40 protein-coding genes and 1 tRNA gene are annotated in these 56,722 nt (G+C 43.3%); 14 read left to right on the forward strand and 27 right to left on the reverse strand.

What is annotated here, in order from left to right; translation table 11 throughout:
* Positions 1 to 1,328: 1,328 nt before the first annotated feature.
* The 6 genes from N473_RS19565 to serB form a co-directional block, all read right to left on the reverse strand.
* Complete coding sequence (locus tag N473_RS19565; RefSeq protein WP_063369387.1) at positions 1,329 to 2,825, reverse strand: PKD domain-containing protein; 1,497 nt, start codon at positions 2,823 to 2,825, stop codon at positions 1,329 to 1,331.
* A 466-nt stretch (positions 2,826 to 3,291) separates the two neighbouring features.
* Positions 3,292 to 4,716, reverse strand: coding sequence for a dihydrolipoyl dehydrogenase (lpdA, locus tag N473_RS19575; RefSeq protein WP_023400801.1), 1,425 nt, complete (start codon positions 4,714 to 4,716; stop codon positions 3,292 to 3,294).
* A 217-nt stretch (positions 4,717 to 4,933) separates the two neighbouring features.
* Positions 4,934 to 6,841: a pyruvate dehydrogenase complex dihydrolipoyllysine-residue acetyltransferase gene (gene aceF / locus N473_RS19580; protein ID WP_063369389.1), complete on the reverse strand. Its 1,908-nt coding sequence runs from the start codon at positions 6,839 to 6,841 to the stop codon at positions 4,934 to 4,936.
* Positions 6,842 to 6,852: 11 nt separating this feature from the next.
* Entirely contained in the window at positions 6,853 to 9,519 is a 2,667-nt protein-coding gene (aceE, locus tag N473_RS19585) for a pyruvate dehydrogenase (acetyl-transferring), homodimeric type (protein ID WP_063369390.1), read from the reverse strand.
* Positions 9,520 to 9,621: 102 nt separating this feature from the next.
* Positions 9,622 to 10,371 carry a pyruvate dehydrogenase complex transcriptional repressor PdhR gene (gene pdhR, locus N473_RS19590; protein WP_063369391.1) on the reverse strand — a complete coding sequence of 250 codons (750 nt, stop codon included), beginning with the start codon at positions 10,369 to 10,371 and terminating at the stop codon, positions 9,622 to 9,624.
* A 522-nt stretch (positions 10,372 to 10,893) separates the two neighbouring features.
* Positions 10,894 to 11,928: a phosphoserine phosphatase SerB gene (gene serB / locus N473_RS19595; RefSeq protein WP_063369392.1), complete on the reverse strand. Its 1,035-nt coding sequence runs from the start codon at positions 11,926 to 11,928 to the stop codon at positions 10,894 to 10,896.
* Between the two features lie 73 nt (positions 11,929 to 12,001).
* Here serB and N473_RS19600 point away from each other — a divergent pair, with 73 nt between their 5' ends.
* A complete protein-coding gene (locus N473_RS19600; protein ID WP_063369393.1) occupies positions 12,002 to 12,634 on the forward strand; it encodes an AhpA/YtjB family protein in 633 nt (210 codons plus the stop codon).
* Between the two features lie 26 nt (positions 12,635 to 12,660).
* Here N473_RS19600 and N473_RS19605 read toward each other — a convergent pair whose 3' ends face one another.
* The 4 genes from N473_RS19605 to prfC all read right to left on the reverse strand — a co-directional run bounded on the left by N473_RS19605 (position 12,661) and on the right by prfC (position 17,592).
* Entirely contained in the window at positions 12,661 to 13,437 is a 777-nt protein-coding gene (locus tag N473_RS19605; protein ID WP_063369394.1) for a TatD family hydrolase, read from the reverse strand.
* Positions 13,438 to 14,079, reverse strand: a complete 642-nt coding sequence (gene pdxH / locus N473_RS19610) for a pyridoxamine 5'-phosphate oxidase (protein ID WP_063369395.1) — start codon at positions 14,077 to 14,079, stop codon at positions 13,438 to 13,440.
* 112 nt (positions 14,080 to 14,191) lie between these two features.
* Positions 14,192 to 15,934 carry an arginine--tRNA ligase gene (argS, locus tag N473_RS19615; protein WP_063369396.1) on the reverse strand — a complete coding sequence of 581 codons (1,743 nt, stop codon included), beginning with the start codon at positions 15,932 to 15,934 and terminating at the stop codon, positions 14,192 to 14,194.
* 68 nt (positions 15,935 to 16,002) lie between these two features.
* Positions 16,003 to 17,592: a peptide chain release factor 3 gene (prfC, locus tag N473_RS19620; protein ID WP_063355724.1), complete on the reverse strand. Its 1,590-nt coding sequence runs from the start codon at positions 17,590 to 17,592 to the stop codon at positions 16,003 to 16,005.
* A gap of 319 nt (positions 17,593 to 17,911) precedes the next feature.
* Here prfC and N473_RS19625 point away from each other — a divergent pair, with 319 nt between their 5' ends.
* Entirely contained in the window at positions 17,912 to 18,649 is a 738-nt protein-coding gene (locus tag N473_RS19625) for a thioesterase II family protein (protein ID WP_063369397.1), read from the forward strand.
* A 253-nt stretch (positions 18,650 to 18,902) separates the two neighbouring features.
* Entirely contained in the window at positions 18,903 to 20,231 is a 1,329-nt protein-coding gene (locus tag N473_RS19630; RefSeq protein ID WP_155735674.1) for a tetratricopeptide repeat protein, read from the forward strand.
* On the opposite strand, the gene N473_RS19635 is transcribed toward N473_RS19630, so the two are convergent.
* Complete coding sequence (locus N473_RS19635) at positions 20,228 to 20,803, reverse strand: DUF6151 family protein (protein ID WP_269202354.1); 576 nt, start codon at positions 20,801 to 20,803, stop codon at positions 20,228 to 20,230. The two genes, N473_RS19630 and N473_RS19635, sit on opposite strands and share 4 nt — an antisense overlap.
* A gap of 159 nt (positions 20,804 to 20,962) precedes the next feature.
* Between N473_RS19635 and yeiP the strand changes: the two genes are divergently transcribed.
* From yeiP to N473_RS19650, 3 genes are all read left to right on the forward strand, one after another.
* Positions 20,963 to 21,535, forward strand: coding sequence for an elongation factor P-like protein YeiP (gene yeiP, locus N473_RS19640; RefSeq protein WP_039612087.1), 573 nt, complete (start codon positions 20,963 to 20,965; stop codon positions 21,533 to 21,535).
* A gap of 181 nt (positions 21,536 to 21,716) precedes the next feature.
* Positions 21,717 to 24,434, forward strand: coding sequence for a basic secretory protein-like protein (locus N473_RS19645; protein ID WP_063369400.1), 2,718 nt, complete (start codon positions 21,717 to 21,719; stop codon positions 24,432 to 24,434).
* A gap of 202 nt (positions 24,435 to 24,636) precedes the next feature.
* Entirely contained in the window at positions 24,637 to 27,366 is a 2,730-nt protein-coding gene (locus N473_RS19650; RefSeq protein WP_063369401.1) for an ATP-binding protein, read from the forward strand.
* A 17-nt stretch (positions 27,367 to 27,383) separates the two neighbouring features.
* Here the strand turns inward: N473_RS19650 and rimI are convergent, their stop codons facing one another.
* The 5 genes from rimI to guaB all read right to left on the reverse strand — a co-directional run bounded on the left by rimI (position 27,384) and on the right by guaB (position 31,573).
* Positions 27,384 to 27,836 carry a ribosomal protein S18-alanine N-acetyltransferase gene (gene rimI, locus N473_RS19655; RefSeq protein ID WP_155735676.1) on the reverse strand — a complete coding sequence of 151 codons (453 nt, stop codon included), beginning with the start codon at positions 27,834 to 27,836 and terminating at the stop codon, positions 27,384 to 27,386.
* Positions 27,820 to 28,107, reverse strand: a complete 288-nt coding sequence (locus tag N473_RS19660) for a hypothetical protein (protein WP_063369402.1) — start codon at positions 28,105 to 28,107, stop codon at positions 27,820 to 27,822. Before N473_RS19660 ends, rimI begins: the two co-directional genes overlap by 17 nt.
* A 71-nt stretch (positions 28,108 to 28,178) precedes the next feature.
* Positions 28,179 to 28,255, reverse strand: a tRNA-Trp gene (locus N473_RS19665).
* 146 nt (positions 28,256 to 28,401) lie between these two features.
* A complete protein-coding gene (guaA, locus tag N473_RS19670; protein WP_063355733.1) occupies positions 28,402 to 29,976 on the reverse strand; it encodes a glutamine-hydrolyzing GMP synthase in 1,575 nt (524 codons plus the stop codon).
* A gap of 127 nt (positions 29,977 to 30,103) precedes the next feature.
* A complete protein-coding gene (guaB, locus tag N473_RS19675) occupies positions 30,104 to 31,573 on the reverse strand; it encodes an IMP dehydrogenase (RefSeq protein ID WP_063369418.1) in 1,470 nt (489 codons plus the stop codon).
* Positions 31,574 to 31,706: 133 nt separating this feature from the next.
* Between guaB and xseA the strand changes: the two genes are divergently transcribed.
* Positions 31,707 to 33,053 (forward strand): exodeoxyribonuclease VII large subunit, encoded by a 1,347-nt coding sequence (gene xseA / locus N473_RS19680; RefSeq protein WP_063369403.1) that lies wholly within the window; start codon positions 31,707 to 31,709, stop codon positions 33,051 to 33,053.
* A 4-nt stretch (positions 33,054 to 33,057) separates the two neighbouring features.
* On the opposite strand, the gene N473_RS19685 is transcribed toward xseA, so the two are convergent.
* The 3 genes from N473_RS19685 to N473_RS19695 form a co-directional block, all read right to left on the reverse strand.
* Positions 33,058 to 33,729, reverse strand: a complete 672-nt coding sequence (locus tag N473_RS19685; protein WP_063369404.1) for a hypothetical protein — start codon at positions 33,727 to 33,729, stop codon at positions 33,058 to 33,060.
* A 15-nt stretch (positions 33,730 to 33,744) separates the two neighbouring features.
* Positions 33,745 to 34,566, reverse strand: a complete 822-nt coding sequence (cysE, locus tag N473_RS19690; protein ID WP_039612093.1) for a serine O-acetyltransferase — start codon at positions 34,564 to 34,566, stop codon at positions 33,745 to 33,747.
* A gap of 207 nt (positions 34,567 to 34,773) precedes the next feature.
* Positions 34,774 to 37,659 (reverse strand): M16 family metallopeptidase, encoded by a 2,886-nt coding sequence (locus N473_RS19695; RefSeq protein ID WP_063369405.1) that lies wholly within the window; start codon positions 37,657 to 37,659, stop codon positions 34,774 to 34,776.
* A gap of 287 nt (positions 37,660 to 37,946) precedes the next feature.
* On the opposite strand from N473_RS19695, the gene N473_RS19700 reads away from it, so the two are divergent.
* Positions 37,947 to 38,903, forward strand: a complete 957-nt coding sequence (locus N473_RS19700) for a methylenetetrahydrofolate reductase (protein WP_063369406.1) — start codon at positions 37,947 to 37,949, stop codon at positions 38,901 to 38,903.
* A gap of 69 nt (positions 38,904 to 38,972) precedes the next feature.
* On the opposite strand, the gene N473_RS19705 is transcribed toward N473_RS19700, so the two are convergent.
* A complete protein-coding gene (locus N473_RS19705) occupies positions 38,973 to 41,399 on the reverse strand; it encodes a zinc-dependent metalloprotease (protein WP_063369419.1) in 2,427 nt (808 codons plus the stop codon).
* 161 nt (positions 41,400 to 41,560) lie between these two features.
* On the opposite strand from N473_RS19705, the gene N473_RS19710 reads away from it, so the two are divergent.
* Complete coding sequence (locus tag N473_RS19710) at positions 41,561 to 42,529, forward strand: class 1 fructose-bisphosphatase (RefSeq protein WP_039612096.1); 969 nt, start codon at positions 41,561 to 41,563, stop codon at positions 42,527 to 42,529.
* A gap of 14 nt (positions 42,530 to 42,543) precedes the next feature.
* On the opposite strand, the gene N473_RS19715 is transcribed toward N473_RS19710, so the two are convergent.
* From N473_RS19715 to N473_RS19730, 4 genes are read right to left on the reverse strand one after another with little or no spacing between them, the layout of a single operon-like run.
* Positions 42,544 to 42,861, reverse strand: coding sequence for a hypothetical protein (locus N473_RS19715; protein ID WP_063369407.1), 318 nt, complete (start codon positions 42,859 to 42,861; stop codon positions 42,544 to 42,546).
* Between the two features lie 20 nt (positions 42,862 to 42,881).
* On the reverse strand, positions 42,882 to 43,667 hold the full coding sequence (locus N473_RS19720; protein ID WP_063369408.1) for an ATP-binding cassette domain-containing protein: 786 nt from the start codon (positions 43,665 to 43,667) through the stop codon (positions 42,882 to 42,884).
* Positions 43,667 to 44,599, reverse strand: coding sequence for an ABC transporter permease (locus N473_RS19725; protein ID WP_063369409.1), 933 nt, complete (start codon positions 44,597 to 44,599; stop codon positions 43,667 to 43,669). Before N473_RS19725 ends, N473_RS19720 begins: the two co-directional genes overlap by 1 nt.
* A complete protein-coding gene (locus tag N473_RS19730) occupies positions 44,586 to 45,695 on the reverse strand; it encodes a substrate-binding domain-containing protein (protein ID WP_231099605.1) in 1,110 nt (369 codons plus the stop codon). Before N473_RS19730 ends, N473_RS19725 begins: the two co-directional genes overlap by 14 nt.
* 195 nt (positions 45,696 to 45,890) lie before the next feature.
* Here N473_RS19730 and N473_RS19735 point away from each other — a divergent pair, with 195 nt between their 5' ends.
* The gene (locus N473_RS19735; RefSeq protein WP_063369410.1) at positions 45,891 to 47,084 is read left to right on the forward strand and encodes an ROK family transcriptional regulator; all 1,194 of its coding nucleotides are present in this window, start codon (positions 45,891 to 45,893) and stop codon (positions 47,082 to 47,084) included.
* 15 nt (positions 47,085 to 47,099) lie between these two features.
* Here N473_RS19735 and N473_RS19740 read toward each other — a convergent pair whose 3' ends face one another.
* Positions 47,100 to 47,936 carry a sulfurtransferase gene (locus N473_RS19740; protein WP_063369411.1) on the reverse strand — a complete coding sequence of 279 codons (837 nt, stop codon included), beginning with the start codon at positions 47,934 to 47,936 and terminating at the stop codon, positions 47,100 to 47,102.
* Between the two features lie 90 nt (positions 47,937 to 48,026).
* Between N473_RS19740 and N473_RS19745 the strand changes: the two genes are divergently transcribed.
* Positions 48,027 to 49,031, forward strand: coding sequence for a glycosyltransferase family 9 protein (locus N473_RS19745; RefSeq protein ID WP_063369412.1), 1,005 nt, complete (start codon positions 48,027 to 48,029; stop codon positions 49,029 to 49,031).
* A 12-nt stretch (positions 49,032 to 49,043) separates the two neighbouring features.
* Here N473_RS19745 and N473_RS19750 read toward each other — a convergent pair whose 3' ends face one another.
* The gene (locus tag N473_RS19750; RefSeq protein WP_063369413.1) at positions 49,044 to 51,356 is read right to left on the reverse strand and encodes an EAL domain-containing protein; all 2,313 of its coding nucleotides are present in this window, start codon (positions 51,354 to 51,356) and stop codon (positions 49,044 to 49,046) included.
* Positions 51,357 to 51,743: 387 nt separating this feature from the next.
* The gene (locus N473_RS19755; RefSeq protein ID WP_063369414.1) at positions 51,744 to 52,844 is read right to left on the reverse strand and encodes a phosphoribosylaminoimidazolesuccinocarboxamide synthase; all 1,101 of its coding nucleotides are present in this window, start codon (positions 52,842 to 52,844) and stop codon (positions 51,744 to 51,746) included.
* 195 nt (positions 52,845 to 53,039) lie between these two features.
* On the opposite strand from N473_RS19755, the gene N473_RS19760 reads away from it, so the two are divergent.
* From N473_RS19760 to N473_RS19770, 3 genes are read left to right on the forward strand one after another with little or no spacing between them, the layout of a single operon-like run.
* Positions 53,040 to 53,726: an ABC transporter ATP-binding protein gene (locus N473_RS19760; RefSeq protein ID WP_063369415.1), complete on the forward strand. Its 687-nt coding sequence runs from the start codon at positions 53,040 to 53,042 to the stop codon at positions 53,724 to 53,726.
* Entirely contained in the window at positions 53,723 to 55,060 is a 1,338-nt protein-coding gene (locus N473_RS19765; protein WP_063369416.1) for an ABC transporter permease, read from the forward strand. Before N473_RS19760 ends, N473_RS19765 begins: the two co-directional genes overlap by 4 nt.
* A 60-nt stretch (positions 55,061 to 55,120) precedes the next feature.
* Positions 55,121 to 55,567, forward strand: coding sequence for a DUF3299 domain-containing protein (locus tag N473_RS19770; protein WP_231099606.1), 447 nt, complete (start codon positions 55,121 to 55,123; stop codon positions 55,565 to 55,567).
* Positions 55,568 to 56,722 lie beyond the last annotated feature (1,155 nt).

Raw genomic sequence — 56,722 nt, forward strand, 5'->3', positions numbered from 1 at the left:
TGTGTCAGTCGATGTGTCAGTGGATGCGTCAGTGGATGCGTCAGTCGATACTTCTGATACAACAGCCTGATTATCACTGTTTTGCATCATTTCTTTATTATCGTCAGAGCTACCACACCCCACTAATGTCATTCCAATCAACGTATATAAAAATAAGTTTTTCTTGAACGGGATCATAATTTCTTCCATTTAATATCATGTTCAACAACGTACCCATTATAACAACACAAAAGCGATGTAAAAAAACAAATTATTTTAATTTTATAAAACGCCAAAAAATCAAATAAAAAATGGCCTTAAAAAAGGTGAAAGTATGTTGCTTTTATTGTGTAATTTACAATTGCAGCATCAAGTGCATCATTCGAAAAAATCAGCCGTATAACGTAGATTATGAACCATGGCTATCGGCAACTTAAAATCGAAACACTTTTGCTTCTTTTCATGATAGCACTTTATATTTGATTTATATCGTTATCCTTTACAGTCCTTGAGTCTGTTTCTATACGAGAGTACTGAGGTAATAGTCCTATTAAGCATTCATTTAGTCCTTGCGTCTATGAAGCATAAAAGGTGATAAAAAAATTATCATTTATTTGCCATCTACTCATTTTTCACAACAGCACAAAAAACAAGTTATTGAAATTTAAAATCTTTTATATATATCGCACTTAAAACCTGAATTCAGATCGGGTATCTAGATCTGATTTTCATGTGACCAAAACAAACTTTTTTAGCCAGATACTTGATTAACTTAGTTAGAAATAAATCAGACCAGAATGACTAAACGAAAACATAAAGAATAGCCGTCTTTATTCATTAAAAAATAATAAAAAAATAAGTGAATATTTAACCAAAAAAATCGCTTCCGGCAATAAAACCAGCAAAAAAAATTTAATTGCCCCGTTAGTTATTAACACACTAAATTAATGATTAACTTCCACACCCACTGTCATAAAAAACGATTCTAATAAATGAATTACAAACCTAAAATCCACCCATTATTTTAGATTTATAAAGCCTTGTTTCATAAACAATTTAACAACCACCTCCTTGTATTTTTAGGCCAAAGAAAACAATGAAAACCAAGCTAATATAAACAAGAAAATTAAAAAACCTCCTGCCTTAGCTCAGATATTAATACAACGTGTAAATATTATTATTTAGCTCGACAACGAGGCTATTCAACAATAACAAACCGCCGAAGAACACGGCGTACGTGGCAGTTTAAATTAGACATTATCCTTAATTTCTCTGTACTAAATACCCAGATAGCCTGGTAGTTTTTGCCCAGAATGCGACTGCAAAGCAGCTCTTATCCAAATTAATAACTATTCTTGCTTATATAGTGCACAAGAGATCGAGCTTGGTGTCGCGCTGCCACCACTGCCTTGACTAAATACTGGCACAACATCAAAGTTTCTATAGTGAATATACTGGATTTCCGTGATTCGCGCTTGCTCAAGGGCTTGCTGCCTAACCTGTTCACACTCATCTGCTTCCACTTGATCGAGTGAAGCCATGCTGTATGCACAGCTATGCTCTACACCTTGGTTATCAACGCCACTCACCTCAAAATAGGCGCTGGATTGTGCACTATCACGCTGATAACGCAGCTTTGTTTCACCGGCGCTGAAGGCGGTTGGTAGTACATCAGTATTCGTTAAGTTATTTCCGAAGATAGAACTCACGACAAACTGCCCCTGTTCAGGCTTGATATTCATATGCATTAATAGTGAGTCATTTTGTTCTTTCGCGTAGCAAACTACAGAATGTTCGCTCGTCTGTTGCATACATTGAACCCAGTTTGATACCGCATTATCACTCGCCACTTGGATCAGCGAGTGCGCGGCACGACTGACTCGATATGACTTATTCTCAACTGAGCAATGTGCTTCTTTCCATGCCTCCACAGTACTAATACCACCATCAGCAGACAAAGTATTTACGATGTCTTGCTGTAACTGTGTGCCAATATCACCTTGAGCACTACATAACCAATTAATGAGTGAAGCCTTTGATGTTAAATCCTCTGAGCCTTGAAAATCAGCATGTACAGCGCTTGCCATGTCTACATTGCAACGCTTATAAGTCAAGTACTCTCTCGCTTTTGGACTAATAGCAGCTTTCACTGCAAGGCTAAATGAAGCTCTCGCTTTACCTCCTTTATCGTCGGTAACAACCAGCTCAAACTCTAAAGTGGTATCCTCTGCAAGTACTGGGGCACTGAATGACGCATTTGCTTGATCTTTATCTCGAATCGTAACGCCATAGCCTGACTTTTGTGACCATTGATAACTCACAATATGCCCATCAGAGTCTGTACTTGAGCTAACCAAGCGAACTTCGGCACCTGAACTTATGGAATCTGGTGCAGAAATAGCTGCATTAGGTAGCTTATTTTCAATCACCTGAACAGCTCGTTTTATTTTTATGTAAATCGTTTCTGTCGCTTTGCCACCTTTATCATCTGTAACAATAAGCTCAAATTCTAAGGTGACATCAGTATCCAAAACCGGCGCTGTAAAAGAAGCGTTCGCTTGGTCTTTATCTCTAATCGTCACGCCAACCCCTGACTTTTGCAACCATTGATAGCTGGTAATGCTTCCATCTGTATCACTGGCAGAACCTAAAAGGCGTACTTCTGCTCCGGACTCTACGTCAGCAACAGAGTTTATTGTAACATTGGGCATTTTATTTTTATCACCCGTAGACGTGCTACTTGATGAACTACTGCCACCGCCACACGCGGACAAGAAGGTGATAAGAGCAGTAGCAATGAGAGTGTGCTTAAATGAAAGGCATTTTCTAGAATTTACAAAAGTCATGACAGCCAAATCTCCTAGTGGCTTTAAACAACATGCTCGAACAAACCTTGGTTCAAATAAACCGTACTGGCCGAGCAAATATATTCCTTTGTCTCCAATTCTAATACACAAGGTAATTACATTCAATTCACAAAGTACTTGTATTCAAATTAAACCTACTTACGCTCACTTCCATCACATAAAAACATACGTTCGCCCACACCTTATAATTCAAGCGCATATATGTGTTCTATTTCGTATCATTTTTTCAGGCGAGTGTCTGGCTGTTAAACCGAGTGGCTTTACGTATGGTGATTGGGGCCCGATCGTGTTGATTGCGTGAGCAATTTCTACGCGTATCTAGTCTAGAGTAAATACGACAAACTTAAGATGACTAATTGTAGGCTAAATATAAAAACCACTACTTTTGAGAGAAAACAAAAAACCCGGCAATCGCCGGGTTTTTTAATTCAGTAAGAAGTATTAATTACTTCTTTTTAACTGCTTTTTTGTTTGGAAGGTCAGTGATTGACCCTTCGAAGATTTCAGCAGCTAGACCGATTGACTCGTTCAGTGTTGGGTGAGCGTGGATAGTCAGTGCCACGTCTTCTGCGTCTGCACCCATCTCTACCGCTAGGCCGATCTCACCAAGCATTTCACCTGCGTTGATACCAACCATTGCACCACCGATAACACGGCCTGACTCTTTATCAAAGATAAGCTTAGTTTGACCTTCAGTACGTGCTGAAGCAATTGCACGGCCAGATGCTGCCCACGGGAATACCGCAGTTTCAATCTTAAGACCTTGCTCTTTCGCTTCTTTCTCAGTTACACCAACCCATGCAATTTCTGGATCTGTGTAAGCGATTGAAGGGATACACTTAGGATCGAAGTAGTGCTTCTTACCAGAGATAACTTCTGCAGCAACGTGTGCTTCATGTACCGCTTTGTGCGCAAGCATAGGCTGACCAACGATGTCACCAATCGCGAAGATATGGTCAACGTTCGTTTTCATTTGCTTGTCAGTGTTGATGAAGCCACGCTCGTCAACAGCAACGCCCGCTTTGTCAGCGTCAAGTAGCTTACCATTTGGTGTACGACCAACAGCAACCAATACTTTGTCGTAACGTACTTGGCCTTCAGGTGCTTGCTTACCTTCGAATGAAACGTAGATACCGTCTTCTTTCGCTTCAACCGCAACTACTTTCGTAGAAAGCATTACGTTGAACTTGTTCTTAACGTACTTCTGGTAAACCTTGATGATGTCTTTGTCGGCAGCAGGTACTAGCTGATCAGCAAATTCAACAACGTCGATGTCTGAACCTAGTGCGCGGTAAACAGTACCCATCTCAAGACCGATGATACCACCACCTAGTACAAGTAGTTTGCCAGGTACGTCTTTAAGCTCAAGTGCACCAGTTGAATCAATGATACGCTCATCTTGTGGGATGAACGGAAGGCTTACAGGCTGTGAACCAGCTGCGATGATTGCGTTATCAAACGTCACTGTCTTAGTGCCGTCAGCGCCTTCAACTGCGATGGTGTTAGAACCTGTGAATTTACCGTAACCGTTAACTACGTTAACTTTACGCATTTTAGACATACCAGCTAGGCCGCCAGTAAGTTGACCGATGACAGACTCTTTCCAAGTACGGATTTTGTCTAAATCGATTTGTGGAGCACCGAAAGTTACACCGTGAGAAGCCATTTCAGCTGCATCGTCGATAACCTTAGCGACGTGAAGAAGTGCTTTTGAAGGAATACAACCTACGTTCAAGCAAACACCACCTAGGGTATCGCGAGATTCAATCAATGTAACATCTAAACCTAGGTCTGCTGCACGGAATGCTGCAGAGTAACCACCAGGACCACCGCCTAGTACAACAACTTGAGTTTTGATTTCGTTGCTCATGTTATTACCTTAACTATTATTCGAACGGGACTCTACTCAACTGAGTATCCGCACCCAATTTGCCTGCCGGTCGCCAAATTAGGGCAAATCCAACAGAGAGAGTTTTTGTGCGCGAAAGTGTATCATTCGCACTCACTAATGTCCCGTCCAATTATCAGACAGGACACTAAAAATACAACAAAACCGCACAACTTAGGTTGGGCGGTTTTGATTCACCTTACATCACTAGCTGACGAATATCGCTCAGGTAGTTTGCAAGTGTCACAGTAAAGCGTGCTGCAAGCGCCCCGTCAATTACACGGTGGTCGTATGAACAGCTTAGCGGCACCATTAAGCGCGGCTCAAACTCTTTACCATTCCATTTCGGCTTCATCTCAGACTTAGATACACCTAAGATGGCCACTTCTGGCGCATTCACGATTGGCGTGAATGACGTACCACCGATACCACCAAGGCTCGAGATTGTGAAACAACCGCCTTGCATGTCAGCAGCAGTCAGCTTACCGTCACGTGCTTTCTTAGACACTTCCATCAGTTCACGAGAAAGCTCGATGATGCCTTTTTTGTTCACATCTTTGAATACAGGAACAACCAAGCCATTTGGCGTATCAACCGCGACACCGATGTTCACGTATTTCTTCAGAATTAGGCTCTCACCGTCTTCTGATAGTGAAGAGTTAAACGTTGGGAACTCTTCAAGTGCTTTTGCGGCCGCTTTCATCACGAAGACCAATGGCGTGATTTTCACACCCATTTTCTTCTTCTCAGCGAGCACATTTTGCTCTTTACGGAACGCTTCTAGTGTCGTGATATCTGCTTCGTCAAACTGTGTAACATGAGGAATTTGTACCCAGTTACGGTGTAGGTTTGCGCCAGAGATCTTTTGAATACGAGATAGCTTCTTCTCTTCAACTTCACCAAACTTGCTGAAGTCTACTTTCGGCCAAGGAATTAGACCCAGCTCGCCACCACCGGTGTTGCCACCTTTAGATAGCTGGCCGGATTCAACTTGCTTCACCAGCTCTTTCACATAGTTTTGAACGTCTTCTTTAACAACACGGTTCTTACGACCGGTTGCTTTAACGCGCGCAAGGTTTACACCAAACTCACGTGCTAGACGACGTACAACTGGTGATGCGTGTGCGTACTGATCGTTCGCAACAAATTCATCTTTTTGTGCAGATGCAGGGGCTGCTGCCGGAGCAGGTTTTGCCGCAGGAGCCGCTGCTGGCGCTGCGGTTGGTGCCGGCGCAGCCACAGGTGCTGCTGCCGCTGGTGCACTGCCCGCTGTTTCAAATACGAAGATTAAAGAGCCTGTCGATACTTTATCGCCAGCATTTACTTTGATCTCTTTCACAGTACCTGCAAATGGTGCCGGTACTTCCATAGAAGCCTTATCGCCTTCTACAGTGATTAGAGACTGCTCTTCTTCGATTGAATCACCGACTGATACCATGATTTCAGTCACTTCAACTTCGTCACCGCCGATATCTGGTACGTGTACTTCTTTCGCTTCTGCTACCGCAGCTGGTGCCGCCGCTGGCGCAGGTGCTGCTTCAACAGGTGCCGCTGCTGGCGCACTGCCTGCAACTTCAAATACGAATACCAAAGAGCCTGTTGACACTTTACCGCCAACTTCTACTTTAATCTCTTTCACAGTACCTGCAAATGGTGCAGGTACTTCCATAGAAGCCTTATCGCCTTCTACGTTTAAGATTGACTGGTCAGCTTCAACTGCGTCGCCCACAGCAACCATGATCTCTGTGACTTCAACTTCGTCGCCACCGATATCTGGTACGTGTACTTCTTTAAGCTCTGCCGCAACAGGCGCCGCAGGTGCTGGCGCTGCAGCAGGAGCCGCAGGCGCTTGTGCCGCAGCAGGTGCTTCTGCACCGGCTGCGTCAAAAATCATAATCAAAGACCCTGTTGAAACTTTATCACCTTCAACAACTTTGATTTCTTTAACAGTACCCGCAGCGGCTGCTGGTACTTCCATTGAAGCCTTATCGCCTTCAACTGTGATCAATGACTGATCCACTTCAACCGTGTCACCTACGCTTACTAGGAGCTCGGTTACTTCAACCTCATCGGCACCAATATCTGGAACATGAATTTCAATTGACATGTTTTTGCCTCTTATGCGTAAAGTGGGTTAGCTTTTGTTGTGTCGATATCAAATTTCTTGATAGCGTCAGCAACAACTGATTTTTCAACCTTGCCCTGTTGAGCAAGTTCGTTAAGTGCAGCAACAACCACATAACCTGCGTTCACTTCGAAGTGACGACGTAGGTTTTCACGGCTGTCTGAACGACCGTAACCGTCAGTACCTAGCACCTTATAAGAGCTGCTTGGCATGAATGCGCGTACTTGATCTGCATAGTTCTTCATGTAGTCAGTCGCTGCAATCGCTGGAGACTCACCAAGTACAGTTGCAATGTAAGGTACTTTTGCATCCGCTTCAGGGTTAAGCATGTTGAAACGCTCTGCGTCTTGACCGTCACGTGCTAGCTCGTTGAATGACGTCACAGAGAATACATCTGAACCAATGCCGTACTCTTCGCTTAGGATTGCACCCGCTTTACGTACTTCGTTCAAGATTGTGCCTGAACCCATAAGTTGTACGTGTGCTTTCTCACCTGCGTTTGACTCAAGCTTGTAGATACCTTTACGGATGCCTTCTTCAGCGCCTTCAGGCATTGCTGGCTGGTGATAGTTTTCGTTCATCAGCGTTAGGTAGTAGAACACGTTTTCTTGCTCTGGACCGTACATACGACGAATACCATCTTGCAAGATAACCGCCACTTCAAATACGAACGTTGGGTCGTAAGAAATACAGTTAGGAATCGTACCCGCTTGAATGTGCGAGTGACCATCTTCGTGCTGTAGACCTTCACCGTTTAGCGTTGTACGACCTGCTGTAGCACCTAATAGGAAACCACGTGCTTGTTGGTCACCCGCCATCCACGCCATGTCGCCAACACGTTGGAAACCGAACATAGAGTAGTAAATGTAGAATGGGATCATCGGCAGGTCATTTGTGCTGTATGATGTTGCAGCAGCAACCCATGACGACATTGCACCTAGCTCGTTGATACCTTCTTGAAGTACCTGACCTGACGTTGCTTCTTTGTAGTAAGAAACGATGTCGCGGTCTTGAGGTGTGTAGTTCTGACCGTGTGGGTTATAAATACCGATTTGACGGAATAGACCTTCCATACCGAAAGTACGCGCTTCATCCGCAATGATTGGTACGATGTTTTTGCCAACACCCTTGTCTTTTAACAAGATGTTGAGTGCACGTACGTAACCCATTGTGGTTGAGATATCACGCTTTTGCTCTTCAAGTAGCGGCTTGAACTGCTCCAATTTTGGTAACTCAAGTGCTTGTGTGAAGTTAGGTAGACGCTGTGGCGTGTAACCGTGTAGCGCTTTACGGCGTGCGTGCAGGTATTCGTACTCTGCAGAGCCTTCTTTAAGCGTTAGGTATGGTAAGTTTGCAATTTCTTCGTCAGAAACCAGATCTTCTAGACCTAAACGTGAACGCAAGTGCTCAACGCTAGACATGTCCATTTTCTTAACTTGGTGCGCAATGTTTTTACCTTCCGCAGCTTCACCCATGCCGTAACCTTTTACCGTTTTAGCTAGGATAACTGTTGGACGACCTTTCTCATCTTGCGCCGCTTTATAAGCTGCGTAAAGTTTAGAGGTATCATGACCACCACGCTTAAGTGCGAAGATTTCATCATCTGTCATATCAGCAACCAGTGCTGCTGTCTCTGGGTAACGACCAAAGAAGTGCTCACGTACATACGCGCCATCTTTCGCTTTGTATGTCTGGTAGTCACCATCGATTGTTTCGTTCATCAGCTGTAATAGCTTACCCGTTGTGTCTTTTGCTAGTAGCGTATCCCAACCAGAACCCCAAACAACTTTGATGACATTCCAACCAGCCCCTTTAAATAGGCCTTCAAGTTCTTGAATGATCTTACCGTTACCCATTACTGGGCCGTCAAGACGCTGTAGGTTACAGTTGATCAGATAACATAGGTTATCTAGCTTCTCACGTGCTGCAAATGAGATTGCACCTCGTGATTCTGGCTCATCCATCTCACCATCACCTAGGAACGCGTATACGCGCTGCTCGTTAGTCTCTTTAAGACCACGACCTTCTAGGTACTTAAGGAAACGTGCTTGATAGATTGATGCGATTGGACCAAGACCCATAGATACTGTTGGGAATTGCCAGAACTCAGGCATCAATTTAGGGTGAGGGTATGAAGAAATACCTTTGCCGTCTACTTCTTGACGGAAGTTATCTAACTGCTCTTCAGTTAAACGACCCTCAAGGAATGCACGTGCGTAGATACCCGGTGAAATATGACCTTGGTAATAGACTAAATCACCACCATCCTTCTCGTTTGGCGCACGGAAGAAGTGGTTGAAACACATTTCATAAAATGCTGCTGAAGACTGGTAAGACGCCATGTGGCCGCCTAACTCTAGGTCTTTTTTAGACGCACGAAGTACGATCATGATCGCATTCCAACGTACGATAGAGCGGATACGGCGTTCAATCGTGGTATCACCAGGGTATGCTGGTTCTTGGCCTGCCGGAATGGTATTTACATAGTTTGTAGTAATACCTGTAGGCATGTCCACGCCATCTAGGCGGGCTTGCTCTAGCACTTGCTCAAGTAAGAATTGCGCACGTTCTACGCCTTCTTCTTTCACAACTGACTCAAGCGCTTGTAACCACTCTTGGGTTTCTAACGCGTCAACGTCAAACTTATTGACTTCAGACATATGGAGTGTTCCTTATGTTTTAAATGCAAATTTATTCAATGCGTCAATGACGCAATCAAGCATAATTGCTCGATTTTGCTTAAAAGACCGAATTTACCTAACTTATTGCTGCTTAGTGCGACGTAGACTCCGCTCAATGCGAGAGCGTTCTCTACCCGCTTCAAGTAATGCTTCTTCAATGAAAGCAAGGTGTGCGTTACTCGCAAGCCTTGCCTTTTCCGGATCCCCCTGGATCACGGCATCCATCAAAACCGCTCGGTGCTGTGCAAGCTGATCGCTCACACCTGACTTTTGCACCAATACGGTTAAATTCTGCAATACATTTTGCTCAAGTAACGTTTGCATTCCTCTCACAAGATGTAGTAACACCACATTATGTGACGCTTCTGCTACAGTGAAATGAAACGCATTGATTGCTTTGGCTTTTAGGGCTAAATCGTCCCCCACCTCAGCGATATTGTCATAGCTTTGCTTAACTTTATCCATGTCATTGTCTGTACCTCGAAGCGCAGCATAATATGCTGCGATGCCTTCTAGAGCATGACGGAATTCAAGTAAGTCAAACTGAGACTCAGGGTGTTTACTGATCAAATCAAACAGTGGATCAGTTAATCCTTCTTCTAGCTGGTTTTTAACGTACGTACCGCCACCTTGGCGACGCGTCACTAACCCTTTGGCTTCGAGTTTTTGAATCGCCTCTCTTAACGACGGGCGGGATACTTCAAACTGCTTAGCAAGCTCTCGTTCGGGAGGAAGCTTTTCACCAGGAAGCAATGATCCTTCTAAAATCATGTTTTCCAATTGCTCTAAAATCACATCCGAGAGTTTCGCAGCTTTAATCTTCAAAGACATTGATAACACGCCAGTTTGGGTTATATCCACCAGCTAAGTAAGAAGTCCCTACGTTACATCGTAAGTCTTTAAAACTTAGCAATATTTACTTAATCATTTAGTATATTGTGACCAGATAGGTAAATTGGTCATACCAAATTTGGACAATAAGTTATCAAAATCAAGCTCGGCTGTCAAAATTACACCTTTTCATCGCTTTTAATATCCTTTTTTTGACATCCATTCAGATTAAACTTTATACAATTAAAAATGATTGCAAAGAAAAATAAAAATGGTCAGACCAGAATAAAAAGATAACAGCGGAATTAAAATAAAATGACAATTACGAAAAAGGGGAGATAACAAAATAGGCCGGAGGGTTAAACTATGAATAGCAAGGAGAGGAAGTTGCCCTAATCAACGTCAAGGTGGACAACTTCTCTTAAAATTAACGACTTTACATAAATTATTCCCTCTTCTTCGCTTGTTATTATTTTTTAGCCATCATCTTAGTACCTTTTTAGGTACACATTTCCAGCCTGATTATGCACGAAGAAAGTTAGTTGACGGTACTGTCAGAAAATACAGGAGCTGTAATAAAGACCCCTTACAGATGGCAGCATCCGCTTGCTCTACTACCTTTGGTTTTCCATGAATGGCCACGCCTAAGTCAGCTGCCGCCATCATCACCAGATCATTGGCACCATCACCGATAGCAAGTGTTTGCCCTGAGCTTACCTTGTAACGCTCACGTAAGGTATTTAGTACTTCCGCTTTTTTCTCAGCATCTACAATGTCCCCAATCACTCGACCTGTAAGCTGTTGACCGTCGATTTCTAATGTATTGGCATACACATGATCCAATAGCAACTTATCCTGTAATGCTTCAGCAAACCAAGTGAACCCACCTGATGCAATCGCCAAACGCCAATTGTGCGCCTTTAACAACTCACATAGCGGCTCAATCCCCATCATTAATGGTAAATCATCTTTAAGCGGTGAGATCAAATCCAATTCTATCCCTTGTAATTTGGCTACCCGTTTATGCAAACTCTCACTGAAAGCTAATTTGCCAGCCATTGCTTCAGCGGTGACTGAAGACACGTCATCATACACATCAGCTAAACGGGCAATTTCATCAATACACTCAATTTCGATTGCTGTAGAGTCCATATCCATTACCAATAACCCGGGCATGTCTAGTTGAGGCAAGTTTGGGAGTATGGCACCTTGGCAGTCTAGCTTTTTTGCCGCCTGACGAATATCTGATTTGGGTAACTCACCAGCAGGTAGCCCTACTTTGATAGCCACGCCAATGGGTAAATCAGGATGAGCTCGATAGGCACAAACTGCATGCGTTGCGATATGAAGTGACGTCAACGCGTCTAAAAATATCTTAAGTGTCTCGCCTGTGACATGCGCACCAAATAAAACAATATAATGTGCGGCCTTCCCTACGAACATCTCCCCTTTCTCTGCTTGGGCATTTTCAAATTCATACCACTTTGATAAGGTAAGTTGATTTTCAACAGGGCGGACATCAAGTTGGTCGACATCTATCTTATTTTGCATTGGCATTGAGCACTCCTCATATCGGTATACGCTCTTTTTAACATCTAATGAAAATAATGTCAGCCAACAAGCTGTAACTATGAAAAATACACAAGCAAACACTTTTTTAAAGTCATCAAAAAGTAAACGATTGCTGAGGCTAATTATTGCTGCGGGCTGTTTACTTGCACTATTGTGGATTGCGACCAATACCAGTTTCCGTTCCCATCAGTTACTGCATACTAACGCCAATCACACAGGACAAAGTCTGATAAAACAGTTTGCGCTCAATGTAGTAGAACCACTGACCCGTATGGATACACCTAGACTCCGAATGTTAAGTAATCATTTAGCCAGTGATGAATACGTACTATCAGTCGCAATCTACAATCAAAAAGGGCAATTTATAATTGGTAATGATGGCATAACACAAGCTCCTGAATTTAGTGGACTACCGGATGGCCTTGCAGGGATAAACCCAAGTAAAGATGCCATTGTGAGTAAAATTGAAGATAATGAACGTACTATCGGCTTTGTTAGTATCGAGTACTTGACAGACGCAGCGATGAGTGAAAGTCACAAACACTTTCATCAGCTAGGGCGGATTGTGTTGTTGATGCTCATTATTGTTGGCGTTTTTACTTGGCAAATTGGCCGAGCGCTAACACGACGCGATGTCAAGAAACACATTATCCAAGACGAACAAAAACAGAATATAAACAACCGGGAGTAAGTCGATATCAGCTAGTATGCTAACTATCAACCCAATGAAGTTAAATTAAAAACACGGCATGTCGTCGCGTACAATGTTTGGGCAACTTCTGTTTCAGGCTCACTTCTCAGCTGGCATACCTGAGCGAAAATATCAATCAAACGAACAGGCACATTGATCTGGCCTTGGCAGCCCAGAACCGGCATCGATGGTGCATCCGTTTCTAAGACAAAACTTGATAGCGGCAAGCGACTCACAACTTCTCGAGTCTTTTTAGCCCGCGGATAAGTAATGGTGCCACCTAACCCCAACTTGAAGCCTAACTTGACATAGTACTCAGCTTGTTGCAATGAGCCTGAAAACGCATGGATCACGCCACCGAATTGAGGTGATATTTGCTTAAAAGCCTGAGCAATTAAATGGTGGCTTTGACGGTGATGAACGATCATCGGCAAACCTAAGCGATTCGCCAATGTAATATGTGATTTGAATAGTGCTTGTTGTAACGCTAAATCACCGCACTGACTATCTATGCCACATTCACCGATGGCGACCAACTTTCCTCTATGTTGCTCAGCTAAATCAGCCAGCTGTGCCATCTCTTCACGGCTTTGCTCGGTGAGAAAATAAGGGTGTAAGCCAAATGCGATATGACAACTAGGGTGCTTTTTTCCAAACGCCAACAAACGCTTGCTTTGCGCCAATGATATACCTGGCACCACAAACTGTGTTATGCCAGACGCTGTCGCATCTGACATAAGCTCTGTTAAGTTACCTGTAAGCTCGTCAAAATCTAAGTGACAATGACTGTCTATAAAGCGCATTTACGGATTTAAACGCTCAATTGACCAGCTATCATCAGCTTGTTTTACGTACATAAAACGGTCATGTAGGCGATGCTCTCCCCCTTGCCAAAACTCAATCTTATGCGGTTCGACACAATACCCCCCCCAAAAGTCAGGTAGAGGAATGTCTCCCTTGGCAAACTTACTTTTCATGCCTTCAAAAGTTTGCATTAATGCCTGTCTAGATGACACGGGGCGAGATTGCTGAGATGCCCATGCCGCCAATTGGCTTTCTTTTGGACGAGACAAAAAGTATTTAGCAACCGCCGCTGTACTCAGTGGTTTTGCTTCACCATATACAATCACCTGACGCTCAATCGCATGCCACGGGAAGTGTAATGAAATTTTGTTATTTGCAGACAAGTCCTGTGCTTTTTTAGAACCCGTGTTGGTAAAAAATACAAACCCATTTTGATCTAGATTTTTTAGCAATACAATTCGTTGAGAAGGCTGACCTTCTTTATCAACCGTGGCGACCACCATCGCGGTTGGATCAGCACTGAATTTTGCCTCAACGGCTTGTTTCAACCAAATTTCAAACTGCTCAATGGGGTTATCTTGTAATGTCTCTCGGCGCAGTCCACCTTGTACATATTCTCTGCGGATGTCATCTAATTTCATCTTGGCGATTCCTTAGCATTTTTAAACAACTTCACTCTGTCACCAAAAGGAGTGATATGTAAATAAAAAGCCGCCTTAAATGGCGGCTTTTTAGCATTAAAAGTACTCGAACTTACATTTGTTCCATCACTTCAATGCCCAATAAATCTAAGCCAGTGTGCAGTGTTTTAGCCACTAGGTTACATAGAACCAAACGACTTTCACGCGCTTGCTCGGTTACATCGTCTTTCAGGATAGGACATGCCTCATAGAAAGACATATATAAACTCGCTAGTTCATATAAGTAACCACATAATACGTGTGGTGTCGCTTCATTGATCATCAGATCAAGCACTTCTTCTAATTGTAACAGCTTCAGTGCGAGTGCTTTTTCTTGTGGCTCTGTTATTACGATATTACCAGCGAGAGTCTGACTATCTACATTCGCTTTACGGAAGATACTCTTAACACGCGTGTATGCATACTGAAGGTAAGGGGCTGTTGCTCCCTCAAAACTCAGCATTGTATCCCAGTTAAAGATGTAGTCACTGGTACGGTGCTTTGATAAATCAGCATATTTAACCGCGCCAATACCCACTTTATGTGCGATCTCCGCACGAGCTTCTTCTGACAGTTCAGACGCTCGCTCAGCCAATTTATCAGACGCTCGGCCAACCGCTTCGTCCAACAAGTCTGCAAGTTTAATCGTACCACCAGTACGGGTTTTAAATGGTTTACCATCATCTCCCATCATGGTACCGAATAAGCTTGGTTCATAGCTGGTTTTGTCTTGCAACAAACCGGCTTTACGCGCAGTGATCTCTACTTGATTAAAGTGCAGACCTTGACGCGCATCAACAAAAATCAAAATACGGTCAACATCTAGCTCGTTTGAGCGATAATCACACGCCGCTAAGTCTGTGGTAGAATATAAGAAGCCGCCACCTGACTTTTGTACGATGAACACCGATGGCTCACCATCTTTATTTGCCAATTCATCAAGGAAAACCACTTGTGCACCTTGATCTTCTACTGCAATGCCTTTTTCTTTAAGTAGTTCGGTCACACCACTAAGACGGTCGTTATATGCACTCTCTCCTTTGATGTCTTCACGACTAAGGGTTACGTTTAGCTTTTGGTAAACTTCTTCAGAGTGTTTTACTGAGGTATCGATGAATAACTGCCACAATTTTTCACAGTGCGCATCTCCCCCTTGTAATTTCACAACATAGTCACGGGCTTTATCAGCAAAACCGTCTTCATCATCAAAACGCTTTTTCGCATCACGATAAAAGCTCTCTAAATCAGCCAGTGCCACCGATTCAAGATCAATACCTTGCTCAAGTAAATCTTCAAGGTGCGCGATCAACATACCAAACTGCGTTCCCCAGTCACCCATATGGTTTTGACGGATCACGTTATCACCACGAAACTCAAGGGCACGCACAACAGCATCACCAATGATGGTCGAACGTAGATGACCCACGTGCATTTCTTTTGCAAGGTTTGGTGATGAGTAATCAACAATGACTTTATGTGGTGTCGTGTGCTCTGCGACACCTAATTTAGCGTCTTGATTTGCCGCTTCTAAGCTTGATGATAAAAACTCAGGCTTAAGGTGAATATTGATAAACCCTGGGCCTGCAATTTCAGTTTTTGCAGCAAGATCGGCAATATCTAAGTTGTCTATGATCTTTTGTGCAACTTCACGCGGATTCGTTTTTAATGCTTTTGCAGCGCCCATTGCGCCATTGATTTGATAATCACCAAATTGCGGGCGAGTAGATTGTGTAACCGCTGGGTTTGTGCCTTCTGGAATGCCCGCAGCTTGCATCGCCGCATTGGCTTTTTCAATTAATAGAGTTTTGATATTCATTATTTATCCTGTGATCCTTGCCAGCCATCAAACCAGCAAGGTTAAATTCGATTAAATTTAAGCGTTTATTAGTGTTCACGTGTATGGTGGAACTGAACATCAGGATAGCGTTCCATTGATAAGTTTAAATTTACACGGCTAGGTGCAATGTAAGTTAAGTTATCACCACCATCAAGGGCCAAGTTTGCTTCGCACTTGCGTTTAAACTCAGCCATCTTCTTATCGTCGTCACACGTCACCCAACGGGCTGTTTGTACCGCTACGCTTTCGTAAATTGCATCTACGTTATATTCAGCTTTTAGGCGCGCTACAACCACATCAAACTGAAGCACCCCCACCGCACCTACGATTAAGCTGTTATTTTGTAGTGGTCTAAATACCTGTACCGCACCTTCTTCTGACAGCTGTACTAAGCCTTTTAACAACTGCTTTTGTTTAAGCGGATCTTTTAAACGAATGCTACGGAATAGTTCTGGCGCGAAATTTGGAATACCACTGAATTTCAGCTTCTCACCTTGCGTGAAGGTATCACCGATTTGGATTGTACCGTGATTATGTAAGCCAATGATGTCGCCAGCATATGCCTCTTGAGCACGCTCACGGTCACCCGCCATAAAGGTTACCGCGTCGGAGATACTGACTTTTTTGCCAATACGTACGTGGTCCATCTTCATACCTTGCGTATATTTACCCGATACAATACGCATAAACGCAATGCGGTCACGGTGTTTAGGGTCCATATTCGCTTGAATTTTGAATACGAAGCCTGAGAACTTTTCTTCTTCAGCTTTGACTTCACGCTCTTCAGTTTGACGTGGCATTGGCGTTGGCGCCCACTCTGTTAAACCGTCAAGCATATGGTCAACACCAAAGTTACCTAATGCCGTACCAAAGTAAACAGGTGTTAGCTCACCCGATAAGAATAACTCATGATCAAACTCATTGGATGCACCGATCACCAGCTCTAGCTCTTCACGAAGCTGCTCGGCTAACTCATCACCGATTTCAGCATCTAGATCTGGATTATCTAAGCCCTTAATGATGCGCTTTTCTTGGATGGTGTGACCTTGACCCGTTGCATATAAAATCGTTTCGTCACGATGAATGTGGTACACACCTTTAAACTCTTTACCACAACCGATTGGCCAAGTGATAGGTGCACACATAATATTCAGTTCTGTTTCGACTTCGTCCATGACTTCCATTGGATCACGGATGTCACGGTCAAGCTTATTCATGAAAGTCACGATTGGCGTGTCACGTAAGCGAGTAACTTCCATTAATTTACGTGTTCTATCCTCAACACCTTTTGCCGCATCTATCACCATTAGACATGAGTCAACGGCTGTCAGTGTACGATAAGTATCTTCAGAGAAGTCTTCGTGTCCTGGGGTATCTAGTAGGTTTACCAATGCATCATTATACGGGAACTGCATCACTGAGGTTGTTACCGAGATACCACGCTCTTTTTCCATTTCCATCCAGTCAGATTTTGCGTGCTGATTTGAACCACGACCTTTTACCGTACCGGCTTTTTGTAACGCCTTTCCGAATAAAAGTACTTTCTCTGTAATGGTGGTTTTACCCGCATCCGGGTGAGAAATAATGGCAAAAGTACGGCGAAGCGATACTTCTTGCTGGATACTGTTGTTTGACATTGAAAACTCTACTTTTGGCTTATCTGAGTGTGACTATTAACTGATAACACTCGGCTGTGAACACATATCCGCATATTGTCTCTGATCCTGACTATTTTAACAACTTATCGGCGTATAATTTGCCGATAAACTGCCACATTCTTTACATTCAAGTGTGACGTTCACGGTTACCCATCCAATAACGCGAGTTTTACTCCCCTTACATGCCATGCTGCCATGTTTTGTTGCATTGGCTCTGTCCACTCCAGACAAAAAGCCACTATACAATTTTGCTTAAATTGTTAGGATAAGTGCTATCAACCAATAATAAAAAACAACCATGACACCAAAACTATTTTTAATTCCAAGGCCTAACCCTCACGCCACCATGCGCCTATTTTGCTTTCCATATGCTGGTGGATCGCCCACTATTTTCATGTCATGGCTAAGCAAGCTTCCCGCTCATATCGAAGTGGTATTAATTCAACTACCTGGGCGCAGTGCACGATTAATGGAAACGCCTTACAACAAAATGAGCCAAATAATTGAAGAGCTCATGCAGCACAGTGATTTCATTACACAAAAACCTTATGTGTTTTTTGGTCATAGCTTGGGAAGTCGAGTCGCCTATGAATTAACACTCACATTACACAAGCATCATTATACATTACCACTTCAATTAATTGCCTCAGGGAGTCGATCACCACATCTCAAAGGTCATAAGACACCGATTTATCATTTGCCTGAAGCCGAATTTATCGCGGAACTGCGAGCTCTAAATGGCACACCAAAAGAAGTACTTGATAATGCAGAACTCATGGAGCTATTTTTACCCTTACTAAGGGCCGATTTTGAAATCGCGGATTGCTACCAAGCAGAGCAATACCCATTGCCCACCCAAATCAATGTGTTATACGGCCACGATGATATCGACGTCACGCCTGAAATGGTCGATGCTTGGCAAAATTTATCTGCTTTACCCATCACCAAGCATGCATTCAATGGGGGACATTTCTTTATCAATACACACAGTGAGCAAGTGATAGCCACGGTTTCAAAACTGATTAATACAAATTAATATCTGCTCTTTCCAAAGGCCCTATTGGGCCTTTATGCCTACACCTCAAATTTGTGCATAATTCCCCCACCATGTAAACTAACTTTAATCTTAAGTCATAGACATGGGTACGGATTAACATTTACTATAGCGTAAATGATTAACATTCCCCCAATAAATGTAATCACACAAAGCGCAAAATTAGACTCGGTTGCTAAGTCGCATGAAAAGCAACACCTGTGCTATCTCATTGAGAAAAAAGGAAGACAATAAAGTGAGAAACATATTTGTTTTATCTGTGCTGACATTAGCACTCAGTGGCTGCAAAAGTTTAGTTGAAAAAGGGAACAACTTATTCGAAGCTGGTATGTTTAGCCAATCAGCTGAATATTATGAGCAAGCACTTAGCGAAGATCCTCATGACATTGAAGCACAAAAAGGTTTGATGCAGGCACGAAATAAAATTTTAGATAAAGGATTAATTGACGTACGAATGCTGCGTTTAGGGGGCAACCCAACCGGCGCCGCCATCAAATTAGAAACGCTGTTACGAAATCAAATCAAATGGCAAATAGAGCCATTTGGCCCGATTGCAAACACTCAAAATGAAGAAATCGACTATGCAACACACTGGTTGAAAGCCCGTGCAGAGCAGTTAGGCCAATCGCGTTTTCCCGATCAGTTTCGTTTTTTTGAACACCGTTATGCGTTTCTAATAAGCAACGCACAATTACATAACCAATTTTCGACTTACAAAGCCGCTTTACATAATAAAGCACACGCCAAGTGCACACGCCTGTCGACCAATGCAAACAACGTGCGATTTTTCTTACGCCAATTTACAGAGAAATACTGTATGGCTTGGGATCTGCCACAGAATTTCGAGCCGCTCTCTCACGATCCAAGTCGCTACTCAAGCATCACGCTTACCCCCAGGTTTAAAGTAAATTTACACCGCACTAGCCGACAGGCTAATTCACTGCATACTTTCTCTACCCAATTAAAACAAACCTTTAGAGAGAGCCTTTGGTATAGCCCAGTAGGCAAACAAACGTTTGAACTCAATTTTGACGCCAGCTTAGAGCACATTCGAGATGCAAAACTGGTAAATAGACAAACACATTTTACATTAGTTGAAGAAAAGCAAAGCAAAGTTGACCCTTCAAATACACTCGATGTAGAAGTGAAAAAAGCGTACAGCTATCCGGTGACTGAGTTCACTGAACAATTTAGCATTGATGCAAAATATGCCGGGACAGTCGCGCAACAACAAATAGAATTCCGTGTTGATGACAGCCTGACGCACTACACACAAAGTCATCAAGCAGACTTTCCACAACTTAATATCAAACCAATCAAAGCCACATTTTTAGATGTTGATACTAAACTGGATAAGCAACTCGATATCTTACAGCAAAATTTTAAAACACAATTAGAGCGTATTTGGACTGACACACATTGCAATGGTTTAATCGGTGCTCAATATGGTGAATATATTTTACGCTGTGGCAAAATAGCGCCAGACAATGAATTTGTAAACAGTTGGTTTAAAAAGCAATTTGGTTTAAATTACCTAGAAATGGCTGCACTGTACGCGCTTTAGCTGCCTTTATCTGCAAGGCAATAAGGCTTAACAATGGGCTTGCCTTGCAGATAAAATGGCGATGGTCGACCCTTTCGCAGCACTCGCCATAATGCGATTTTCAGTATTAGATGGGCCGCAACCTGTTTATGCGACCAAGATCCCTTAATTTCCTTCGGGATCTCTCCTGTTGCAAACTTACAAAATACACTGCCAACAGGCCGGCCTACCATCTTGTCTAAATCTTCTTCAATACAGTGATGTAATAGGCCAACCAATGGCCAACGCGCATTTAATGTATTCCCCAAAGGCGTATTGCAACATTTGGCAAACCAGCGATGCACACCGCCTCGAGTGACAGTTAAGCACCCGATTTCACTGTGTCCTTGGGTGATCGTTAGTTGCGAAGCGCTGACTTGGAAAACATCAGAGCCGCCATAAGCATTCAAAATGTGAGGCTGTTTTAAGTGCTTAACAAACGCCTGACAATCATCGCAATAACACACCACTCGATTGTGAAACAATTTGCTACCTATAGAGACATTCCCACGCACTTTTCCACATTGACATTTCATGTGTAAACACCGTTCCATCACGACTCCCCATTGATGATTGCATTGCGTAAGCCAGCTATGACTTTTTACCCTCTTATCCTAGCATTGTAAAATCAGACAATAAAATGCATATCTCTCTTGGACTCACTGCGGCTTCATGCTAGTTTGCTGCAAAACAAAATCAATTTAGGAATTACTATGCCAAAGGCCAGTGAAATAAAAAAACATGCTGCGATTGAATACAATGGTCGCGTTATGATCGTACGTGATATTGAACGTTCAGTACCTCAAGGTCGTGCTGGGGGTAGTCTTTACCGTATGCGTATGTACGATGTCGTCAATAATGGTAAAGTAGACGAAACATTTAAAGCGGAAGAAATGCTTAAACTAGCCGACCTAACGCGTCGCCCGGCAATGTTTTCCTATATTGATGGTGAAGAATACGTCTTTATGGATGAAGAGGACTACACACCTTACCACCTAAACAAAGAAGCCATTTCTGAACAAGTTTTATTTATCAACGAAGATACTAAAGGCCTATCTGTTGTCGTTGTAGAGGGTAGCCCTGTATCTGTCGATTTACCTTCAAGTGTTGAGCTTGTTATTGAAGAGACCGCACCGTCTATTAAAGGGGCCTCTGCCAGTGCGCGCACAAAACCAGCAACGCTGACAACCGGTCTAATCGTCCAAGTCCCTGAACATATCTCAACCGGTGATAAAATTAAAATCAACACCACAGAAGTTAAATTTATGAGTCGTGCAGACAGCTAATCTTGTTTGTGAAAATAAGCCGGGTATCCCGGCTTTTTTATTGCTTCCGCCACACATACCCAATCCTTTTCTCTGATTTATGTAATATCAGCTGTAATTAATACTTTGAATTGATGTTATTTTGTGACAATAATAAATGGAACGTTCCAAATAAAAACAATCAAGATAATGGGAGTTAATTATGAAACGGTTTGCACTGTGTGCTTTAGCACTGGCTATCCAATCAACATCAGTACACGCACATTCAGGACATACACACCAAAATATACAGACAACGGTACTGAACGAATGGCAGGACAAAACTAGCTATAAAAAGGGTCACCGAGTAACACACCAAGGGGCAATTTATCAAGCAAACTGGTGGACAGAAGGTGATACACCAGCCATCAATAAATCTGGTGCTTGGCAGTTTGTACAATTCATCAACAGTGAACTCAGCACACCAAACCCTTGGCTACATGCACAGGTTTATACAAAAGGGCAAATCGTTGCGTTTAAAGGAGAGTTGTATAAAGCAAAATGGTGGACATTGAATGAAGATCCTGATGTTAGCCAAGTGTGGGCCAAAATTGCGCACGACAAAAAGAACGATCCAATTTCACAAATGAGCCTGATAGGCAACAATATTACACTGAGTGAGCAAAAAGCAGAGTCTCCCGCAGGTGAAGCACTCAGTAATGCATTTGATGGCGACCCCCGCACAAAATATGTCACTCTTAAACCTCAGAGTTGGATACAAGTATCGTTAGAACAGCCACAAAGTCTGGCTAAATACCAATTGACCTCTGCCAATGATGCCCCAGGCAGAGATCCACATACTTGGACATTACAAGGTTCTAATGATGGTGAAAACTGGCAAATCATTGATACGCAAAATGACCAAGCTTTTGACAAGCGCTTTGAACAAAAGACTTACGTCGTCGACAATGCAAAACCTTATCAACACTATCGCTTCGATCTCACTCATAAAGGCACCGATGACTGGGGGTATGATTTACTTCAAATCGCCGAGATAGACTTATTTACCAACACACAACTTCCGATTGCTGGCATTAACAGTGAGACCAGTACCGTTTTTGTTGGAGAAGTATTAGAGCTAAAAGATGCTAGCCTCAATCAACCAAATAGCTTTGAATGGCAATTCGAACAAGGAACGCCGGCAACTAGTTTGGCACAAAACCCAGTGGTTACTTTTAACACCCCGGGTGTCAAAAATATCGAGCTTGTTTCTTACAACTGGCATGGCCGAAGCGAAGTCGTAAATCAAACAGTGAAGGTTGTCGATCCTGCCAACCCATGGCATGGGTTCGCCTATCCTGAAATTAAATTTGCTCATGAAGATACCGAAAGCGCAGGCTATAAACGCATTCACCGCCTATTCCCTGATTTAGAAAAAACCATCAATGATGTGACGTTAAAAGTAAATCAGTACCTTTATAAGCATTATGGCGAATCTCCTGAATTTGACTCAGTGACATTTAGCCTAAAGTGGATGGACACCCTTGCTTATCGCGCTGGCTCTGGCCGCAACATGGAAATCGCATTTAGCACAAAATACATCACCGAATCTTTGGCAAATGCAACTGACGAAGAAGTGATTTATGAATTATTGGGTGTCTTCTGGCATGAACTTGTGCATGGCTATCAACATTTTCCAACGGGACATATGGCGGATGGCAATGAAACACACGCGATTGTTGAGGGAATAGCCGATCTTGTAAGGATCCGCGCAGGCTTTCATGCGACAAGAAGCCCTTCCCCATCCAAAAACTGGTTAGGTGGTTACACCAATACAGGGTTTTTCCTATCTTGGATCCAAGATAACTATGACGATGACTTTACATATAAAATCAACCAAATGGTACTCACTAGCCAGCGTGAAGGTTGGGAGTGGACATTGGAAGAAGCGCTCAAACGTATCTTAAATCAAGATATCAATACACTATGGCAAAAGTATCAAGCAACTTTAGGGGCCGCATCGGAAGCGCCAGCGATTCCAGCTGACCAAATTAGTTTGGTTGAGTTAGGCACAGATATTACCGCCTCAGCACAGCCTGCGGATCCCATCTACGATGTAACAAAAGCAATCGATGGAGACCGTTACACAAAATACCTAACGATAAACGATCAATCAGAAATCACTTTTTCTACACATGGAACTGGTCAGTTAGTGGCTTATCGCTTAACCGTAGGTGATAACCAGCCGAGCCGAGATCCGAGTAGTTGGACACTATTCGGTTCCCAAGATGGGATCGCTTGGCAAGAGGTGGATGCACAGTCCAACCAAGTATTTAACCAAAGACTTGAAACGCGCGAATTTACCCTTGCGCCAACACAGCACTATCAGCATTTTCGCTTTAATTTTTTCAATAGTGGCCAGCAAAGTAATGGCGAGTCTTTATTTCAACTTGCTGAGATAGACTTGTTGGCTGATAAAGCCACGGTTGCGCTTCCCGTTACACTTGAGAATTTTGTATTGCTCGGCGGGCAAGCCAGTGCTGAGCATGAGGGCTTTAGCCAATGGGGAGAGGGCTATCAAAGCGCATTTGATGGTAATTTCGACAATAAATACGTCGCATTGACAGACACTGGTTGGTTACAATTTATCGCCAAACAACCTCATACGTTAAGTGCCTATAGCATAACCAGTGGTAACGATGCGCCCGAACGAGATCCAACAAATTGGTCGCTACAGGGCTCTAATGATGGTGTGCAATGGTATGCCATTGACACTCGCCAGTCAGAGCAATTTACCGAACGTAATCAAACGCGTACTTTTCGAGTAGATAACACGACGGCGTACTCACACTACCGTATCGATCTGACACACACAGCCACGGATGCCAACGGTAATAACCTGCTACAGCTTTCCGAAATAGCGTTGTATCACGCGAAGTAAACTAGATATTGGGCAAAGTAGCGATACTTTGCCCTCTTTACGATATATCAAAATAGGTAATCTCCCCTTCCTTTTTAAACTCAAACATCTGCTGACACAGCGCAAAAACTTGAGAAATTAGGCAAGCCATCATATGATCCAATATTGCACAATGAATGGATAATTTGACGGACGTTTAAAGCACATATGGATATCGGGAAAGATGAAAACCAGTAAGCTCAGTATCAGGTTACTTTGGTATATAACACCGCTGGTGATTTTGCCTTTGCTGTTTTTAGGCGGCTTTACACTCACCAATGTAACCAGCTCCACGCAAAAGCAAGCAAAGCTCATTGTGGGGCGCTTTGTTGAACAACAGCAACAAAAAATGTTCAACTACATGGAAATATATCAATCAACCACAAAACTGCTTTCCACATCTCCTGTGCTTAGTGACTACTTACTCTCACCTCTCGATAAAGAATCACTGCAAAAAAAACACTTAGGTGCACTTCTTACATCATCTGATGAACATAAACTTAAAACAAAACGTTTGGGTGCACTGATGGATGTGTTTGCAAGTTACAGTGAAGCCTATCCAGATATACTCAGTATTAACCTGGTCGATGCAGAGGGTAAAAGCCATGCCTTCTATTCGAGTAATTTAAGTTTTGCGCCAGATGACTACCCATTTTTTGACCAAGTACTAAAAAGCAATTTGCGCCAGCAACAGTACATGCTACCGGCCAAAGAAGGTGGTACACAACTTTACTTTGTGCAACAGATTTATAGCGTTAACTTTCACCTAAAAAGACCACAAAGACAGGGCTATATCATAGTTCGTGTTGCGCCATCGATTATTAGTAGTAGCATACTTGAAGCGCCTTATGACAACACACTAAACTTATTGGTGTCCGCACAGGGAGAAGTTCTATTCTCCTCTGATGGGCAGTTTTCATCCAGTTACCTTAGCGCTGAAGAAATGGCTCAGGTCAGCTCCTTGGCAGATAGAGGTAAATTAGATTCCATCATTTTGCCCTCTGTTGATGGGCTGAAACGCATGACTTACAGCGCACAGCTAAGTGGTGGTTATTACTATATTTCGACCATACCCAAAAGTATTCTTTATCAATCTGGTAAAGCCATCAGCTTAATCACGGCTTTAATCGTTATTCTTTCCGTAGTTACCTTACCCGTCCTTATCTTTATCGTGGTACGCAATCTACTACTTACACCCATTGAGCTACTTGGAGAGGCAAGTCACCGAGTCGGTGATGGAGACTTATCAGTCTCTTTGCCTGCCCATGACGACGACGAAGTAGGCACCTTGTTTGATGATTTCAACCATATGGTAAAACAGATCCGAGACTTCCAAGGTGAATTAGAAGACTACAAACTCCATCTAGAAGAAAAGGTCGAAAGCCGAACTCGTGCACTAGAAGAAATGAATAGTCAGCTTGAAGTCGCGATCACTGAAGCAGAGCAAGCAAACCAGCTTAAAAGTCGATTTTTAGCTAATATGAGCCATGAGATCCGTACACCACTAACTGCCATTATGGGTTTTACTGAACAACTATTACACAACCCAGGAGCGAAAAATGCGGACTTACACTTAGACACGATTTTACGCAATTCGAAACACTTATTAGAACTGATCAATAACATTCTCGACCTCTCAAAAATTGAAGCCGAAAAACTCGCAGTAGAACAAAATGCGATTGAGTTTTTACCACTATTAAAAGACATTGAATCGATTATTCAGCCACTTGCCGAAGAAAAGCAGCTTGAGTTAACGCTGGATTACGCATTTCCATTGCCCAAAACGCTCAATAGTGATGAAACACGTCTCAAGCAAATTCTACTTAATATTGCCAGTAACGCCGTCAAGTTTACTGAACAAGGGTTTATTTCCATTGGCATTGATTTTAACGCGCAGCAAGACCAATTTATCTTTGTGATTAAAGATACGGGCATTGGCATGTCAAAAAGTGAAATGGAAAGAGTGTTCAAACCGTTTGAACAAGCTGATACCACCACAACACGACGATTTGGCGGCACCGGGCTTGGTTTATGTATATCCAAAAATTTGGCACAGCTGCTCGGTGGCGATGTACAAGTGAGCAGTGAACAAGGTAATGGCAGTACCTTTACCATCACAATATCAGCCAATCATCGCAGCCAAGACATCGAGTGGATAGATTGTGACTCCTATATTCACAATCAAACAAGCAGTGCTCAGAAACTGACAGAAACACAGTTAGAAGCCACGATACTGCTCGCTGAAGATAATAAAGATAACCAAGAACTGATTTCATTATTGTTAAGTTCTTGGGGCCTCAAGCCCGATATTGCAAATAATGGTGCAGAAGCGGTAGAGATGTCACTTATCAATGATTACGACTTAATCTTAATGGATATGCAAATGCCTGTAATGGGCGGCTTAGAGGCCACAGAAATGCTCAGACACGCCGCCTATGATGGGCCGATTGTCGCACTGACTGCCAATATCATGAAAAATGACATTGATACCTATTTGGCTGCGGGATGCAACGCCACGCTCGGCAAACCCATCGATAGAGAAAAACTCGGCACAGTACTACTTGAGTTTTTAGAGCTGGCCAGTGACAATGCCTCGAAGTGGAATAACCTCCTGAAAAGCGAAAAATTCTTACAAATCAGCCAGAATTATTTAGAAAAGCTACCGGAGCAACTCGATCTCGTCGAATCACTGTACGAGAATCAGGAGTGGGAGTCTTTACGTGCTCTAGCGCATAGTTTAAAAGGCAGTGCTGGCTGCTTTGGCTTCAGCAATATTCACAGTGCTGCGGGTGAGTTGGAAACGAGCTTACAAGGAAACAACAAAGCTCAGTGGCAATATACCACCTTGCAACTTACCCAAGCGATCCAATACACATTAGATAATGAAGATGTACAGCTTCAGGCTGCAAGGTAGTTGCATCTGTTACTTTCTTAATTTGTAAACTGTATGCCCATGAGAATGGCATCCTCTTTGCCAGTTTCGGTCGGGTAGTAATTTTTTCTCCTACCCATCACATTCAAGCCAACCTTATTATAAAGCGCGATCGCAGACTGGTTAGATGCCCTGACTTCCAAAAACAGGTTTTCAGCCTGTTCATCCACACACTGTTTTATCAATGCATGCATCAGTTCAGTCGCAATGCCTTTACCTTGATGATCTGGGTGCACACAAATATTCATTAGGGTGTAATCTGGTCCAGCTCGTTCAGCAATAAAATACCCGATCAATCCTGCTTCGCTATCACGACATACATTAAAATAACGACCGCCAATGCATGAAGTGAGTGTTTTTTCGCTCCATGGGTGGCTGTGACACGCGTTCTCAATCTCCATAACCTGTTCAACCGGAAATTGCGCTAATGCCTCACTACGCAGATACAGCATGATATATCGCCCGCCATAGTTGTTGCTTTTGTTCTTTGTCTAGTACTGTGCCAGGTAAGGTCAGCGTATTCCCTTGCAATGAAATAGACTCCCCCAACACGACAGCTAAATTATCTAAATTAATAGCCAAAGCGATATCTTCAGCGAGACGTGTTGGTAAAACCAAAGGTACAGAGGTACTTTGCACGCTTTCTGGATCAGCATGTGTATTGTATTGTGCTTTAAGCTTAAGTGGTGTTAAACCAAGTAATTGAGCATGTATAGGATGCATGATAAAAATACTTTTTTACTGAGTCTAAATGGTAGTAGTAAAATATTCAATTACGTGGGAAAAGTAAGAAGTGGCAGGGGCGGCAGGACTCGAACCCGCAACCATCGGTTTTGGAGACCGCTGTTCTACCAATTGGAACTACGCCCCTGCAATGTCGACGCATTATAAAGAGCTTTTAGAAAAGGTAAAGAGGAAATATGCATTTTTTTGTTTGTTTGCTTTTTTTATAAACAAAAAGGCGAATATTTATGATATTCGCCTTTTTTTCATTCAATTAGCACAAACTAATTATCATTATTCCCACTCGATTGTCGCAGGTGGTTTGCCTGAGATATCGTAAACAACGCGAGAAATTCCATCAATTTCATTAATGATACGGTTTGATACCAGACCTAAGAAGTCATATGGTAAATGTGACCAACGTGCCGTCATGAAATCAATTGTTTCTACACAGCGTAATGACACAACCCAGTCGTACTTACGCGCATCACCCATTACGCCTACCGATTTAACCGGCAGGAATACTGTGAATGCTTGAGATACTTTGTGGTAAATGTCTGCTTTATGAAGCTCTTCAATGAAGATAGCATCTGCACGACGAAGTAAATCACAGTATTCTTTCTTGATTTCACCAAGTACACGTACACCTAGACCTGGACCTGGGAATGGGTGACGGTAAAGCATGTCGTACGGTAAACCTAACTCAAGGCCAATTTTACGTACTTCATCTTTAAACAGCTCACGAAGTGGTTCTACTAGACCCATTTCCATATCGTCAGGCAGACCACCTACGTTATGGTGAGACTTGATCACATGCGCCTTGCCTGTTTTAGATGCTGCTGACTCGATGACGTCTGGGTAAATTGTACCTTGCGCTAACCATTTAGCATTTTTTAGCTTTTTAGATTCAGCATCGAATACGTCAATGAACGTATGACCAATTGCTTTACGCTTATCTTCAGGATCAGAAAGACCCGCTAGGTCATTTAGGAACTGCTCTTCAGCATCCACTTTGATGATGTTCAGGCCGAATTTATCACCAAACATTTCCATTACTTGCTGACCTTCATTTAAACGAAGTAAACCGTTATCAACAAATACACACGTTAATTTCTTACCAATCGCACGGTGGATAAGCATAGCCACAACAGACGAATCAACACCACCTGAAAGACCAAGGATAACTTCGTCATCGCCGACTTTTTCTTTGATGCGCTCAACCGCATCTTCAATGATCTGCGAAGGTGTCCAAAGCTTCTCACAGCCACAGATATCAATGGCAAAACGCTCTAACAAACGAGTACCTTGCTGCGTGTGTGTCACCTCCGGGTGGAATTGTACACCGTAGAAGCGCTTTTCTTCCCAAGACATTGCCGCGTGTGGACACGTATCCGTTTTCGCACTTGTTACAAATGTGTCTGGGATTTCAACCACTTTATCGCCGTGGCTCATCCATACGTCAAGTTGACCAATGCCATCTTCAATGTGGTCTTCAATCGCTTCGAAAAGTGCACAGTTACCGACTTTTTCAACTTTTGCGTAACCAAATTCTTTCTTATCAGAGCTATGTACTTTACCACCTAGCTGCATCGCCATTGTTTGCATGCCGTAACATACACCAAGGACAGGTACACCTGCTTCAAACACATATTCAGGGGCTCTTGGGCTATTTTCTTCTGTGGTTGACTCTGGACCACCAGACAGGATGATACCCTGAGGGTTGAATTCACGGATCTGCTCTTCCGTTACATCCCACGCCCAAAGTTCACAGTAAACGCCAATCTCACGTACACGACGTGCAATTAACTGCGTGTATTGAGAACCGAAGTCTAAGATCAAAATACGGGAATCATGGATGTCTTTGCTCATTGATAATCTCGTTAGTTAGGAAACGATAAAATTAGTAAAGCACAGCTAACCTGCTTTACCAGAATTAAAAAGGGCTAGCTGCTTGCTAGCCCTGACAATTTTGCGGGCTCAACGCACGTTGGCCGGCTTAACCTAAGCGATAGTTAGGCGCTTCTTTGGTGATCTGTACATCGTGTACGTGAGACTCACCCATACCTGCTGAAGTGACACGTACAAACTCAGGTTTGATGTTCAACTCAGCGATCGTAGCACAGCCAGTTAGACCCATTGCACTGCGGATACCACCAATTTGCTGGTGAATGATCGCAGCAATTGGGCCCTTGTATGCAACGCGGCCTTCAATGCCTTCTGGCACAAGCTTGTCTGCTTGGTTGCTCTTCTGGAAGTAACGATCTGAAGAACCTTCTTTTTGGTTCATCGCACCTAGAGAGCCCATACCACGGTAAGACTTGTAGTAACGGCCTTGATACAGTTCAACTTCACCCGGTGACTCTTCAGTACCAGCAAGCATTGAACCAACCATGACGCACGCTGCACCAGCAACAAGCGCTTTAACAATGTCACCAGAATAGCGAATACCACCATCGGCAATCACTGGAATATCACGATCTTTTAGCGCTTCAACAGCATCTGAAATCGCTGTGATTTGTGGTACACCACACCCTGTAACAATACGTGTTGTACAAATTGAGCCAGGGCCAATACCTACTTTAACAGCATCTGCACCAGCATCAGCAAGGGCAAGGGCACCTGCGCCTGTTGCAACGTTACCCGCAACAATTTGTAGCTCAGGGTAAGCTGCACGCGTTGCTTTAACGCGGTCAATTACACCTTGAGAGTGACCATGAGATGTGTCAATCAATAGGATGTCCACACCAGCCTCAACCAATGCAGCGATACGCTCATCAGTACCGGCGCCAACACCCACAGCAGCACCTACACGTAAACGACCTTGCGCGTCTTTACATGCGTTCGGCTTTTCTTGTGCTTTTTGATAATCTTTAACGGTGATCATGCCTTTAAGTGCAAACGCATCGTCAACCACTAAGATTTTCTCAATGCGGTGCTCGTGCATTAGACCGAGGATCTCTTCACGACCTGCGCCTTCTTTCACAGTCACTAAATCTGCTTTTTTCGTCATCACTGACGAAACAGGCTTGTCTAACTGAGTTTCAAAACGCATATCACGACTTGTCACGATACCTTCAAGTTGGTTATCGGTACCCACTACCGGGAAACCTGAAAACCCTTTTTCATCTGCAAGGGCGATCGTTTCAGCAATGGTTTTGTCTGCTGTGACAGTCACAGGGAAAGTAACGATACCAGCTTCGTAAGTTTTTACTTTACGAACATTGTCCGCTTGCTCTTCGATGGTCATGTTTTTGTGAATAAAGCCAATGCCGCCTTCTTGCGCTAGGGCAATCGCTAAGCGTGCTTCAGTCACTGTGTCCATTGACGCAGAAACAAGTGGCAGGTTAAGCTCGATATCGCGTGTCAGACGAGTTTTAAGACTCGCTGTGTGCGGTAGAACAGTTGAATGAGCGGGTACTAGTAGTACGTCGTCAAAAGTAAGGGCTTCTTTTGCAATTCTTAGCATGTGTGCGGCTTCTCTCAAGTGAATTCTGAGTATAAGGAATTGCGTGCGCATTTTATCAGCGTTCCTTATGCGAGTAAACAAAATTTAGCAAAAAATGTGCTAAAGTGTCTGTGAATTTTTTATGGAGTTAGGTATGTCATTGCCACAGAACAACAAAGTTTATACAGTTTCGCGCTTAAATCGCGAAATTCGCAGCTTACTAGAACAAGGTTTTGCTTCTCTTGAATTAACTGGCGAAATTTCAAACTTTGTCGCCCCAGCTTCTGGGCATTGGTACTTTTCTTTAAAAGACGAAAAAGCCCAAATTAAAGCGGCAATGTGGCGAGGCAACAATCGATATTGTAAATACCGCCCCGAAAATGGTGCGCAAGTACAAGTTAAAGCACGCGTATCTGTCTATGAACCGCGCGGAGATTATCAACTCATTGTCGAGCAGATGGCCCCCGCAGGTGAAGGTTTACTTAAGCAGCAATTTGAAGCATTGCAAATGCAACTGGCTGCTGAAGGACTATTTAACAGCTTTCATAAAAAACCGCTGCCACAACAAATTAATCGTATTGGTGTCGTTACCTCAGCAACAGGGGCAGCCATTAAAGATATTCTGTCTGTGTTAAAACGCCGTGCACCACAATTAGAAATCACCATCTACCCATCTCTGGTGCAAGGAAAAGAGGCTGCAGCACAGATCGCAGAAAAAATTGCATTGGCAGATAAACGTAATGAAGTCGATGTACTCATCGTTGGACGTGGTGGAGGCTCTTTGGAAGATCTATGGTGTTTTAACGAAGAAGTGGTCGCACGCGCAATTTTCGCCTGTACACTCCCTGTTATCAGCGCTGTCGGCCACGAGATTGATACCACAATCAGCGACTATGTTGCTGATTTGCGCGCCCCTACTCCCTCAGCAGCCGCTGAGCTAGTCAGTCCAGATAGCAGTGAACTCATCAGTTATGTCAAAGATAGAAAGCAGCGACTGGCCATTGCTTTAAAACGTACACTGTATGACGAGCAGCAACATGTTGCACGCTTACAGCAACGTTTAAGCTTACAGCATCCTCGAAATCAATTAATGCAACAAGAACAGCGCGTCGATGAATTACAGCAACGTTTGCTTCGAGCATTACAATACCAACAGCAGAAACAACACCACAAGGTAAACGTGCTAGAACATGCCTTACTCAAGTTTCACCCTGAAAAACGCCTAAGCAACGCCAAAGCAAAACTGGACAGGCTTACATCGACACTCTACAACACGATGGCTCAGCACAGTGCCAGCCAGCAAAATCAGTTGGCCCTATTAGCTGCGAGACTTGATAGTGTGAGCCCGTTAGCCGTCTTATCTCGGGGCTACAGCATCACGCAAAAAAATAACCATGTCGTGACTTCAATCGCTGATGTAAAGGTAGGCGACACACTGGTTACCCAATTAGCCGATGGACAAATACATACCCAGATTAAGGACATCGCTAAGCTTAAGTAATCAGTTAGTACTCGCTTCTGAGTTCATCACTGGTTTTTAAACTAAGGTGCATTTGTAGTGTTCCCTTGTTTTGAACTGCCGTTACCGTTTTAAATTGCTTCATCCAAGGCATACGCAGTAACTCGGTGTGTAACTGCTGCCAATTTGCAGCGCCGGCGTGTGATTCAGAGGTAAAATTTAATTGGCAAACGTGCTGCTTGCACTGAGAGGCAAGCAGCGTGATGTCATCGTGTAATTGAACTTCATATAAAAAGTCTTCGGCAAATAATTCCACTTCAGATGCCCAGACCTCATCTCGTCTCTGCTGAGCAAATATTGCCGCTAAACGGCTGGCAACGTTAAAGGTTGGTGTACTGCCACTAGGATCAGATTGCAGCGCAGATAACTGCGCTTGTAACTTTGCGTTGTCTTCTTTTAAACGCTGATTGAGTGCGAGTAGAGTTTCGTCAGGTGCCGAGTCTTGAGCAGATACATGCGCGCCTTGCAGAATACCCTGTTCAATCACTCCCCCCGTCTGAGATAACTCGATATTGTCTTGCTGTTTGACGTTTGCTGGCATAGTAGCGATATCGTCCGCTTGTGGTAATACCAAATGCAAACTGCGCAGTTCGTATAGTCCACAAGTCAATAAGACCCCTGTGGAAAATGCATAAAGCAAAGACGCCTTATCACGCATCTGCTATCAAACAACTTATAGCATAGCGCTAGTATGGGAGTCGTTGATACGACTGATGGCATCATCTAGGAAGTTTTGATCCATGCTCTCAGCAGGACATGGGCAATTTGGTTTGCCGACTACTTTGGCTGGTACACCCACCACTGTGGTGTGCGGTGCAACGGCTTTCAATACCACCGAGCCTGCTCCTATGCGTGCGCCTTCACCAACCTCGATATTACCAAGCACTTTAACACCAGCGCCAATCAAAACACCTGCACGGATCTTTGGATGTCGGTCGCCCTGTTCGTTACCTGTACCGCCGAGTGTGACTGACTGTAAAATTGAAACATTATCTTCGATAACGGCTGTTTCACCGATAACTATACCAGTCGCATGGTCAAGCATAATACCATGGCCGACTTTACAAGCAGGATGGATGTCAACGCCAAAAACTTCAGAGGTGCGGCTTTGAATAAAACGGGCGAGCTCTTTGCGCTGTTGTCGCCACAGGCAGTATGCGAGACGGTGTGCTTGTAATGCATGGAAACCCTTCAAGTTTAATATCACGTTAAGATAACTATCGGCAGCGGGGTCTCGATCTTTAACAGCTTTTATATCATGAGCCACATGCGTCAACATCCGGTCACAATCGACAAAGGCTTGGTCAAACAATTCTCGTATCGTAAATGCAGAAACAACGGCATCTGAGAGCTTATTAGCAACTATGAAGCTCAATGCTGCACCTAAACAATCGTGATTGAGCACACTTGAATATACGTGACTGGCGAGCAAAGGCTCTCTTTGCACAAGTTCTTGTGCTTCTTCTCTCAATTGTTGCCAAATTTCGTGTCTCATAATTTCCACATATCTGTCATTAACTGTCGTTTCTTATCTTAGCGTGCATCACCCTTTGATAGCACTAGTAAGCCTCGAATTTCTAGTTATTAATTATAACCTAAGGTTCCTATAATGGTGTTTTTTTAACGCACGCGCAACTTAATGACTATAAATAAAAACGCCCCGCTAATGCGGGGCGTTTGCACTGACATACAGTTTAAAGATTTATTTAAATAAATCCTGAGCTTGTATCACTTCTATATTTTTCGCAGGTACTGATAACTGATAACTTTCAACGATCTTATCTTCATCAAGTAACGCCTGAGGCTTGCTCACATTGTATTTAAGCGGTGAGACTTGCTCGCTTGCAAGACGCTGCTTCATGTCTTCGCCGTCACCTGTCACAAACACATAGTGCATATTGTCAGTTTGTAGATTTTCACGGATCACGCGGTTGACGTCGTCTAAGCTCAAACTCGCGAGCTGTGAACGCACTAGGCTAACAAACTCATCGGTGTTATAGAACTGGCTATCCAATGCATAACCAAGCTGTCTATCCTGACTCGCCACCAGCTGCGGCACATAGTTATTTAAGAAGTTACGCGTCGCTTCAAAGTCTTTTTCACTCATCCCTTGCTTAATCATCTTATCAAGCTCATACACCGCAACACGAGTGGCGAAATGCGCGTCATTATTTGAACGCAGTGGACGTAACCAAACTTGGAAAATCTGCTCAGAGCGACCTAAATTCGCATCAGGCATAGTTTGGTACATACCACGCGGGAAGTACTCAATATAGGCATAATCACCATAGTTCATACCACGAGTTTGACGAATCCGGTCAAATAGGAAAGCCCCTGAATTACGGTGCTCACCAAAATATGAACGCACTAACCACAACGCGGTCCAATCTTTGCTGCTGCGCACCGTATCAATCGGGAATCCAAATGAGACCGCTGTTGATTTAGCGCTTTTCTCAACAATTGTCGCATGAATGCCTTCTAGTGCAGGCGCATCAGCAACATTCAAACGCTTTTCTTCACCCTTTGGTAATCGTGTTAAGTCTTGTATCAATTGCGCCTTCAAATCATCATTTAATGCACCTGTTAAACCTAGATTTAATTTCGCCTGGGTGAACTGGCTATAATAGAAATCCTTCACATCTTGCAATGTCAACGCTTCTAAATCTGACAAATCACCTAGGTTTAAACTTTCATATGCATGCCCTTGATACAGCTTATGATAAAGCACCTCTTTACCGAGCTCTTCGTCATTTGATGCTTTTAAGTCTGAATTAATGTTATCTATCAGCTCTTTTTTCAAACGATTAAAATCATCTTCTCTAAAGCCTGGGTTTAACAGCTGCTCACCGACTAATGCATACCATTGCTGTACGTTGTCTTTGTGCACGCGGCCGCGTAGTGCAATCATCTCTTTGTCCACTTGGTGAGAAAAGCTACCAGCGAGTGGGTACATGGCTTTTTGGATTTCTTTATACGACTTGGTTGCGCTGCCCCCTTTAGCAAGCATTGCAGCGGTTAAAGCAGCAACCCCTTTTTTCCCTTTAGGATCAGCGGCCGCGCCCGTGTAGAATAACCAATTCACATCAACTAGCGGTGAATTAGACGTTTTATCTAAAACGGTAAAGTGCTGTGTTGTTGGCTGACTCAACTCAGCAGTGAGTCCATCCAGATCCACTTCTTTTTCAAAGCCTGTAATTTTCGCTTTTGCTGACATAGTCACAGTATTGCGCCCAGAGTCAACAAAGTACTTGTTAGCGATGCGACGAATATCTTCAGGGGTGACAGTGTCAGCCGTCGCATACATTTGATTGATGGCTTCAGGGTCACGCTCAAAATGCACATAGCTTGCCAGCATCGATGCGATGGCCTTCGATGAGTCTAAATCATTAGCAAAGCTATAACGTTTATTAGACTTAAGTGCCGCCAGTTTGCCTTCATCTACCAGCTCAGCGCGTGCCGTTGCATAAGTACGGTTAATGGCATCACGCACAGTAACAAGGTCTTTTTCGTCTTCGACTTTAACAAAGACATGTAGCAGACCCGGATCTTTGGTTTCGGCATTATATGTGAAAAGCTGTGTCGCAATTTGTTTATCAACGACCAACTCTTGGTATAGTTTTGAATTCTCTGAGAAATAAAGCTCGGAAATTAAATCTACAGCAGCGCGGTCTTTTTCCGTCGGCTCCCAAGCAGGTCCTTTGTACGACACTAACATCCAGTGACCCGGTTGACCTTCATTAACTACATGCTGATACCTTGCTGCTTGCTGTTTTGGCTCAACTGGGATCTCTGCTTGATACTCACCACGTTGCCACTCACCCCAATGCTTTTTAACCATATCAACGGTGGCTTTTGGCTCTACATCACCGACGATCACGATGGTCGCATACTCAGGCTTATAAAAGCGTTCAAAGAATAAATCTGCATAGGCCATTTGGTCTGGCATCGCTTCTATATCTTCAAAAAAGCCCATAGTTGTGTGTTTATAGGTATGTGTATCAAAAGCGTTGTTACGCACAGCACCCAGCAACTTACGGATCGGGCTGGCATTATTTTTAAGGTATTCGCCTTTTACCGTGAGCGCTTCTGTACGGAATTGCTCTTCACTAAAGTGGAGGTTTTGAAAAATATCAGACTGAATTTCTAGCACCTTATCTAAGTGTTCTTTTGAAAAGCTGAGATAATAATTGGTGTAGTCGTTGGTTGTATATGCGCGGTTATCCACCCCTGAGTTTTTAATAATGTCTTTATAAATGGCTTCTGGATATTTTTTTGAACCTTTGAACATCATGTGTTCAAAGAAATGTGCAAACCCCGTTTTGCCGTCTTCTACCTCATTGCGCGACCCCACTGAAACGGGGATCTGTAAAGACACCACATCAGGGTAATCTGTTTTAACCACCATAACACGTAAGCCGTTATCAAGCTCTTCGAGTACGTAATCATGTGAAAAGACCTTGTTATTCACTGTGTCTACTGCAGCCACAGCGCTGTTTGGCTGGCCATGGGTGTTATTCATATTATTTGCCGCACACCCTGTGAGTGCCAAAGTGACAGCAAGGCTGGTTGCCAGAAGCTTAAATTTCATATGCATCCCTAATATTTATCGTTTTTTGTCTCTGTATGCCTGTGCTCAGCACAGGTTTATTTCCTGATTATGCCTTAAAGCCAGTAAAAATCTTGTATATATCGACAAATCGCGCAAAAAAACTTCCCGTGCTGAGCGTTAAAAATTTGCACGATAATTTGCTTAAATTTCAGTCCTTATGAAAAAAAATCATATTTAATGAAGTAAATTCAATAAAAAAATCTATCTAGACGTCTAAATGGCTGCTATATTTACCCCCATAACGATGAATGCGCGGGAATGAGGACATGGCTTTAACGCTACAAGAGAAAATAGTAGACCCTAACCAAGGGGTATATTTAATTGGTACAACCCCACCAAAGCTGGGCACAGACAGTGAGCAACTCCAGACCATTGCCACTAAACTTTTGAATCGATTACACGAAATCGAATATGATGGCGTCATCATTTACGACATTCAAGATGAAAGTAGCCGTACTCAGGTGCCGAGACCTTTTCCGTTTAAGCAAACTGTCGATCCTTGTGAGTACAGTCAATTAGTTCGTGACTTATCTAAACTTGACGTCATCACCTATAAAAGCGTTGCACAGCGTGACCGAGAGGAATTCACGCAATGGCTACATAAAACCAAACAAGACTTCGGTTTAAACAACCTTGTATTAGTAGGTAGCCCATCGTCAAAAGGCGATATAAAGTTAGGTTTGCCTGAGGCTTACCAAACGTTGCAAACACATACGCAGGACTTTTTCTTAGGCGGTGTCACGATTGCAGAGCGTCATGCCAACAAGCGAAATGAACACGAGAGACTCATCGATAAAACCATCAAAGGCTGTGAGTACTTTATCTCCCAAGCGGTTTATGATGCACAAGCAAGTATTGACTTATTAACCAGTTATGCGCGTACTTGTCGTCAGCAAGGCATCGAGCCAAAACGTATTATTTTGACTTTCACCCCCTGTGGTGGGCAAAAAACATTAGAGTTTATGGAGTGGTTAGGTATTTCTGTACCAGAAGCAACGAGATGGCGCATGCTGGATGCGGACAACACACTCAATGAATCAATTAAAATTTGTCGTGAAAATTTAGATCTCATTTTACGCAGCTGTGCACATTTGGACATTCCACTGGGGCTAAACATTGAAAGTTTAACCAACCGTAAAGAAGAAATTGATGCTTCTATCAATTTGTATCGCCTACTCAAAGCGACCATGGAATTAAAGTTAGCTGAAAAACAAATCGCGTAACCTTTAAAAAGCATCATTCATCAATTAAAAAAGCCCCACTATGGGGCTTTTTTACTATTTAATTTAGCATTAAATAGGTGACCCCGGTGGCATAGCAAGCGGCGCATAGTTTGCAGGCCATTTCCCTTCTTTTAAAAAGTACTGTATGTGCTCGCCTAAATAAATCCCAAATGCATCGGCTTTACTTGGACTCGAAAAGAGCGACTGCTCAGTTGAGTCTTGTGCAACTTGTCGCAAATAATAGCGTAGCTGTGCTTGCACTTCTGGCGCAACTTTATCATTCAAGCTCAAATCAGCCATTCTATATGCTGTCAAATACTGCACACGCTGATTTAACTTCTTAGCCATGGTTGATTTTGGATTCGCCTCAAATACATGCGTATGCACCTGCGCCAACACTTCATCACTACCCAGGTAACTGTTATTACGGGCATACTGTTGTGCAACACGGTTTAATCGCTCTGCATTAAGGAGTAACTTTAAGGTGTGCTGCGTCGCCATTTCAGGTAATGCCATGGCATCTAACGTCAAGCCAGTTCGACCATGCACACTTTCGCGATTTCTCGACTCACCATAAGCTTTAGGTGGGATCACTGCCAGTATTGATTCAGGAATAGTCAAAAACTCAGGAGACAAGGTATCCAGTAACGACTGTAGTGCATCAATTTGCTGCGCTTTCGCAACAACCTGAGCACCTTTTGCTTTGCCTTCACCACGCACCTCATAATCATAATCCACACCGCCGACCAATTTTACAACAGACTCCACTTGATACCGATGGAATAAATATAGAGGTACCAGTTTTTCTTCTAACTGCGATAAAGCAACCCCAGCCTTGATGTTGTTCAGCCCGAATTGACCGAGTGCTTGCTTACGGATCCCCGTGACACGGCGCAGCTCAGTGATTGGGTCTTCGCCGTTATCCCATAAATGGGCGGTAGGGTGAGCGCCGCCTTGCGGTCTTGCATCTGCATCAGAGATATAATCTAGACCCATTTCATTGGTCTGATTAATCACTTGCGCTAATGCTTGTGCTTCATCAGTAGCACGATAATCGCCATAACCATATTTTACTGCTTGAATATCCCATGCGCCCATACCTGACGCGTAGCCTTTGCTCACATCCAGCTGCCCATCATTGGTAAATTGCACAAGCGGGTGTGGATAATCCATCACCGATGCTCGTCCATCCGCAGAGGCGGCAAAATTATGGGCAATACCCAACGTATGGCCGATTTCATGCGCACTGAGCTGGCGAATACGATCCAACGCCATCTCATGTAGCTTTTGTGTTACCTCATCACCCTGTGCAAAAGGTGCTGCTAGCGCCTCTGCAATAAGGATATCTTGACGCACCCTCAACGACCCTAATGTGACATGCCCTTTGATGATTTCACCGGTTAACGGGTTAATGATGGAAGCGCCATAAGACCAACCTCGAGTCGCTCTGTGGACCCATTGGATCACGTTATAGCGCACATCCATCGGATCTGCATGCTCGGGTAGCATTTTCACTTCAAATGCCCCCTTATAGCCTGCGGCTTCAAATGCATCATCCCACCAACGAGCGCCATCAAGCAATGCGGTTTTTACAGGCTCCGGCACACCGGGATCTAAATAATATACAATGGGTTTTACCGGTTCAGATACTTGCGCAGTCGGGTCTTTTTTCTCTAAACGATGACGTGGAATATAACGGACATACATCGAACTGCCCAAAGGGGCCGAGTAATCTTTATGCTCTATACTCCAAAAGCCGGACTGGGGATGAAACTTACGCGGTTGATAATTATCATCGGGTAACGCAATCAGTGAATGACGCTGGTGCACCGTAATTGCGTATGGATCCGCCACAGCTTGACGCACGTACTTTCCTGGATTTGCGCCCTTAAACGTCAATACGGCTTCTAGTTCGGTATTTTGTACAAAAGCTTTTGAGCGCTCAGGGTAAACCGCACTGCGACTCGCATCTAAACTGTAACTCCCTTGCTCAGTGGCTTTTAACCGACGCGACACACCATGTACATCAGACAAGAGGTAAGGCGTATAATCTATTAAAACGCTATCGCTGTCTTCTGCCACTACCTTAAAACCATGCAAAATACTTGATGCAAATGCCTCTTTCACACTTTGCTTCTCGGCATGGTTATCTGCACTGGCTCTATAATACGTATTGTTAGCGCGCAACATCACTTTGTTACCAAAGCGTTCAAACTGTACCAAGTGCGTGCCGCCTAGTTGACCTCTATCCAACCCAATATCATTTGACCCAACACCATAAGGCAAACTGTGCTGTAGTAAAAAAGGCTGTGCAAATTTATCTACATCTAGGTAAATTTTACCGCTGCTTTGATCTGCATAAAATGAGTAAAACCCAGGGAAATGGTTAAACTTATCAGTAAATTCGTCAATAGACTTAATTGCTGCCTGCGCATGCGTTATCATAGGCAGCAACAAAGCCGAAACGAGATAAGGGGTAAAACGTTTCTTAATCATAATTTTGTCTTTGTTATTTTCATGTTTTGTGATTGTTTTTTGGCTAGTATATAAAATTGTATACAAAAAACAGTGATTCAAGACGAAATTCAGCGCAGTTCGCAGTGCCTCTCTCACATTAAAACCACTGCGACCCGACAAACGTTATCAGGATTTTAAATATGCGTAGATTACCGCCGGTGTTATTTGAAGATGGATGCTCTAGAGAATTAGTGTCTCTGATCCGTACACTTTTGGCAGCCTGTAAAGAGATTTCATTCCGAGTAGGACAGGGTGCACTATCAGGTGTGTTAGGTTCAACCTTAGATGAAAACATCCAAGGTGAGACCCAGAAAAAATTAGACGTCTTATCGAATCAGTTAATCAAAGATATCTTGTTAGAATCTGGTTACGTCAAAGCAATTGCTTCTGAAGAAGAAGATTACACTGTCGCAGGCGATCCAAACGCAAAGTATATCGTGTCATTTGATCCACTAGATGGCTCTTCAAATACGGATATCAACTCTTTAGTCGGTACCATATTCTCAATTATGGAAGCCCCTGAAGGCTCAGATGCAGCCGATCCAGCTATTTTTATGCAACCCGGTAAAAACCAAGTTGCAGCAGGCTATGTACTTTATGGCCCTTCAACAACACTCGCTTTGACCACAGGTAAAGGCACGCGTATCTTTACGCTAGACAAAACCCATGGCAGCTTCTTATTAACTGAAGACTTCGCCAAAATCCCTGAAGATACACAAGAATTTGCCATTAATGCATCCAATCAGCGTCATTGGCAACCGGCGATGAAAGACTACATTGCAGACGTATTGGCAGGTACTGACGGCCCTAGAGGTAAGAACTTCAACATGCGCTGGATTGCAGCCATGGTTGGCGACGTACATCGTGTGCTTTGTCGCGGTGGTCTATTTACCTACCCAGCTGATACTAAGAATCCAGAAAAGCCTTACAAACTAAGATTACTTTACGAAGCAAACCCTATGGCCATGCTTGTCGAGCAAGCTGGTGGCTTAGCACACACTGGTGAGCAGCGCATTCTAGACATTGAGCCGAATGCAATCCACCAGCGAGTGGCGGTGATCCTAGGTTCAAAAAATGAAGTCGAAACTTGCTTGAATTACCACAAGTAAGTTAAAGCTAGAGGTCAATCTAGCAGCGCTAATAAGCGGGTTAGTTTGACCTTATCTACTCCCCCCATGACATCTGGGTCAGACAATGCGTAAAGACTCCCCTCTAACTCTCCTACAAGGTACTCTTTACGCTGTAACAATACACTAGCCCATAGCTCCAATTCTGACATGCCTATCTCGTCATCTATGACTCGTTGCAGCACCAGCTTAAAAGTCATTGCCGATAAACTATAGATACCGACCTGTTGCTCAGCATTTAACATGATTGAAATTGCCTCATCTCGATGTGTACCAAACTCGGCAAAGCTTGCAACGGCTTCTAAATAATTCACTATACCTCCTCTAATTTGACCTAACTCGCTTTAGCAATATCACTTTGAGCGCCGCTCATATACGCCAGCAGTTGTGCTTTATTGACCTCATCTATCGCAACATCTGCAATGGTTTGCCCCTCGAATAATATAACTGCACGATCGCACAATACATCTACCTGACGTAAGTTATGACTAATTAACACAATGGCAATCCCTTGCGAGCTCAATAGCCGGATCAATGACACTAAACGTGTACATTGCTCTGCCCCCAATGCGGCTGTAGGTTCATCCATGATAATAATATCAGCTCCAGCATACACAGCTCTAATGATGGCGATAGCCTGCTTTTGCCCCCCAGATAACGAGCTGACTGGCGAGTGAATATCAGCCACCGCCATCCCCAGTCGCAGTAATAGCTTTTGTGCTTTTCTTGACATCGCTTTTTTATCCACCCATCCCAGAGCACGTAAAAATCGATTTCGATGTACTATTTCACGGTTCAAAAATAAATTTTCGACAACACTGAGCTCTTGCACCAAAGCTAAATCTTGATGCACAACAGCCATGCCCGCTTTTTGAGAAGCGCTGGGTGAGCTTAACCTCTGCGGCTTTTTCCCGATGTTTATCTGTCCACTATCTGGTTGCGTTAGCCCAGCGAGTATTTGCACGAGTGTAGACTTGCCAGCTCCATTATCTCCCAACAATGCAACGACCTCCCCTCGATTAATCGTAAAATTAACCCCTCTGAGCACATCAAAACCATCATACCTTTTACATAGTCCACTGACATTTAACGCGATTTGGTCCAAAGCAGATCGTTTCATCACTTTTTCACCTGTGCCGTCATAGCAACGGCCATAATTAAAATTGCTCCTTTGACCATCATTTGCTCATTACTTGAAAAGCCGCTGAGGATCAGAGCATTATTAATGGCACCGATTAACCATACACCGAGTACAACACCGAAAATATTCACACGCCCTCCCAGCAGGTTACCTCCTCCTATGGCTACCGCAGCTATCACCACCATTAAGTCAGACTCACCAATTGAGTATCGAGCACTTTGCATTCTAGCGCCATACAGCACCCCAGCGAAGGCACAAAACGCCCCACATAAAGTCATTGCCATAATCCGTATTCTCGATACCTTAAGGCCCATACGATATGCAGCAGATTGATCTGTGCCTACCGCGACTAAATGGCTTCCAAAACGTAATTTAGCCAGCACAATTTGTGCAACCAGTGCACTGCCTCCTAACCACAATATAAGATTAGGCACCCCCAATAAGGCACCATGACCAAACAACTCGATAAATTGAATATTTACAATAGGGAGGGATTGCAGCCCAGAAAGCTGTCTTGCGATCCCCGTCAGTAGCCCAAGTACACCTAAGGTGACAATGAGAGAATGCACCGCCAAATGCTCACATAAATAGCCATTAAATGCGCCAATAGCAGCCCCTAATAATATCGCTACAATAACTGCGATGATGGCGCCATATTGTGGCAATAACCATGCTGTCACCAAACCGCATAGAGCGACCGTGGCACCTATCGATAGGTCAATGCGCCCGGCAGACAAAGCAAAACTCAGCCCAATCGCCATCACGACTATAGGTGCTGTTTGCACAAAAATATTCAAAAAATTTGTGACAGTAAAAAAGGCCGTATCCGATAATGTAATCGCAAAAATGCATAGGGAAAATGCGCACGCATAATACACTAACGAATGCCTATTGAGCTTACTGATCATCATCACCTCTATCGGATATAGGGTTGACGGATATCGGCTGTCGGAGCGCGGTTTGCAAAATAGCCGGAAGCGGTGTTTGAAATGCGAGATGCCATGAAGCTTCGATATTTTGGCGAGTCACTAAATTATAACTGACTTGAGTATATTGTGGCGTAGTGTCTCCAATCACAGCGCCCGCGCCAATTCTGGCCATATGGGTCCCTATTTCAAAAGGGCGGTCTGATACCGTGCCATACATATTGCCATGTAATGCCATATCAATCAGATTATTTGTACCAAGGTCATGGGTGATTACTTTAATATCTTTTCGATTGGCAATTCTTAGTGCCTCAATCACCCCTTCTGCAGCCGCGTCCCAAGATACATAAATCGCTTTAATACTTGGATTTTGAATAATCATGGCCGCTGTCAGCTGCGCTGTTTGACTTTTTTTGACAAAACCTTTTTTTACGCTTAGCTGTATTTCACTATATTGTTTAAGCGCCTGCACAAAAGCATCATCACGTTGATTAGTAATATAGTAATCTGCATCATGAAAAATCATCCCGACTTCCCCTCGGGCGGCGACGGCTTGGGCAACTAATTTTGCAGCGGCTTGCCCCATTCCCTTAATGTTGACGCCCACTAAGCCAGCATAATCTTCACCATGACTAAAACCAATAATTGGGTTACTCAGCAGCACCAACTGCGCTCCTGCTTTACTTAGACGTAAATAGCTTGGCTTTGAACTTAAGCCATCAATGCTCAGGGATAGCACGATATCAGGCTGTAATACTGATAAAGTCTCTAAATCACTTATCTGCTTCGCGGGATCATAATGTGCCTCGGTTACTGCCAGTAACTCTATACCCAAACGCTGGAACTCTTTTTTGGCGCCCGAGGTGACCGCATTTATCCAAGGGCTAGAGCCATGCCATGCCATAACCGCGGTGAGTTTTGCCTTTTTTACTTGTGCTTCTTGCTGTTGAGATAAGAGATATTCGGCACTGTCTTTCGCCAACGCCACGAAACTCATAGCAAAAGAGCACATCCAAATGGCTATTAACTGCCAATGAAAATACTGGCCCCAGTCATTCGAAATTGGGTAGCGGCGCTTCACAGCATAGTTCCTTTAATGAAAACCTGAATACGTACATTTGATCAGCACTCTGATGTTTGTCAAATGATATTACTTACCCTACGACGATGAGACCTCGGCATACACCTTTTAAACTATTCGAAAATAATGCTATGTGTAATAAGATAGGCACTCTTAAACATGGTATCTATATGCATAAATTAAAAAGGGATCACAGTGAAAGGGTCAAACGCTAAACAAAATAAAGCCGTTAACTTACGTTTAGTTTTGACGCAGATTGTGACACTTGGCCCCATTTCGCGCGCTGATATTGCACGAAATACGTTACTGACCAAACAAACAATTACAAACATGGTCGAAGAGCTGATCGCGATTAACCTCGTTGAAGAGATGGGCATAAAGCGTTCTGAAGGGGCTGGAAAACCTTCTAAAATGCTGTGTCTAAATAAACACGCTGCGTTTACTTGCGCTATCCGTATTACCTCAGAACGATTAGAGTTGGGACTGTATTACCTGAATGGTGAATGCCATAGTACTATCACTAAACAACTCACTTCCCCACTGAGAGCGACAGATATTGGGCATGTGTTAGAACAGTTTATTGCGACAAATAATATCAGCATACAAACGGTTTTGGCTGGCGGCCTGTCAGTTAATACCAGTCAAGGAGATGCAATATCTCAACATCAACTAAACCAGACACTGCAAGCTCAGCTAAGTGAGCTACTTCATTTTCCTATCGCTTTAGAAAGTACCGCATCAGCATGTGCTGCATATCAAATGTTATTCGGAGAAGCACAAACCCTTCATAATTTCGTCTATATTCATATTGGTAACAAAGTGGAGGCTGCGATTGTATACGACAGGCAAATCATGCTTGGTCAAAATGGCTTAACAGGCGCCATAGGCGATATCTTTGTTACGCCGGAACACAATGAAAAAACGGGAGAGCTTGGCACGCTCAATGAATTCTCCTCTATTGACTCCCTAGCTACTTTTGTTGCAAATAGTCCTGAAGCTGCTATTCCCCTCAATGCGCTGGATCCATCAAAACATGTACGATGTGCAGCCTGGGTAGCCCAAGCCATGGAGCCACTTAGAATAGCTATTCACACTCTGGAATCTGTGCTCAATACGCAAACCATCATTATAGGTAGTGACCTCAGTGAAACATGTCTGGATAAGCTGATATGCACACTCAGACCTTTTATTCCCTCTATTGCTCAACTAGGCAAGAGAGATATCGTCAGGCTCATTAAAGTGCCGAATATCAACAGTATCGCTTTATCTGGCGTGGCCACACTACCTTTGCATGCTGCATTGAGTAATAAAAATATGCAAACGCTCTACATGCCCAAACTGTTTCAAGGTACTCCATTACAAGAAAGTGTTTTTCTTCGCCAGTATTAATACCGATAATCGTAGTTAGCAGCTGGTAGTGATTGGAACATCTTCTAACACACCCCACTCACTCCAGGAGCCATCATATACCTGCAGCTTTTTGTAACCACATTCAGTTGCAACTAAAGCTAAAATACATGCGGTGATCCCGGAACCACAGCTAAACTGTAAGGTGACATCATATGACATAGCACCTAATGTCTTCAGTTGCTTTCCAATCTCCTCGATAGGTCGCAATAACCCTTGCTCCGTCAGCAAGCTGCTGTAAGGTAAATTCACACTATTTGGGATATGACCCTGACGCATCCCCGAACGCGGTTCAGCCCCTTTCCCTGCAAAGCGTGTCGCTCCTCTGGCATCAAACAGCAAGGTATCAGGGCAATCGATGCCAGACAAAACCGTACGTTTGTCTATAAAATAGTGCGGTTGAGGGTCTGCTGTAAAATCACCTAATGCCTGAGCACACGCATACTCGTTCACAGTCTCAAAGCCACATATTTGCCAATACTTTAGCCCGCCATCTAAGACAAAGACTTGATCAAATCCCATTGACCTAAACATCCACCAAGCTCTTGCTGCGCTAAATAAACCCTTGTCATCATAAACCACGATCGTATCGCTATGATTAATACCGAGTTGACGTACTTCTGCTTGGAACACATTTGATGAACACATCATGTTAGGGAAAGCACTTTCATGGTCGCTAAAGGTATGGCTGATGTCAAAGCGCAGCGCACTAGGAATAATTGCTTTAGGTTGGTAAGTTCCCTGCTCACCGGGCTTTATTATCCCCGCATCAAGAATGATCAATTCTTGAAGATTTTCATAAACCCACTGACTGCTTTTTAAGTTTTTTGCCATTTTCGAACACTTATTTAATTACTTCCGGTTAAATTCCAATACAGCAAACGCTATACTAGGGCGCTTTAATGTATATCGCAAATATAATGTATGGGTAGTAAAGTCATTGTTTCAGGTCAAGTAAACGGCGCTATTTTAGCCGTTTTACCAAAATTTATCGGGGATGCCATTAATACCCTGCCAGCCTTGGAACTACTAAAAACCCTGTACCCTAAAAAACATATATACGTTTTAGGTAGGCCATTTATGGCCAGCTTATTTTCTCGTGCTGAGCAATATGGCGTAGAGTTCATAGCAGACAAACGTCATTGTCATGATGAGCCGCACACCATTCTAAAAATGGCAGGTCTACTCAAGAAGCACAATATCTCAGTTGCAGTATTGTTTAGAGGCTCTTTACGTGACGCATTGCTGCTAAAACTTGCCAGTATCAAGACAGTCATCGGCTACGCACAGAATGCTCGAAGCCCATTATTAAGTCATGCATTAAAACTCAACCCATGTGAACATTATATTTATCGTTATTGCCAGCTGGTCAACGAGCCCCATGGCAAGCCCTTTAAAACCTTTAGTAAACCCGCCCTTACGCCCAAAGCATTACAGCAGCCGCTTAAAGGTAAGCTAAAAATAGCACTTTATCTTGGTGGGACAATAAAAGGACACCGGTGTTACCCTCATGATTTATCACTCGCGTTACTCAAGCGATTAAGTGCACATCAAGATATACACCTTTACTTATTAGGTGATGACGCTGAGCGAGATGAGATGGAATTGCTCACACAAGAAATCGATCAGCAAAGTAACTCAGTGACGAATTTAGCAGGTCGCATGACACTGGACATATTAATCGACACAATTGGTGATATGGATGCGATGATCTCCATTGATTCTGGGCCAATGCATATTGCAGCAGCTTGTAACACCCCCTGTGTTGCCATCATTGGTCAAGGCACATCTCCTTGGTCTATCGTCGCGCCAAAACAACACAACCTGATCGCACTTCATCACCAGTCAATGTCATTATTTGAGTCACAAATGATAAGAGATATTTCGCCAGAAGCCATCAATCAAGCGCTCTTTAAACTTATCAAATAAGGCTTTAGCACCTTACACTGCTTTGTGATATTGGCCTAACCATTGTGTGAAATCATCTGCTTTTAAAGGCCGACTCAAATAATAACCTTGTGCATAATCGCATTTCATCTCTTCCAATAGTTTCAATGACTCTGCATCCTCTACGCCTTCGGCGACCACAGAAAACCCGAGTTGGTGACCCAAGCTGATCGTTGAGCGGACAATACATTGATCTTGATGTGACCCTGCCAACTTTAAGATAAATACCTTATCGAGTTTCAATTCATCAATTGGTAGCATTTTAAGTCGTCCCAAAGAGGTTTGCCCAACACCATAATCATCCAGCGAAATATGCACGCCGATTTCTTTAAGTGCAATTAACGCGGCTATCCCTTTTTCCTCATTTTCTATCATATCCCGCTCAGTCAGCTCAATCGTGATCAGGTTTGCTGGTACAGAGTAAGTACTTAACATGGCCTGCAAATGAGGTATGAAATCGATATCAGCAATATCTTGAGCGGATACATTAATGGCCGCTTTCATCGTTAAACCTTGTGCTGTCCAAACCGATATTTGCGATATAACCGTTTTCAACACCCATTGAGTCAAATCAACGATTAAACCTGATTGCTCAGCTAGATCGATAAATAACTCTGGAGACACCCAATCCCCATTGGTCCGCTTCCAACGGATCAAGGATTCAACCTTATCTACCGCGCCCGTACGCATATTTAGTTTCGGTTGATATGTCATAAAAAGTTGACCGTCATCTGCAACCAATGCTTGCTTTAGTTCATCAACGATTTCAAGCCGTTCCAGATAAGCTTCATCTTCTCCAGTTTGATAAAAATAGACATCTTCTACACCGTGAGAAGCATTATCAGCCGCGATCAAAGCCCGTCGTATACTGTCGTCAGCATTATCTGCTTGTTCAGGGATGTGGATCACACCCACACTAAAACGCAAATTGATATCAAAATTATGAACGGTATAACTGGGGGTCAATTTATTTAAGAAGTTATCTACGCATTGCGCCATAGTCGAGTCTGGTTTCGCTAAGAGGACGGTTAAGAACTCATCTCCACCCAGTCTGACATTCAGCCCTTCAAAATCGGCTGTGACCTGCTCAATACGCGCTGCAACCGCTTGTATACAGCTATCACCTATGCGAGGTCCTAACTTGTCATTGATGTGCCTAAGTCCTTTAATATCTAACACCAACAAATAGTAAACTTGCTCGGTCGAAAACAAGGCATCCAAGATAGGTAACGCTGAAGTACGATTGTAAAAACCAGTCAGTACGTCGTGACTTGCTTGATAGCGAATTTTCTTCTCACGAGCTTGAATGTCATCTCCCATCTCATGAAAGGCATCAACCAGTTGGCAAATTTCTTTGGTTGGACGGGTTTCATGGACTTGCGCATTATAATCGCCTTTTGCAAATCGCCTTGCCATAACCGTCAGCTGCTGCAGAGGCGTTGCTAAATTTCGTGCTAAAAAGCCACTGGTGACAAAACCGAATAGCATGGTAATACATGAGAGAAAAACAATGGTAAGTACAAGTTGATCAAACTCCTCATATTCAGCTCGTAGATCGGCACTGAGCACCAAACTAACAGGCACTTTCGTTAATGATGGGAGCGCTACTTCCGCGTTCACATACAAAGGGTATTCACCTAACCAGCGACTAATTTTCTGCTCATGAAGGTAGGCAAATAAATCACGATCTTCAGGCAATTGAATAGAACTGGCTTTCATGCGCTCACCCTGACTGATAAAGCTCATCTCCATCCCTGTTAGGCCTTTCAATTGCTGCGCAATTGGCTCATCAACGACAAAACCCACAATCGTAAATGCGATGGTTCTTGGCGCTTTGACTGGTAGAATAATGGCTTGATATAGTTTTTTATCCAAAACCACAAAAGCCGAACGCTCCTGATGAGCCAATAACTCTTTAACCAAAGGCCTCATATCCTGAGGTAGCTCAAGTTGATTTTGGTTAGTGGAAATCAACTTACCTCGCATATCCAATAGCAGCATCAGTTCAGCATTGATCCTTTGACTATGATTAAATAAAACACTGCTGATTGTAGATGCATCTCTCGTTGCAACAGCTTGCTTGAAACCAAAGTCTTGAGTTAACACTGAAGCAGCTGTAACCAATAGTCGCTCACGCGCCACCAAATACTGTTGATAAACGCTTTGCGCCTTTTGAATATCTTGCTGAACTTGACGCTCTTTAAACTCACTCGTCGACCACCAAAAGCCCGCAAGACTGGCTACTGCGGTGATCAGTACGAGACCGACACACAGTACAATAATTCGGTTTTTAAAACTTGTGCCCATAATGTTCCTTTACCATACCTATGAGTAGATAATTCAGACAAAATAAACCCGCCCCAAATAGTTGAATTATCTAAAGCTCTCATTGATACACTGTTATGGCTAATCCAATTTACAGACCGTTGTACTTGATAATATCTTTCAATTGTTTCATCACTTGCTACCGTTCTGTATGCGTTTACCGTTAATAAAACGATTTTTGTTCTTAAAATATAGCTGAACGCCACAAAATCGTATGTACCAAGTGCGCAGAAAAAATAGGAATGAGCCACTTAAGATTACTTTGTATTCTTAAGTAAAAGTGACTTAGAAAGGAAAAGCAAGGAATTGCACGACGAATGCCTAACAATAACTTAAGCAGCTGATTGTTAGGCACCTTTGGGAGGCTAATTAGTCTACAAGACCATATTGCTCATCAAGAATAGAGATGACTTCTGCACGAGGATCTTGAGGGATAACAAGCTCGTTACCCACAATTTTACTCGCAATGCCAACATAAGTGTTAGACACAGACATCATAACGTCTTGCGGTAACTTGTAGGATTGCGCTAAAGACTCTCTTTCAGGCATGCGATCTTTATTCAGTAATACGTCACTGTCAGGCACATTGTTTATGAGTAATTGGCGGAAACCTTCTTTCGAGTTTTCAACAATCTTACCATCTCGATAGGCTGGTCCATCCCAAATACGAGAAGAGTCAGGCGTACCAACTTCATCAATATAAATCAATCGAGTTTCACCATCTGAATCTTCAACATAACCAAACTCAAACTTAGTATCGACAAAAATCTGATCCAGCTTATTCAATTCTTTAGAAATAAGATTAAAGCCATCACTTAATAACTGCTCATAACGTGTGACATCGTCAGTGGATTTAAAGTTAAATGCATCAAGGTTATCTGTGATGTTTTTACGCGTAATGTTTACGTCATCTACTTCTGGCACATCTTCCACACCAGAGATGATACCTTTAGTTGAAGGCGTTATCAGCACTTCTTCCAATTTCTGATGAGCCTGCAAGCCTTCTGGTAGCTGAATACCACAGAAATCTCGAATACCTTTGCTGTAATCACGCCACATGCTACCTGTTATATATTGTCTCGCGATTGCCTCAACTCGAACGGTACTTGCTTTACGAACGATCCACACGTATGGGTGAGGGATATCAACAATGTGATTTCCGGCAAGGCCTGCTTCATCAAACAACTTGAACCAATGGGCTGCAACACTATTCAACGCAATACCTTTGCCTGGCACACCATTTAAACCGTTTTCACCTTGCCAGATACAGTCAAACGCAGAAATTCGATCAGAAATAACCATGATCGCAAGCTCTGTTCCTTTTGGAACATCATAGCCTTTTTCTTCGATTAATCTGGCGCTGTCTTGGTCGGTTAACCAATAAACCGAACGTACTTTACCACTATGTACCGCACCTTTAGTGCGAATTGGTAGATCGTCATTGACGTCTAGAACTTTGTAGCTACTCATTGTATCTCCATAGAGAACGGCTGCATCTTGCTAAAGGACGCATAATACAGAGGGGGTTAGAGGGTGGTATGATAGTCGAGCACAACAAAAATCACAATTGTTTAACGCATTACACGACCAACCTAGCGAAACTTAGTTTAGTCTAAGTACATTCTAAGATAATATGATTGAAACTCGGTACTCAGAGATGGTTACATGATCCAAATATCAGATCTCACGTTTAGCTGGCCGGGCCAATCTACCCCGACGCTAAAAATCAATAACCTACATATAAAAAAAGGCGAAAAGCTATTTTTGCACGGCCCCAGTGGCAGTGGAAAATCAACCCTGCTCGGCCTACTGGCAGGCATTCATACTGCGCATCATGGCACAATTGAAATTTTGAATGAAAACCTGACTGCACTGAATGATGCCAAAAGAGATAAGTTTAGAGCTGACCATATTGGTACTATTTTTCAAAACTTTAATTTACTCCCTTACTTAAGTCCTATTGAGAATGTGTTGCTGGGGTGTAATTTTTCAAAGCGAAGACAAGCTAATTTAAAAGCTATCAATATCACCGCTGAGGCACAGGCATTAAAACTGCTCAATGAATTAGGTATTGATGAAGACACTCAACATCGCTCTGTGAATGAGCTAAGTATAGGTCAACAACAGCGAGTTGCGGCAGCACGCGCCTTCATCGGCCAACCTGAACTCATCATTGCAGATGAACCCACTTCTGCTTTAGATGCAGATAATAGAGATATCTTCATTAAACAACTTTTTGAACAGGCCGAACAATATCAAGCGACCATCTTATTTGTGAGTCATGATGCTGGTCTTGCATCTTTATTTGATAGAAAAATCAGTTTAAAAGACATAAATGGAGCGAGCCTATGACATTAATTAATCTCGCCTTTAAAAGTATCATCAATCGAAAAGCCAGCGTACTACTGACATTATTTACCATTGCAATTAGTGTCATGCTACTGCTGTCAATAGAGCGAGTCAGGCAAGAAGCGAAGCAAAGTTTTAGTAGTACAATCTCTGGCACAGATTTAATTGTTGGGGCACGCACCGGAGATATTCAGCTGCTGCTATCCAGTGTTTTCAGAATCGGCCATGCAAATAACGGCTTATCTTGGCAAAGCTATGAATATATCAAAGCACAAAAAGGCGTTGCATGGACTATCCCAATAAGTTTGGGCGATAGTCATAAAGGCTTTTCTGTACTGGGTAGTGACGAAAACTATTTCGAACATTATCGCTATGGTAGTAAACACTCCCTCAGCTTCAAGCATGGCCGGCCTTATCACAATGCACAGGAAGTCGTCATAGGCAGTGAAGTGGCAAAACAACTCCACTATCACCTAGGTCAAGAAATTGTGGTCTCACATGGCATGGGCAACACCAGTTTTCATCACCATGATGATAACCCATTAGTGATTGTTGGTATCCTAGAGCCGACAGGTACCCCTGTCGATAAAACATTACATGTCCCGCTTAAAGCAATTGAGCAGATGCATGGTCCAAAGCACACTGGTACACAATTCATCGGACGAAAAAACCACGACCACGACCACGACCACGACCACGACCACGACCACGACCACGACCACGACCATCATAGTCATAATAATGAAGCTCTAAATAGTCAACCAGGAGACTTAGTCGGTAAACCAAAACAAATAACCGCATTTTTAATGGGTTTTGATTCGCCTTTGTACACTTTGCAAGTCCGTCGCAATATCAATACTTATGAACCTGAGGCGCTTTCAGCCATTATGCCGGGTGTGACTCTACGAGAGCTGTGGGGCATGCTTGATATTGTCGAGAAAATCTTAATGCTATTTTCAGGGGTTGTTGTGTTGATAAGCTTACTTGGTATGTTAACAACATTATTGTCCTCACTTAACCAGCGACGCAGGGAACTTGCAATTCTGAGATCAGTCGGGGCACGGCCACACCACATATTTGCTTTAATGACCAGTGAAGCCGTTCTAATTACTGCACTCGGATGTGTGGTAGGCCTTGCTCTGTTTTACACACTCATTTTTATAGGCAAAGGTCTATTGCAAGCTCAGTTTGGTATTTCTATCACATTATCCATGCTCAATAGCTATGAACTGCTCTTGCTAGGGGTTATTATGATGTCAGGTACAGTTATCGGCGCGATTCCTGCTATACGTGCGTATTTTTACTCACTCAATGATGGCATGAGTATCAAAGTTTAAGAGGTTTTTATGTTTTCAACTCGATTAGCACCTTGGTTTATAATCATAGCTACGGTGCTTATGTCTTTATCCGTTATTGCGGCGCCACCAAAAGAGATTTTTTGGGACGATTTAATTCCTGAGGGTCATGAACAGATCAGCAATCAAGAAGCTGCTAATCATGATGGCGATGATAAAAATTGGGTACAACCCGATTTAGACGCCCCCGTTGTCAAAGCACTAGATGGTAAAAGTGTCAGCTTGCCGGGCTTTGTTGTGCCGCTAGAAGGAAATAGCGAAGTTATCACTGAGTTTTTACTCGTACCTTACTTTGGCGCATGTATCCATGTTCCACCGCCACCGCCAAACCAAATCGTACACGTAAAGATCAAAAATGGTGTACCAATTGACAGCTTGTATGATGCTATAACCGTAACAGGCACGATCAAAGTAGAAAGTCATAAAAGTGAGCTTGCCCAAACGGGATATACCATGAAAGCGGTAGGAGTTGCCCCCTTCGAGCTTTAATTTTTCAAGGAGGAAGTCAATATACTTCCTCTTTTCCCACAAAACGCTTCCACATTGACCTTCCGATCACGACCACTTACTTCCGATAATACTGCTCACTTTGAAACTAACGTTCAATTTGTGCTAGGTGATTAACGTGCAAAATGTAACGATAACGAGCGAAGCGAGTACGTTCAATTTGCGCAAGGTGAAACAAGCCGTTTTAGCTGCTGCCGAGGAAATCTTGAGTTTGTTTTGTCGGCGGTGAAGGTTGCTCCCTTCACCTTGCGCTTATCGTGCAAAAGGCTAGCGACAGCGAACGCAGTGAGTACGCTCTTTTTGCGCAAGGTGATTAACGTGCAAAATGTAACGATAGCGAGCGAAGCGAGTACGTTCAATCTGCGCAAGGTGAAACAAGCCGTTTTAGCTGCTGCCGAGGAAATCTTGAGTTTGTTTTGTCGGCAGTGAAGGTTGCTCCCTTCACCTTGCGCTTATCATGCAAAAGGCTAGCGACAACGAACGCAATGAGTACGCTCTTTTTGCGCAAGGTGATTAACGTGCGAAAGGTTTATGACACAGCGCGGAGCATTGCCATTCTTTTCGCGCAAGGTGAAATAAGCCGTTTTAACTAAACAAAGTCAATACACTGCCATCAATCTCTATCATGTTCTCTCTATGTCATTCCGGACTTGCTCCGGAAACCATATATTAGGCAAAAAGAAATGGATCCTGAAGCGATATATGGACTCCACCACATCTCACATACAGTGTAATGTGGTGGAGTCCGTATATCGTTTCAGGGTCTATAGTGCAAATTGCCAAAGACAATGAACGCAGTGAGTACGCCCTTTTTGTGCAAGGTGAAGTGAGCTATTTTAACCGTTGCTAAGGGACTGTATTCAAAAGGAGTAAAGAGTTAAAGCAGTGAAGGCTGGCCCCTTCACCTTGCGCTAATTCGTCTCTTTATCAATGTGCATGACCTCTACAATATTCGAGACGATTTAGCACGAAAAAACCCGCTGCATTTCTGCAACGGGTTTGACGTACATGGATGTACTAATGTCGATTAGATTCATGGATGAATGCTGTTAATCGACCTTTAATTGCCCGGGGCAACCTTTGCTGGCAATGTCCTACTTTCACATGGACGAAATGAGACCGAAGCGAAGCTTCGCA

It is taken from the genome of Pseudoalteromonas luteoviolacea CPMOR-1 (genome assembly GCF_001625685.1).
GTDB classification, from domain to species: Bacteria; Pseudomonadota; Gammaproteobacteria; order Enterobacterales; family Alteromonadaceae; genus Pseudoalteromonas; species Pseudoalteromonas luteoviolacea_K.

Excerpts from the sequence above, each read along its gene's own strand:
- N473_RS19565 (WP_063369387.1), bottom strand. The coding sequence starts at position 2,825 with ATGACTTTTGTAAATTCTAGAAAATGCCTTTCATTTAAGCACACTCTC.
- lpdA (WP_023400801.1), bottom strand. The coding sequence starts at position 4,716 with ATGAGCAACGAAATCAAAACTCAAGTTGTTGTACTAGGCGGTGGTCCT.
- aceF (WP_063369389.1), bottom strand. The coding sequence starts at position 6,841 with ATGTCAATTGAAATTCATGTTCCAGATATTGGTGCCGATGAGGTTGAA.
- aceE (WP_063369390.1), bottom strand. The coding sequence starts at position 9,519 with ATGTCTGAAGTCAATAAGTTTGACGTTGACGCGTTAGAAACCCAAGAG.
- pdhR (WP_063369391.1), bottom strand. The coding sequence starts at position 10,371 with ATGTCTTTGAAGATTAAAGCTGCGAAACTCTCGGATGTGATTTTAGAG.
- serB (WP_063369392.1), bottom strand. The coding sequence starts at position 11,928 with ATGCCAATGCAAAATAAGATAGATGTCGACCAACTTGATGTCCGCCCT.
- N473_RS19600 (WP_063369393.1), top strand. The coding sequence starts at position 12,002 with ATGAAAAATACACAAGCAAACACTTTTTTAAAGTCATCAAAAAGTAAA.
- N473_RS19605 (WP_063369394.1), bottom strand. The coding sequence starts at position 13,437 with ATGCGCTTTATAGACAGTCATTGTCACTTAGATTTTGACGAGCTTACA.
- pdxH (WP_063369395.1), bottom strand. The coding sequence starts at position 14,079 with ATGAAATTAGATGACATCCGCAGAGAATATGTACAAGGTGGACTGCGC.
- argS (WP_063369396.1), bottom strand. The coding sequence starts at position 15,934 with ATGAATATCAAAACTCTATTAATTGAAAAAGCCAATGCGGCGATGCAA.
- prfC (WP_063355724.1), bottom strand. The coding sequence starts at position 17,592 with ATGTCAAACAACAGTATCCAGCAAGAAGTATCGCTTCGCCGTACTTTT.
- N473_RS19625 (WP_063369397.1), top strand. The coding sequence starts at position 17,912 with ATGACACCAAAACTATTTTTAATTCCAAGGCCTAACCCTCACGCCACC.
- N473_RS19635 (WP_269202354.1), bottom strand. The coding sequence starts at position 20,803 with ATGGAACGGTGTTTACACATGAAATGTCAATGTGGAAAAGTGCGTGGG.
- yeiP (WP_039612087.1), top strand. The coding sequence starts at position 20,963 with ATGCCAAAGGCCAGTGAAATAAAAAAACATGCTGCGATTGAATACAAT.
- N473_RS19645 (WP_063369400.1), top strand. The coding sequence starts at position 21,717 with ATGAAACGGTTTGCACTGTGTGCTTTAGCACTGGCTATCCAATCAACA.
- N473_RS19650 (WP_063369401.1), top strand. The coding sequence starts at position 24,637 with ATGAAAACCAGTAAGCTCAGTATCAGGTTACTTTGGTATATAACACCG.
- rimI (WP_155735676.1), bottom strand. The coding sequence starts at position 27,836 with ATGCTGTATCTGCGTAGTGAGGCATTAGCGCAATTTCCGGTTGAACAG.
- N473_RS19660 (WP_063369402.1), bottom strand. The coding sequence starts at position 28,107 with ATGCATCCTATACATGCTCAATTACTTGGTTTAACACCACTTAAGCTT.
- guaA (WP_063355733.1), bottom strand. The coding sequence starts at position 29,976 with ATGAGCAAAGACATCCATGATTCCCGTATTTTGATCTTAGACTTCGGT.
- guaB (WP_063369418.1), bottom strand. The coding sequence starts at position 31,573 with ATGCTAAGAATTGCAAAAGAAGCCCTTACTTTTGACGACGTACTACTA.
- xseA (WP_063369403.1), top strand. The coding sequence starts at position 31,707 with ATGTCATTGCCACAGAACAACAAAGTTTATACAGTTTCGCGCTTAAAT.
- N473_RS19685 (WP_063369404.1), bottom strand. The coding sequence starts at position 33,729 with ATGCGTGATAAGGCGTCTTTGCTTTATGCATTTTCCACAGGGGTCTTA.
- cysE (WP_039612093.1), bottom strand. The coding sequence starts at position 34,566 with ATGAGACACGAAATTTGGCAACAATTGAGAGAAGAAGCACAAGAACTT.
- N473_RS19695 (WP_063369405.1), bottom strand. The coding sequence starts at position 37,659 with ATGAAATTTAAGCTTCTGGCAACCAGCCTTGCTGTCACTTTGGCACTC.
- N473_RS19700 (WP_063369406.1), top strand. The coding sequence starts at position 37,947 with ATGGCTTTAACGCTACAAGAGAAAATAGTAGACCCTAACCAAGGGGTA.
- N473_RS19705 (WP_063369419.1), bottom strand. The coding sequence starts at position 41,399 with ATGATTAAGAAACGTTTTACCCCTTATCTCGTTTCGGCTTTGTTGCTG.
- N473_RS19710 (WP_039612096.1), top strand. The coding sequence starts at position 41,561 with ATGCGTAGATTACCGCCGGTGTTATTTGAAGATGGATGCTCTAGAGAA.
- N473_RS19720 (WP_063369408.1), bottom strand. The coding sequence starts at position 43,667 with ATGAAACGATCTGCTTTGGACCAAATCGCGTTAAATGTCAGTGGACTA.
- N473_RS19725 (WP_063369409.1), bottom strand. The coding sequence starts at position 44,599 with ATGATGATCAGTAAGCTCAATAGGCATTCGTTAGTGTATTATGCGTGC.
- N473_RS19740 (WP_063369411.1), bottom strand. The coding sequence starts at position 47,936 with ATGGCAAAAAACTTAAAAAGCAGTCAGTGGGTTTATGAAAATCTTCAA.
- N473_RS19745 (WP_063369412.1), top strand. The coding sequence starts at position 48,027 with ATGGGTAGTAAAGTCATTGTTTCAGGTCAAGTAAACGGCGCTATTTTA.
- N473_RS19750 (WP_063369413.1), bottom strand. The coding sequence starts at position 51,356 with ATGGGCACAAGTTTTAAAAACCGAATTATTGTACTGTGTGTCGGTCTC.
- N473_RS19755 (WP_063369414.1), bottom strand. The coding sequence starts at position 52,844 with ATGAGTAGCTACAAAGTTCTAGACGTCAATGACGATCTACCAATTCGC.
- N473_RS19760 (WP_063369415.1), top strand. The coding sequence starts at position 53,040 with ATGATCCAAATATCAGATCTCACGTTTAGCTGGCCGGGCCAATCTACC.
- N473_RS19765 (WP_063369416.1), top strand. The coding sequence starts at position 53,723 with ATGACATTAATTAATCTCGCCTTTAAAAGTATCATCAATCGAAAAGCC.
- N473_RS19770 (WP_231099606.1), top strand. The coding sequence starts at position 55,121 with ATGTCTTTATCCGTTATTGCGGCGCCACCAAAAGAGATTTTTTGGGAC.